53 protein-coding genes and 1 pseudogene (2 of these 54 running past the window's edge) are annotated in these 57,129 nt (G+C 64.7%); 26 read left to right on the plus strand and 28 right to left on the minus strand.

Going from position 1 to position 57,129, the window contains the following annotated elements; translation table 11 throughout:
* The 8 genes in view from AUL31_RS10600 to AUL31_RS10635 are tightly spaced (at most 41 nt apart) and all read left to right on the plus strand, a layout consistent with a single transcriptional unit that may run on beyond the window.
* A protein-coding gene (locus AUL31_RS10600; RefSeq protein WP_060605756.1) for an extracellular solute-binding protein crosses the window boundary here: on the plus strand, positions 1–655 show its 3' portion. 452 nt of this gene lie to the left of the window's left edge; 655 of the gene's 1,107 nt are visible here — the last part of the coding sequence; its start codon lies off the left edge, out of view; it ends in the stop codon at positions 653–655.
* Between the two features lie 10 nt (positions 656–665).
* Entirely contained in the window at positions 666–1,652 is a 987-nt protein-coding gene (locus AUL31_RS10605) for an ABC transporter permease (protein WP_060605763.1), read from the plus strand.
* Positions 1,652–2,443, plus strand: coding sequence for an ABC transporter permease (locus AUL31_RS10610; protein ID WP_060605767.1), 792 nt, complete (start codon positions 1,652–1,654; stop codon positions 2,441–2,443). The genes AUL31_RS10605 and AUL31_RS10610 overlap by 1 nt, the downstream gene beginning before the upstream one ends.
* Positions 2,444–3,526, plus strand: a complete 1,083-nt coding sequence (locus AUL31_RS10615) for an ABC transporter ATP-binding protein (RefSeq protein WP_060605770.1) — start codon at positions 2,444–2,446, stop codon at positions 3,524–3,526.
* Positions 3,526–5,016, plus strand: a complete 1,491-nt coding sequence (locus AUL31_RS10620; protein WP_060606089.1) for an NAD(P)-binding domain-containing protein — start codon at positions 3,526–3,528, stop codon at positions 5,014–5,016. Before AUL31_RS10615 ends, AUL31_RS10620 begins: the two co-directional genes overlap by 1 nt.
* Positions 5,017–5,053: 37 nt before the next feature.
* Entirely contained in the window at positions 5,054–5,533 is a 480-nt protein-coding gene (locus tag AUL31_RS10625) for a CMD domain-containing protein (protein ID WP_060605773.1), read from the plus strand.
* A 1-nt stretch (position 5,534) separates the two neighbouring features.
* Positions 5,535–6,110, plus strand: a complete 576-nt coding sequence (locus AUL31_RS10630) for a peroxidase-related enzyme (RefSeq protein ID WP_060605776.1) — start codon at positions 5,535–5,537, stop codon at positions 6,108–6,110.
* Positions 6,111–6,151: 41 nt separating this feature from the next.
* Complete coding sequence (locus AUL31_RS10635; protein WP_060606092.1) at positions 6,152–7,471, plus strand: MATE family efflux transporter; 1,320 nt, start codon at positions 6,152–6,154, stop codon at positions 7,469–7,471.
* 7 nt (positions 7,472–7,478) lie between these two features.
* On the opposite strand, the gene AUL31_RS10640 is transcribed toward AUL31_RS10635, so the two are convergent.
* The gene (locus AUL31_RS10640; protein WP_073469115.1) at positions 7,479–7,901 is read right to left on the minus strand and encodes a lysozyme inhibitor LprI family protein; all 423 of its coding nucleotides are present in this window, start codon (positions 7,899–7,901) and stop codon (positions 7,479–7,481) included.
* Positions 7,902–8,040: 139 nt separating this feature from the next.
* On the opposite strand from AUL31_RS10640, the gene mqo reads away from it, so the two are divergent.
* The gene (mqo, locus tag AUL31_RS10645; protein ID WP_082646899.1) at positions 8,041–9,681 is read left to right on the plus strand and encodes a malate dehydrogenase (quinone); all 1,641 of its coding nucleotides are present in this window, start codon (positions 8,041–8,043) and stop codon (positions 9,679–9,681) included.
* A 24-nt stretch (positions 9,682–9,705) separates the two neighbouring features.
* Here mqo and AUL31_RS10650 read toward each other — a convergent pair whose 3' ends face one another.
* Both AUL31_RS10650 and AUL31_RS10655 read right to left on the minus strand, forming a co-directional pair.
* Positions 9,706–10,185: a VOC family protein gene (locus AUL31_RS10650; protein ID WP_060605780.1), complete on the minus strand. Its 480-nt coding sequence runs from the start codon at positions 10,183–10,185 to the stop codon at positions 9,706–9,708.
* Positions 10,186–10,302: 117 nt separating this feature from the next.
* Positions 10,303–11,340 (minus strand): aldo/keto reductase, encoded by a 1,038-nt coding sequence (locus AUL31_RS10655; protein ID WP_060605784.1) that lies wholly within the window; start codon positions 11,338–11,340, stop codon positions 10,303–10,305.
* A gap of 134 nt (positions 11,341–11,474) precedes the next feature.
* On the opposite strand from AUL31_RS10655, the gene AUL31_RS10660 reads away from it, so the two are divergent.
* Positions 11,475–12,380 (plus strand): LysR family transcriptional regulator, encoded by a 906-nt coding sequence (locus AUL31_RS10660; protein ID WP_060605787.1) that lies wholly within the window; start codon positions 11,475–11,477, stop codon positions 12,378–12,380.
* 156 nt (positions 12,381–12,536) lie between these two features.
* Here the strand turns inward: AUL31_RS10660 and AUL31_RS10665 are convergent, their stop codons facing one another.
* From AUL31_RS10665 to AUL31_RS10690, 6 genes are all read right to left on the minus strand, one after another.
* On the minus strand, positions 12,537–14,051 hold the full coding sequence (locus AUL31_RS10665; RefSeq protein WP_060605790.1) for a tripartite tricarboxylate transporter permease: 1,515 nt from the start codon (positions 14,049–14,051) through the stop codon (positions 12,537–12,539).
* Between the two features lie 13 nt (positions 14,052–14,064).
* Positions 14,065–14,607, minus strand: a complete 543-nt coding sequence (locus tag AUL31_RS10670) for a tripartite tricarboxylate transporter TctB family protein (protein WP_060605793.1) — start codon at positions 14,605–14,607, stop codon at positions 14,065–14,067.
* An 89-nt stretch (positions 14,608–14,696) separates the two neighbouring features.
* Entirely contained in the window at positions 14,697–15,689 is a 993-nt protein-coding gene (locus tag AUL31_RS10675) for a tripartite tricarboxylate transporter substrate binding protein (protein ID WP_060605796.1), read from the minus strand.
* A 63-nt stretch (positions 15,690–15,752) separates the two neighbouring features.
* Positions 15,753–17,474 (minus strand): dihydroxyacetone kinase family protein, encoded by a 1,722-nt coding sequence (locus AUL31_RS10680; protein ID WP_060605799.1) that lies wholly within the window; start codon positions 17,472–17,474, stop codon positions 15,753–15,755.
* Positions 17,471–18,442, minus strand: coding sequence for a sugar phosphate isomerase/epimerase family protein (locus AUL31_RS10685; RefSeq protein WP_060605803.1), 972 nt, complete (start codon positions 18,440–18,442; stop codon positions 17,471–17,473). Before AUL31_RS10685 ends, AUL31_RS10680 begins: the two co-directional genes overlap by 4 nt.
* Positions 18,443–18,502: 60 nt before the next feature.
* Entirely contained in the window at positions 18,503–19,540 is a 1,038-nt protein-coding gene (locus AUL31_RS10690; protein WP_143190168.1) for a 4-hydroxythreonine-4-phosphate dehydrogenase PdxA, read from the minus strand.
* A 192-nt stretch (positions 19,541–19,732) separates the two neighbouring features.
* Here AUL31_RS10690 and AUL31_RS10695 point away from each other — a divergent pair, with 192 nt between their 5' ends.
* Positions 19,733–20,437, plus strand: coding sequence for a GntR family transcriptional regulator (locus AUL31_RS10695; RefSeq protein WP_060605808.1), 705 nt, complete (start codon positions 19,733–19,735; stop codon positions 20,435–20,437).
* Positions 20,438–20,441: 4 nt separating this feature from the next.
* Here AUL31_RS10695 and AUL31_RS10700 read toward each other — a convergent pair whose 3' ends face one another.
* On the minus strand, positions 20,442–21,149 hold the full coding sequence (locus AUL31_RS10700) for a GntR family transcriptional regulator (RefSeq protein WP_244489377.1): 708 nt from the start codon (positions 21,147–21,149) through the stop codon (positions 20,442–20,444).
* Positions 21,150–21,410: 261 nt separating this feature from the next.
* On the opposite strand from AUL31_RS10700, the gene AUL31_RS10705 reads away from it, so the two are divergent.
* Positions 21,411–22,826 (plus strand): hypothetical protein, encoded by a 1,416-nt coding sequence (locus AUL31_RS10705; RefSeq protein ID WP_060605812.1) that lies wholly within the window; start codon positions 21,411–21,413, stop codon positions 22,824–22,826.
* 61 nt (positions 22,827–22,887) lie between these two features.
* The gene (locus AUL31_RS10710; protein WP_409359962.1) at positions 22,888–23,877 is read left to right on the plus strand and encodes a Bug family tripartite tricarboxylate transporter substrate binding protein; all 990 of its coding nucleotides are present in this window, start codon (positions 22,888–22,890) and stop codon (positions 23,875–23,877) included.
* A 49-nt stretch (positions 23,878–23,926) separates the two neighbouring features.
* Here AUL31_RS10710 and AUL31_RS10715 read toward each other — a convergent pair whose 3' ends face one another.
* The 8 genes and pseudogenes from AUL31_RS10715 to AUL31_RS10745 form a co-directional block, all read right to left on the minus strand.
* The gene (locus AUL31_RS10715; RefSeq protein WP_073469111.1) at positions 23,927–27,823 is read right to left on the minus strand and encodes a Mur ligase family protein; all 3,897 of its coding nucleotides are present in this window, start codon (positions 27,821–27,823) and stop codon (positions 23,927–23,929) included.
* A 12-nt stretch (positions 27,824–27,835) separates the two neighbouring features.
* Entirely contained in the window at positions 27,836–29,026 is a 1,191-nt protein-coding gene (locus AUL31_RS10720; RefSeq protein ID WP_060605814.1) for an HlyD family type I secretion periplasmic adaptor subunit, read from the minus strand.
* Complete coding sequence (locus AUL31_RS10725) at positions 29,023–31,227, minus strand: type I secretion system permease/ATPase (RefSeq protein ID WP_060605817.1); 2,205 nt, start codon at positions 31,225–31,227, stop codon at positions 29,023–29,025. The genes AUL31_RS10720 and AUL31_RS10725 overlap by 4 nt, the downstream gene beginning before the upstream one ends.
* 8 nt (positions 31,228–31,235) lie before the next feature.
* Entirely contained in the window at positions 31,236–32,684 is a 1,449-nt protein-coding gene (locus AUL31_RS10730) for a TolC family protein (RefSeq protein WP_244489378.1), read from the minus strand.
* Between the two features lie 85 nt (positions 32,685–32,769).
* On the minus strand, positions 32,770–34,833 hold the full coding sequence (locus AUL31_RS20695; protein WP_060605822.1) for an Ig-like domain-containing protein: 2,064 nt from the start codon (positions 34,831–34,833) through the stop codon (positions 32,770–32,772).
* The gene (locus AUL31_RS20700) at positions 34,779–35,891 is read right to left on the minus strand and encodes a hypothetical protein (protein ID WP_060605825.1); all 1,113 of its coding nucleotides are present in this window, start codon (positions 35,889–35,891) and stop codon (positions 34,779–34,781) included. The genes AUL31_RS20695 and AUL31_RS20700 overlap by 55 nt, the downstream gene beginning before the upstream one ends.
* 187 nt (positions 35,892–36,078) lie before the next feature.
* A pseudogene (locus AUL31_RS20875) lies at positions 36,079–36,351 on the minus strand (BapA/Bap/LapF family prefix-like domain-containing protein); the annotation flags it as partial.
* A gap of 446 nt (positions 36,352–36,797) precedes the next feature.
* Positions 36,798–37,688 (minus strand): LysR family transcriptional regulator, encoded by an 891-nt coding sequence (locus tag AUL31_RS10745; RefSeq protein WP_060605827.1) that lies wholly within the window; start codon positions 37,686–37,688, stop codon positions 36,798–36,800.
* 98 nt (positions 37,689–37,786) lie between these two features.
* Between AUL31_RS10745 and AUL31_RS10750 the strand changes: the two genes are divergently transcribed.
* The 3 genes from AUL31_RS10750 (at position 37,787) to AUL31_RS10760 (ending at position 39,877) form a co-directional block, all read left to right on the plus strand.
* On the plus strand, positions 37,787–38,845 hold the full coding sequence (locus AUL31_RS10750) for an aldo/keto reductase (RefSeq protein WP_060605830.1): 1,059 nt from the start codon (positions 37,787–37,789) through the stop codon (positions 38,843–38,845).
* Positions 38,846–38,886: 41 nt separating this feature from the next.
* Positions 38,887–39,438, plus strand: coding sequence for a nuclear transport factor 2 family protein (locus AUL31_RS10755; RefSeq protein ID WP_060605833.1), 552 nt, complete (start codon positions 38,887–38,889; stop codon positions 39,436–39,438).
* A 103-nt stretch (positions 39,439–39,541) separates the two neighbouring features.
* Positions 39,542–39,877: an Atu4866 domain-containing protein gene (locus tag AUL31_RS10760; RefSeq protein ID WP_073469110.1), complete on the plus strand. Its 336-nt coding sequence runs from the start codon at positions 39,542–39,544 to the stop codon at positions 39,875–39,877.
* Between the two features lie 3 nt (positions 39,878–39,880).
* Here AUL31_RS10760 and AUL31_RS10765 read toward each other — a convergent pair whose 3' ends face one another.
* The gene (locus AUL31_RS10765) at positions 39,881–40,789 is read right to left on the minus strand and encodes a LysR family transcriptional regulator (protein WP_060605836.1); all 909 of its coding nucleotides are present in this window, start codon (positions 40,787–40,789) and stop codon (positions 39,881–39,883) included.
* 95 nt (positions 40,790–40,884) lie between these two features.
* Between AUL31_RS10765 and AUL31_RS10770 the strand changes: the two genes are divergently transcribed.
* Together AUL31_RS10770 and AUL31_RS10775 are read left to right on the plus strand one after the other, a co-directional pair.
* Entirely contained in the window at positions 40,885–41,718 is an 834-nt protein-coding gene (locus AUL31_RS10770) for an SDR family oxidoreductase (protein ID WP_060605839.1), read from the plus strand.
* Entirely contained in the window at positions 41,715–42,260 is a 546-nt protein-coding gene (locus AUL31_RS10775; RefSeq protein WP_306302613.1) for a lipocalin-like domain-containing protein, read from the plus strand. The genes AUL31_RS10770 and AUL31_RS10775 overlap by 4 nt, the downstream gene beginning before the upstream one ends.
* A 12-nt stretch (positions 42,261–42,272) precedes the next feature.
* Here AUL31_RS10775 and AUL31_RS10780 read toward each other — a convergent pair whose 3' ends face one another.
* A complete protein-coding gene (locus AUL31_RS10780; protein ID WP_060605842.1) occupies positions 42,273–43,178 on the minus strand; it encodes a LysR family transcriptional regulator in 906 nt (301 codons plus the stop codon).
* A gap of 102 nt (positions 43,179–43,280) precedes the next feature.
* Between AUL31_RS10780 and AUL31_RS10785 the strand changes: the two genes are divergently transcribed.
* The 3 genes from AUL31_RS10785 (at position 43,281) to AUL31_RS10795 (ending at position 45,023) form a co-directional block, all read left to right on the plus strand.
* A complete protein-coding gene (locus tag AUL31_RS10785) occupies positions 43,281–44,273 on the plus strand; it encodes an MBL fold metallo-hydrolase (protein ID WP_060605845.1) in 993 nt (330 codons plus the stop codon).
* An 82-nt stretch (positions 44,274–44,355) separates the two neighbouring features.
* A complete protein-coding gene (locus tag AUL31_RS10790; RefSeq protein ID WP_060605848.1) occupies positions 44,356–44,598 on the plus strand; it encodes a type II toxin-antitoxin system Phd/YefM family antitoxin in 243 nt (80 codons plus the stop codon).
* The gene (locus tag AUL31_RS10795) at positions 44,598–45,023 is read left to right on the plus strand and encodes a type II toxin-antitoxin system VapC family toxin (protein ID WP_060605851.1); all 426 of its coding nucleotides are present in this window, start codon (positions 44,598–44,600) and stop codon (positions 45,021–45,023) included. Before AUL31_RS10790 ends, AUL31_RS10795 begins: the two co-directional genes overlap by 1 nt.
* Before the next feature lie 7 nt (positions 45,024–45,030).
* On the opposite strand, the gene AUL31_RS10800 is transcribed toward AUL31_RS10795, so the two are convergent.
* Positions 45,031–45,243, minus strand: a complete 213-nt coding sequence (locus AUL31_RS10800) for a DUF4287 domain-containing protein (protein WP_060606114.1) — start codon at positions 45,241–45,243, stop codon at positions 45,031–45,033.
* A gap of 232 nt (positions 45,244–45,475) precedes the next feature.
* Between AUL31_RS10800 and AUL31_RS10805 the strand changes: the two genes are divergently transcribed.
* The 3 genes from AUL31_RS10805 to AUL31_RS10815 all read left to right on the plus strand — a co-directional run bounded on the left by AUL31_RS10805 (position 45,476) and on the right by AUL31_RS10815 (position 47,884).
* Positions 45,476–45,943, plus strand: coding sequence for a GreA/GreB family elongation factor (locus AUL31_RS10805; RefSeq protein WP_060605854.1), 468 nt, complete (start codon positions 45,476–45,478; stop codon positions 45,941–45,943).
* A 436-nt stretch (positions 45,944–46,379) separates the two neighbouring features.
* Entirely contained in the window at positions 46,380–46,697 is a 318-nt protein-coding gene (locus tag AUL31_RS10810) for a hypothetical protein (RefSeq protein ID WP_060605856.1), read from the plus strand.
* 152 nt (positions 46,698–46,849) lie between these two features.
* The gene (locus tag AUL31_RS10815) at positions 46,850–47,884 is read left to right on the plus strand and encodes a LysR family transcriptional regulator (protein WP_073469108.1); all 1,035 of its coding nucleotides are present in this window, start codon (positions 46,850–46,852) and stop codon (positions 47,882–47,884) included.
* Here AUL31_RS10815 and AUL31_RS10820 read toward each other — a convergent pair.
* The 7 genes from AUL31_RS10820 to AUL31_RS10850 form a co-directional block, all read right to left on the minus strand.
* A complete protein-coding gene (locus tag AUL31_RS10820; RefSeq protein WP_060605862.1) occupies positions 47,810–48,883 on the minus strand; it encodes a serine hydrolase domain-containing protein in 1,074 nt (357 codons plus the stop codon). The two genes, AUL31_RS10815 and AUL31_RS10820, sit on opposite strands and share 75 nt — an antisense overlap.
* Before the next feature lie 44 nt (positions 48,884–48,927).
* Positions 48,928–49,917: an ABC transporter ATP-binding protein gene (locus AUL31_RS10825; RefSeq protein WP_060605866.1), complete on the minus strand. Its 990-nt coding sequence runs from the start codon at positions 49,915–49,917 to the stop codon at positions 48,928–48,930.
* Positions 49,914–50,891, minus strand: coding sequence for an ABC transporter ATP-binding protein (locus AUL31_RS10830; protein WP_060605869.1), 978 nt, complete (start codon positions 50,889–50,891; stop codon positions 49,914–49,916). The genes AUL31_RS10825 and AUL31_RS10830 overlap by 4 nt, the downstream gene beginning before the upstream one ends.
* Positions 50,888–51,787 (minus strand): ABC transporter permease, encoded by a 900-nt coding sequence (locus tag AUL31_RS10835; RefSeq protein ID WP_060605872.1) that lies wholly within the window; start codon positions 51,785–51,787, stop codon positions 50,888–50,890. Before AUL31_RS10835 ends, AUL31_RS10830 begins: the two co-directional genes overlap by 4 nt.
* 5 nt (positions 51,788–51,792) lie before the next feature.
* Positions 51,793–52,764 carry an ABC transporter permease gene (locus AUL31_RS10840; RefSeq protein ID WP_060605876.1) on the minus strand — a complete coding sequence of 324 codons (972 nt, stop codon included), beginning with the start codon at positions 52,762–52,764 and terminating at the stop codon, positions 51,793–51,795.
* A gap of 81 nt (positions 52,765–52,845) precedes the next feature.
* A complete protein-coding gene (locus AUL31_RS10845; protein WP_244489379.1) occupies positions 52,846–54,411 on the minus strand; it encodes an ABC transporter substrate-binding protein in 1,566 nt (521 codons plus the stop codon).
* A 138-nt stretch (positions 54,412–54,549) separates the two neighbouring features.
* The gene (locus AUL31_RS10850; RefSeq protein ID WP_060605883.1) at positions 54,550–55,494 is read right to left on the minus strand and encodes a LysR family transcriptional regulator; all 945 of its coding nucleotides are present in this window, start codon (positions 55,492–55,494) and stop codon (positions 54,550–54,552) included.
* A gap of 95 nt (positions 55,495–55,589) precedes the next feature.
* Between AUL31_RS10850 and AUL31_RS10855 the strand changes: the two genes are divergently transcribed.
* Positions 55,590–56,693, plus strand: a complete 1,104-nt coding sequence (locus AUL31_RS10855; RefSeq protein ID WP_060605886.1) for a 4-oxalomesaconate tautomerase — start codon at positions 55,590–55,592, stop codon at positions 56,691–56,693.
* 366 nt (positions 56,694–57,059) lie between these two features.
* Positions 57,060–57,129: the start of a hypothetical protein gene (locus tag AUL31_RS10860; RefSeq protein ID WP_060605889.1), read on the plus strand. It continues 146 nt past the right edge of the window; the window shows 70 of its 216 coding nt (coding positions 1–70); its start codon is at positions 57,060–57,062; the stop codon falls past the right edge of the window.

Here is a 57,129-nt window from a genome sequence, read left to right on the forward strand (position 1 = left end):
GCGCAATACCGACTATGTCGAGGATGTCGATAGCTGGAGCGTGATGTTCGACGAGGCGAACAAGCAGGCGACCTCCTATATCGTCAGCGACTTCCTCTCCATCACCATGAAGTATCTGGGCGACGACGGCGATTACGTCACCTATGTCGACAAGCCCGAGGAGGCCCTGGCAGCCACGAACAAGGCGCGCGACTTCCTGATCCAGAACAAGGACAAGGTGCGCCGCTACTACGACGCCGGGTCCGAGGTGCAGCAGATGTTCATCAACGAAGACATCTATGTCGCGCAGGCCTGGTCCGGCCCAATCTCCAAGCTGATCATGGACGGTCATCCGATCGCCCAGTCGGTGCCGAAGGAAGGCACCTACGGTTTCGTCTACACCTTCAACGTAGTGAACAACGCGGCCAATGCCGACAATGCCTACAAGTTCCTGGAGGCCATCGCCGCCTCGCCGGAAGTAGGCGCCGCGATGACGCGGCAGTCGGGCTTCACTTCCACCTTCGCGGGGGTCGACACGATCCTGAACGAGCGGGAGCGCGCCGCGTCCGTGCTGCCGCCCGAGCAGGTCGAGCGGATCACCTTCTTCTCGACCGTCAATCGCGACATGAAGAACCAGATGCTCGACCGCGCCGTGGCCGAAATCAAGGCGGCCTGACCTCGTGAGCATGCAGGAAGACGCAAGGGCGGCTCCGGCCGCCGGGGGCGCGGCGCCGACGAAGGTGCGGTATTCCACAGGCTGGGGACGGCTGATCGCCTCCCCCCTGTACCGCGGCACGCTCGGCAGCCTCAGTGATAGCCGCGCCGGGCGGCTTCTGCTTCTGTGTTCCGTACCGCTGATATGGCTGGTGGTCTTCGATCTGGGGCCGGTGTTCCAGCTCTTACGCATCAGCCTCATGAGCCAGTACCCGATCGTGCACGAGGGCGGGTCGGCCTTTACGCTGGACAATTTCCGCGTCTTCTTTGCCGAACCGCTCTACTTCACGCCCTTGATCCGGTCGGTGATCTTCGCATTCGCGGTTACCGCCGTCACGCTGCTGGTCGTCTATCCGGTTGCCTACTACATCGCCAAGATCGTCAAGCCGGAAAACCGGACGCGCGCCCTGCTTCTGCTGCTGGTGCCCTTCTGGGCGGGCGAGATCATCCGCACCTACGCGGTGATCATGCTGCTCGCCAATCGCGGCGCCATCAACTTCGCGCTGCGCGAGATGGACCTCATCACGCGGCCCATCCCGATGCTGTACAATTACTACTCCCTGTCCTTCGGCATGATCTACCTGGTCTGCCTCTATATGCTGCTGCCGCTCTACTCGGCGCTCGAGAAAATCCCGACGCCGCTGCTGCACGCGGCGGCAGACCTTGGCGCCGGGCCCTTCACGCGGTTTCGGCGCATCATCCTGCCCTTGTCGAAGGACGGTATCGTCTCCGGCTGCTCGCTGGTCTTCCTGACGACGATCGGCGTCTTCGCGACGCCCATCCTGCTGGGCGGCCCGTCCACCGGCCTGTTCCCCGAAACCATCGCCTCCTTCTTCCATGGCGCCAGCGACCGCTGGCCGGTGGGAGCGGCGATGTCGGTGGTGATGCTGGTTCTGTCCCTCGGCATTGCCGGACTGTTCATGCGCATCGTCGGACGCCGCACGGTGAGGTTCAGCTGATGGGACGCCGTACAGACGGGCCGCGCCTGGCCCTTTCCGCCGTATACTGGCTGTTCGTGCTGTATCTCCTTGGCCCGCTGCTGCTGATGACGGCGCTGAGCTTCAAGGACGCGAACTTCATCGCCTTTCCCCTCGGCGACGTGACGCTGGGCTGGTACATGCAGGTGGTGCAGGACCAGCAATTCCTGTCGGCGCTCTGGTACTCCATCGTCATCGCCGTCGCGGTGACGCTTCTGTCCACCATCGTCGGCGTCTGGATCGCCATGCTGATATCGGCCGAGGGCATCTGGCTGCGCACCCTCATCTTCGCGCTGGCCTGCCTGCCCGCCGTGGTGCCCGGCATGATCTCGGCCATCTCGATCCGCATCTTCGTGGCGACGCTGGACATTCCCACCGGCACGGGCGCCATCATCCTCGGCCACAGCATCCACGCCGTGCCCTTCGTGATGATCATGGCGCTGACCCGGCTGCGCACCATGCCGCCCAACCTTGTGGACGCCGCACGCGACCTCGGGGCGGATGGCTTCGTCGCCTTCTGGCGCATCACGCTGCCCTACCTGAAGCCGGCGATCTATGGCGGCATGGTCTTTGCCGCGCTGCTGTCGATCGACGATTTCGTGCGCACCTTCTTCCTGGGCGGGTATCGCACCACCATCCCGATGCTCATGTTCGCCAAGCTCCAAAGCGGCCTGAGCCCGGATATCAATGCCATGGCGACACTGATCCTGATCGCCACCGCAATCGTCGGCCTCTATGCCGAATATGCGACACGCCGGGCTAGGAGCCGCTGAATGAGCAATGTCGCCGAGTTCGTCGACGTCACCAAACTGTATGGCGGGGTCAAGGCCGTCGACGGGTTGAACCTGTCCATCGGGGAGGCCCAGTTCGTCACGCTGCTCGGCCCGTCGGGCTGCGGCAAATCCACGACGCTGCGCATGCTGGGCGGTTTCGAGACGCCCGAGCACGGACGCATCCTGCTGTCGGGCAAGGATGTGACACGCGTCCCGCCCAACCGACGCAACGTCAACATCGTTTTCCAGGACTACGCGCTGTTTCCGCACATGAACGTGCGGCAGAACATCGCCTTCGGCCTGGAGTTGAAGGGAATGGAGTCCGCCGCCATAGACCGCCGCGTGCGCGAACTCCTGGACATGGTGGAGCTTGGCCCCTTCGCAGAGCGTATGCCGACGGAACTGTCCGGCGGCCAGCGCCAGCGCGTGGCGCTGATCCGCGCCCTTGCACCCGATCCCGATGTGCTGCTGCTCGACGAGCCCCTCTCCGCGCTGGACGCCAAGCTGCGCCACCAGATGCAGGTCGAGCTGAAGAGCATCCAGAAGCGTACCGGCAAATCCTTCCTGTTCGTCACCCACGACCAGGAGGAAGCCCTGACCATGTCGGACCTCGTCGTGGTGATGAACAAGGGCCGCATCGAGCAGATGGGTGGTCCGGAAGACCTGTACCGCAACCCGCAATCGCGCTTCGTCGCCAATTTCATCGGCGACACCAACCTCATTTCCGGCCGGGTCGGCGGCCGTGTAAACGACCGCATTTCGCTGGACTGGGGCTCCCGCCGCCTTCTGGCGCGGGCCGGCGCTACGCCGCCGGCCGAAGGCGCACAGGCCGAAGTGGCGGTGCGGCCCGAGGCGATCACCTTGTCGACATCCGCGCCGGCACTCGACAATGCGTTCCAGGCGAGCGTGCGCGAGCGCATCTTCAAAGGCAGCCATCTTCTGCTTTCCGTGGCGCTCGATGACGGCGCCACGCTGGAGGTGATGGCCGATCCGGCCAGCGCCGCCAAGCTGGACGACGGCCCCATCTGGATCGGCTGGGCGGCGGAGGATGCCGTCGTACTGCCAAAGGCCGCGGAGGCATGATGCCGACGCCGGACGAACAGGAGCTTCTCCCCGATGCGGCCGAGCGTCTGCAGCGCCTGCAGGAGCGCCTTGCGGAAGACCTGGCACTGTTGAACTACCCGCTTGCCAACTGGGTGCCGCCGCGCACATCCGCCGATGGCCGGAAAGTTCTGGACGTGGTGGTGATCGGAGCCGGCATGTGCGGCCTGGTGGCCGGATTCGGCCTTCTGCGCGCAGGTATCTCCAACATCCGGATCGTCGATCGCGCCCCCGCCGGGCGCGAGGGACCATGGGTCACCTATGCGCGCATGGAGACGCTGCGCTCTCCCAAGCAGCTTCTGGGCCCGGCCTACGGCATGGCATCGCTGACGTTCCAGGCCTGGTACAGGGCAACGCGCGGCGATGCCGCATGGGACGCCCTTTTCCGCATACCGCGTCCGATGTGGATGGACTACCTCGCCTGGTATCGCAAGGCGCTGGCCTTGCCGGTCGAAAGCGGTGTCGACGTGACGCGGATCACGCCGCGCGCCGACGGCCTTTTCGAGCTGGAAGTGGCCGGCGGCGCGGGCGAGTCGATCCTGGCACGCCGCGTGGTGATGGCCGGCGGCCGCGAGGGCCTTGGCCGTCCGACCGTTCCGGACTTCGTCGACGGCCTGCCCCGACACCGTTGGGCCCATTCGTCCGAAACGATCGATTTCGACGCTTTGGCCGGCAAGCGCCTCGTCGTCATCGGCGTCGGCGCCTCGGCCGTGGACAATGCCGCGACGGCGCTGGAAGCCGGTGCGCGCGAGGTGCGACTTCTGGCGCGCCGACCGGCGATGCCCACCGTCAACAAGCTGATGGGTGTCGGCTCCTATGGGCTGACGGCGGGCTTCCCGACGCTGTCGCCGGAATGGCGCTGGCGCATCATGGCCTATTCCAACCGCCAGCAGACGCCGGCCCCCAGCAATTCGACACGCCGCGTCAGCCGGCATGCCAACGCCTATTTCCATTTTTCGGCCGGTATCGCGCGCGCCGAGGAAGCCGACGGACAGGTCGCGCTGACGACGGTGTCCGGCCGACGCTTCACCACCGATTTCGTCATCCTCGGTACGGGCTTCACGGTGGATGTACGCTCGCGGCCGGAGATTGCCGCATTCTCCGACGCCATAGCCACTTGGGGAGAACGGTTCACCCCGCCACCCGAAGACGCCGACGCATCGCTGGCCGCGTTTCCCTGGCTTGCGGAGGATTTTTCCTTCACCGAAAAATCGCCAGGCATGGCGCCTTTCCTCAAGCGGTTGCACTGCTTCAATTTCAGCGCATCGCTCAGCCTCGGCAAGGTTTCGGGCGACATACCCGCCATCAGCGAAGGCGCGCATTGGCTGGCGCGCGGCATTTCTGCGGCGCTGTTCGACGACGATATCGACATCCATTGGCAGGCGCTTCTGGCCTACGAGAAGCCGGAGCTCGTCGGCGACGAATGGACGGATGCGGACGCCGGGCCGGCGCCGGCGGCGCGCTCGGCCTAAGGCCGGGCTGCGGAAAACAGCACAAGGAAGAACGACAATGGAAGACGCCATCGACAGGATCGCCTCCATCGCGGAGGGATCGAACCTGTTCGACCTGCGCGGCGAGCGCGAGACGATCCTGCGCCTCAGCCAGACCAGTTTCGTGGCCAGCCTGACGCCGCAGGACGAGGGAGAGCTGCCCGCTGCCGTGCGCGCGGCCCTTTCGGCACGCATGGCGCGGCTGCTGCGGGACGACGCCGCCGCCGCCCTCTATGACGGAATGATCGGCGATGCCGGCGCCGACGTGCGCGCTCTGGCCGACCCCGCCCATAAGCCGCAGGACGCCCGATTGGCCGTCATGGCAGCGCGGGCCGACAAGCTGACCCTGCAGCCCGAAACCGCAACGCGCGGCGATGTGACGGCTCTTGCGGAAGCCGGCCTGTCGACGCGGACGATCGTCTCGCTGACCGGGCTGATCGCCTTCGTCAACTACCAGCTGCGCGTGGCCGCCGGCCTGCGCGCCTTCAAGGGAAACTGACATGAGCCGGAGCCTAACCGATTTCACGCTGGACCCGGTCGGCTGGCGGCCTTACGTGCAGCCGGTGTCGCTGGACGCGGCCACCGATGCACAGAAAGATGCGCTGAAGATCACGCCATCGAACCGCAAGATCTCGGATTACGTGCTTGTGCTGGCGCACGATCCGGAAATGCTCGCCGAGCGCACACCCCTCTTCAACGACATTATGTATGCGCCGGGCGGCCTGTCGCGCGGCGAGCGGGAGCTCGGCTCGCTTGCGGCCTCGGTGCTGAACCACTGCATCTACTGCGCCTATGTGCATGCCACGCGCTATATCGGCGAAACCGGCAAGCGCGATGTGGTCGACGCCATCTATGCCGACAAGGACAAGGCCGCACTGCCGGCCCGCGAGCAGGCGATCCTCGACTATTCGGTCAAGCTGACGCGCGCCCCCCACGAACTGTCGGAAGCCGACACGCAATCGCTGCGCGACGTCGGACTGTCGGAGCTCGAGATCCTGGATCTGATCCATGCCGTGGCGATCTTCGGATGGGCCAACCGGCTGATGCACACGCTGGGCGAAGCGATCGAAGGGTGACCGCCGACCTGCCGGAACGCGGTAGCACAAGCGTGGAAGGCATGGCTGCGCCGCGCCCGTTTGCCGTCACGCACCGCTCTGTCCTGGCAATCGCCCTGCCGATGATGCTGACGCATCTGTCGACGCCGCTGGTGGGGCTGGTCTCCACCGGCGTCATCGGGCAACTCGGCAATGCCGCGCTTGTCGGCGGCGTCGCCCTGGCCGCCGTGGTATTCGACGTCGTGTTCGTGTCTTGCAACTTCCTGCGCGGAGCCACGACCGGCTTTACCGCACAGTCCGTCGGCGCCGGCGACAAGACGGAAGAGCAGACGATGCTGGCGGGCGGCATCCTGATGGCCCTTGCCATCGGCCTCTGTCTGCTGGCCCTGCAAGCACCCATAGGGCAGTTCGGCCTGTCCCTTCTAGGCGCCGACGGCGCCGTAGCGGACGCGGCGCAAACCTATTTCGCCATCCGCATCTGGTCCGCTCCCTGCGTTCTGTTCAACTACGTCGTCTTCGGCTGGATACTCGGACGCGGCGAAGCCTTCCTTGCCCTCGCCCTGCAGACGCTGCTCAACGGCCTCGGCATCGGCCTTGCCCTCTGGCTGGTGCTCAGCCAGGGGCATGGCGTTGCCGGTGCGGCCTGGGCGACGCTGGTTGCGGAGGCGGTCACCGCACTGGCCGGCGCCGCGATCGTCCTGATCAGAACCGACCGGCGGCATTGGCACCTGGGCCTGCTGCGCGACGGCTCCCGGGTGCGAAGGCTGTTCGGCGTCAACGCCGACATGATGGTTCGCTCCATCGCGCTGCTTCTCGGCATCTCTTTTTTCACGCGCGAAAGCGGGCAGTTCGGCACCGACATTCTGGCCGCCAACACCATCCTGCTGCGCTACTACTTCCTGGCGGTGTCGTTCCTCGACGGGGTCGCGGCCGCGGCAGAGCAATTGGCCGGCCGCTCGGTCGGCGCGCGCTACCGGCCGGCCTTTGAGCGTACGGTGCGGCTGACGACGCTTTGGGGCGTCGGTTTCGCCGTGGCCATGGCGGCGGCGATCCTGTTTACGGGCCCATCGGTCATCGCACTGATGGCGCCGACACCGGCGGTCGAGGCCGCCGCCCTCACCTTCCTGCCCTGGGCGGTGGCGTTGCCGCTGTCCGGTGTCATCGCCTTCCAGATGGACGGCATCTTCATCGGGGCGACATGGTCCCGCGAGATGCGCAACATGATGCTGGCGTCCCTTGCCATCTACATGGCGGCAGAGGCGGTGCTGACGCCCCATTGGGGCAATCATGGCCTGTGGCTGTCCCTGCTCATCTTCCAGGGTGCGCGCAGCATCTTCTTCCGGCTGTGGATGATCCGCCTGGTGCCGCGCACCTTTGCCTGAGCGACGATCAGCCCGGCGGGACGGGACAGCTCGTATCGCCCTCCTCGCAGGACAACAGAGTCTCCAGATCGGCGATGCGCGCGTCGGTCAGCGACGTCAGGCAGAGGGATCGAACCATCGGCTCGATACTGCCGCCCTGCACGGCCGACGTCCGGAAGGCGCATTCGGCATCGCGGAAGGCGATCCAGCGCCGCTGGGCGTCCACGAGGAGGCCACGGGCATCGGCATCGCCGGCAAGCCGGCCTTCCACCGTGCGGTATAGCTGGTTCAGCTTCTTGTCCGAGACGCCCAAAGCCTTGGCACTGCATTCGTTGAGCTCGAGTTGGGTTTGCGCGGCATCGCAGGCCGAGCTCTCATTCGTCTGTGGCTGGCTCTGCGCCGGCCCGGCGGCGCACATGATGATCGCAGATACTGCGAAGACAAGACGCATCGTTTCTCCTTTCGACGATCGCGCGTGTCGCCCTGCGTCATTGCAGGGCAGACCTTCCCGAGGCGCATGGCCGACGCATTGTAAGTCGGCACAAGCTTTAAGATAAGCACTGGAATGTCAGCAACCGGAAGACGCGCATATGAAGCACAGTTCAGACAACAGCCCAGGCACCCGGTCGGGCCTTCTGACGATCAGCCGCCGCCAGCTTCTGGGCGGCGCGATGGCCGGTGCAGCGGTCGCCACGCTTCCCGGCTGTGCGGCTGCGACCGTCGAGGCGGACCGCACCGTGGATGTCGTGCTGATCGGTGGCGGCGTCATGAGCGCGACCCTCGGTGCCCTGTTGCGGCAACTCGAACCCGGCTGGACGATGGAGATGTTCGAACGCCTCGATGCCGTCGGGCTTGAAAGCTCCAACGCCTGGCACAATGCCGGGACCGGCCATTCGGCGCTGTGCGAGCTCAACTACACGCCGGAAGACGAAGACGGACATATCGACGTCACCCGTGCCGTCCGGATCAACGAGTCCTTCCAGATCTCCCGGCAGTTCTGGTCGTCGATGGTTACTCGCGGCGTTCTGCAAAATCCGCGAAGCTTCATCAATGCCACGCCCCACATGAGTTTCGTCTGGGGCGAGGACGATGTGGATTTCCTGCGACGCCGCCATGCTGCGCTGGTGGAACAGCCTTTGTTCACCGGCATGCGCTTCTCGACGGATCCGGTGGAAATCCATCAATGGGCGCCGTTGCTGATCGAGGGCCGGGACACGACCCAGCCGATTGCGGCGACATGGTCGGGCCTCGACACCGATGTCGATTTCGGTGAATTGACCCGCCAATATGTCGCCCATCTCCAGTCGGCGGAAAACTTTGCCCTCCAATTGTCCTGCGAAGTCGAAGGTCTGGAGCGCAATGCCGACGGCACATGGAAGGTCATCTATGCGCCGACGAACGGGTCCGACCGCAAGGCGGTGAATGCCCGGTCGGTGTTCATCGGTGCCGGCGGCGCGGCTATCCTGCTGCTGCAGGAAAGCGCAATTCCGGAAGCGGGCTCCTATGGCGGCTTCCCTGTCGGCGGCTCCTTCCTCGTCAACCGCAACCCTGCGCTTGCCGATCGCTACCTCGCCAAGGCCTACGGAAAGGCGGCGGCCGGTGCGCCGCCCATGTCGGTGCCGCATCTCGATACGCGGGTGATCGACGGCGAGCGTGCGCTGCTGTTCGGCCCGTTTGCGACCTTCTCGACCAACTTCCTGATGGAGGGGTCGCGGCTCGACCTCCTGTCCTCCGTTCAGACCACCAATATCGGCCCGATGGTGCATGTCGGGCTGGATGAGTTCGGTCTGGTGCAGTATCTGGTCGGCGAAGTGCTCCAGTCGCAGGAAGACCGGATAGAGGCGCTCCGGGCCTATTTCCCGGATGCGGTGGCGGACGAGTGGACGCTCGTCCAAGCCGGCCAGCGGGTGCAGATCATCGATCGCGACGAATCCGGGCGCGGAAACCTGGAGTTCGGCACGCGCCTGGTGGTGGCCGAAGACGGCAGCATCGCCGCCCTTCTCGGCGCATCTCCCGGTGGCTCGACCGCGCCGTCAATCATGCTGGACGCCCTTCAGGAAATGTTCCCCGACCGGTTCGCCACGCCCGAATGGCAGGCCACGATCCGGGAAATCGTGCCCGGCTTCGGCACGCAGTTGAATACCGAGCCGGAGCTGTTCCGCTCGCTGCTATCGCAAACCACGGCGACCCTTCAGCTCGAGCTGCCGGAGCATTTGCCCGAACCGGCCTGATCCGCATTCCCCACGCGGCGCGGATCATCCGCGCCGCGCAGCCTCGATGACGGCGATGTCGATCTTGCCCATGGTCATCATGGCTTCGAAGGCACGCTTCGCCTCGATGCCGCCGGCCGCGATCGCGTCTGTCAGCGCGCGAGGCGTGATCTGCCAGGATATGCCCCATCTGTCCTTGCACCAGCCGCACTGGCTTTCCTGTCCGCCATTGCCCACGATGGCGTTCCAGTAGCGGTCCGTCTCTTCCTGATCGTCGGTCGCGATCTGGAAAGAGAATGCCTCGCTGTGCTTGAACGCCGTTCCACCATTGAGGCCGATGCAGGCAATGCCGGCCACCGTGAAATCAACCGTCAGCACATCGCCGGCCTTGCCCGACGGGTAGTCACCCGGCGCGCGGTACACCGCTGCGACGCGGCTGTCCGGGAACGTCTCGGCATAGAAGCGTGCCGCCTCCTCGGCTTCATTGACGTACCAGATGCAAACTCTGTTCTTCTCGGTCGACATTTCGCGAACCCCGTCTCTCCCAATAAAAGGTTTATATCAACCTATTCGATGGCTGTCGACCGGTCGGCGGAACCCTGCCGTAAGCGGCAACCCGGCAGCGCCGGGCTGCCGCCGCCGTCACCCCGCAATCGGCGGATCGAGCCGCGCAAAACCCTCCTGCCGGCGATACGGGAAATGGGGGTACGGCGCGGTCACGGCGCTGGCTTCGTCCAGCCTTGCCACCTGGTCGGTCGTCAGGCTCCAGCCGACCGCGCCAAGGTTCTGCCGAAGCTGGGCTTCGTTACGCGCACCAACGATGACCGAGGACACGGTCGGCCGCCGCAGCAGCCAGTTGAGCGCGATCTGCGGTACGGTCTTGCCGGTTTCCTCGGCGATCTCGTCGAGCGCGTCGACCACGCGGTACAGATGTTCGTCGTCCACGGGCGGGCCGAACTCGGCTGTCGCATGCAGCCGGCTACCGTCGGGCAACGGCGTGCCGCGGCGGATTCTGCCGGTCAGCCTGCCCCAGCCGAGCGGGCTCCAGACCATCGCCCCAAGCCCCTGATCGTCGCCCAACGGCATCAGATCCCATTCGTAATCGCGCCCGACCAAAGAGTAGTAGACCTGGTTGGCGACATAGCGCGGCCAGCCATAGCGGTCGGCGACGGCCAGCGATTTCATGATCTGCCAGCCGGAGAAGTTGGATACGCCCACATAACGCACCTTGCCGGCGCGCACGAGCGTATCGAGGGTCGAGAGCACTTCCTCGACCGGCGTGCCGGCATCGAAGGCGTGAAGCTGCAGGATATCGATGTAGTCGGTCTGCAGGCGGCGCAGCGCATCCTCGACGGCGCGGATCAGCCGGAACCTCGATGAGCCTGCATCGTTCGGCCCGTCGCCCATCGGCAGGCTGGTCTTGGTGGAGATCAGGACGGTATCGCGCCGCCCCTTGATGGCCTCGCCAAGCACGGTCTCGGAAGCGCCGTTCGAATAGACATCAGCGGTGTCGAACAGGTTGACCCCGGCCTCCAGGCATATGTCCACAAGGCGGCTGGCCTCCGACGTGTCGGAACTGCCCCAATTGCCGAATAGCGGGCCGGAACCGCCGAAGGTGCCGGCGCCAAAGCTGAGGACCGGTACCTTGAGGCCGGATTTGCCGAGTGGCCGATAGTCCATGTGAAGGCTCCTGGGTGATAAGCCGGAAACGATCTGGACAAGATAGACGCTCCTACGGCGATGACGTAGACGGTGATCGGGAACATCATCTATGAACTGAATTCATAGAGTGGCGATCGGGTCGGGCAGGCAGGATGGGCAGCCTCAATCATAACCGCTCCGGCGAGATGGACGTGTTCGTCCGCGTCGTCGAACTCGGCGGCTTTTCACCCGCCGCGCGGGCTGCGCGCATGACGCCATCGGCGGTCAGCAAGCTGATCGCGCGGCTGGAAGCGCGCCTCGGTGCGCGGCTGCTGAGCCGCTCGACGAGACAAGTCCGGCTTACGCCAGAGGGTTGTGCCTTCTACGAGCGGGCGACACGCATCCTAGCCGATATCGAGGATGCGGAACGCGCGGCAGGCGCAGGTGAACAGGCGGTGGGCCGCGTGCGGGTCAATACCAGCGCCTCCTATGCCAACCATATCCTCGCGCCGATCCTGCCGGCTTTCATGGCAGAGCATCCGGGCGTCACACTCGATATCGTACAGACCGATGCCGTCGTCGACCTCGTAACCGAGCGCACAGACGTGGCGATCCGGGCGGGGCCATTGAAAAGCTCCAGCCTCGTGGCGCGCAAGCTGGGCGAGACGGCGCTGATGATCGTGGCCGCGCCCTCCTATCTGGATCGCTGGGGCGAGCCCCGCTCAATCGCCGATCTCGAGGCGCATAATTGCCTTGGCTTCGGCTATGCCCGTGCCGTCGATGGCTGGCCGCTGCGCGGCAACGGCGGAACCGTGTTTGTGCCGGCGACAGGACGGGTGCAGGCAAGCGACGGAGAGGGCCTGCGGCATCTAGCTCTGTCTGGCGTGGGCCTTGCCCGGCTTGCTGCGTTCACCCTGCGCGAAGACATTGCCGTCGGACGGCTCGTGCCGGTTCTTGGCAATCTCGATACGGGCGAGAGGGAACCCTTCCACGCCGTCTATGTCGGTCAGGGTGGCCCCCTGCCCTCGCGTGTGCGGGCGCTGCTCGACTTTCTCGCCGCGAACGGCAGGGTCTCTTAGGCGCCTTCGCCGCCGACCTCAAGGCCAGGGGCCTTCTCTGACGGTTGCCCGAGCCGGCAGCCTGTAAAGGCTTGCCCATGAAAGAAGAAAGGCCCCGCCCGGCGTGTTGCGCCGGACGGGGCCCTGGATCGTGCGGGTGGATGAACCCTCCCTGTGTCAGCGCGTCCCTGCAGCCGAGCCGCGGCTGAACAGCAAGGCCACTCCCTTGGACAGGATCGGCCAGAGGAGAAGCAGGATCGCAAGGCCCATGATGCTGCCGACAAGGGCGTTGGACCAGAAGATCGACAGGGAGCCGCCCGAGTAAAGCATGGACTGGCGGAAGGCGTCCTCGGCCTTGTCGCCCAGAACCATGGCCAGAACCAGCGGTGCGATCGGATAGTCCAGCCGCTTGAAGATGTAGCCGACAATGCCGAAGGCCACGGCCATGAGCACATCGAACTCCGCATTGGCCACCGTATAGGCGCCGATCAGGCAGACCACGATGATGATCGGGCCGATGATCCCGAAGGGAATACGCAGGATCGACGCAAAGAGCGGCACCGTGGCCAGCACAAGGATGACGGCGATGATGTTGGACATGTACATCGAGGCGATCAGGCCCCAGACGAAATCCGGCTGCTCGACGAACAGCAAGGGGCCGGGCTGCAGTCCCCAGATCATCAAGCCGCCCATCATGACGGCCGCCGTTGCCGATCCGGGAACGCCGAGCGCCAGCATGGGCAGTAGCGCGGAGGTACCGGCCGAGTGGTCGGCCGTTTCCGGCGCGATCACGCCTTCAGGCTCGCCCTTGCCGAAGTTCTTGCCGTACTTGCCGAAGCGCCGGCCAAGACCATAGCTCATGAAGGACGCAGCCGTCGGGCCGCCGGGCGTGATGCCCATCCAGACGCCGACCGCGGCCGAACGCAGGAAGGTGACCCAGTAATGCGGCAGGCGCGCCAGCGCCTTGAAGATCTCGCGGATCTCGATCTTGGATGAGACGCCCTTGAACTTCATCTCCTCCTGCACGGTCAATAGCAGTTCGCCGATGCCGAACAGGCCGATCACCGCCACCAGGAAGGATATGCCGCGCAGCAGATCGGTGAAGCCGAAGGTCAGGCGCAGCTCGCCCGACACCGTATCCATGCCGACCGTTGCGAAGGCCAGGCCCGCCAGCAGCGAAACGGCAGCCTTCATGGGATCGCCGCCGCCCAGCCCGATGAAGGAACAGAAAGCCAGGAGGTAGATGGCGAAGAATTCCGGCGAAGAGAAACGCAGCGCGAAATCCGCGATCCAGCCGGCCAGGAGCGTGATGACCAGAACGCCGGTCAGCGCACCGAGGCCCGCCGAGAAGAAGGCGGTCGCCAGCGCCTCGGTGGCCCGCCCGTTCTTGGCCATGGGATAGCCGTCGAAGGTGGTGGCCACCGATGACGGCTCGCCGGGAATGTTGAACAGGATGGATGTCGTCGATCCGCCGAACAGCGCACCCCAATACATGGACGACAGCAGGATGATCGCCGACACCGGCTCCATGGTGAAGGTCAGCGGCAGAAGCAGCGTGACGCCGTTCGGCGCGCCGAGACCCGGCAGGACGCCGACGAGGATGCCCAGCAGAACGCCGAAGACGATCAACCAGACATGGTAGAAGGAAAATGCAACGGAGAAGCCGTGCATCAGATTGGCGAAATCGGCCATTGCGCGTCTCCTCTTAGTAGATGCCGATGGCGGGCATGATGATGCCCTTGGCCAGCGGTACCTGGAACCACCACTCGAACATGAAGAAGAAGGCCGCCATGACGCCGACCGAAATGGCGAGCGCCTTCGGGAAGCCGGTCTTGCCCAGCGTGATGATCGAGAAGAGCAGGAAAAGCCCACCCGACAGATAGAGGCCGAGCCAGGGGATCAGCGCCGCGCAGATCGTTGTCGGGACGAGGATCGAGCCGATGCGGCCGATGGCCCCGTCCGGCATGAAACGCACGTCGAGCCCGGCATCGTCATGCAGCGCCGCCGGCCCGGTGACCTCCGGCGCTGTCTGGGTGGGTGCCCTTCGACGATGGCTCAGGGCATAGCGGGCCGCGATGACAAGCCCCAGAGCCAGGAGCAGGATCCCGATCCGGAAGGGGAAATAGCCCGAGGCCGGCCCGAAATCGGTCCAGCCGATACCGTTTTCCAGGCTGCCATAGGCCGTGATAGCACCCAGAAGGGCGACGCATAGGCCGGTGATGACTTCGACATGGCGACGCGTCAACATCGCGCGTTCCTCCCGCTCTTGCAGCGCCCGTAGGCAGAAAGCCAAGCGCGGGGCGGAGACTCCTCCACCCGCCCCGCCCTGTGATCGCGTTACTGGACGAGCCAGCCGTCGGCTTCGAACTGCGCGCGCGACTTCTGGACATCGGCGGCAATGAAGCTCTTGAAGTCGTCTCCGGCCATGAAGCGGGCCGTCTGCGACGTCGTCTTCAGGTAGCTCTGGAACTCCGGCGTCTCGGATGCCTTGCGCAGCAGCTCGGTGTAGTAGGCGATGGCCTCGGCCGAAACGTCGGCAGGGGCGAAGACCGTGCGCGGCATCTGGTAGCTATCGATGGCCAGTCCCTGCTCCTTGCAGGTCGGGATGTCGTTCCACGACATCGTCTCGGTGACCTTGTCGGTATAGGCCATGCGCTCCGGCGCCATGACGCAAAGCGGCTTGGCCTGCCCTGCCCGCCATTGGCCGACATTCTCGGCCGGGTTGTTGGTGTTGGCGTCGATATGGTTGCCGGCCAACTGCACCGCCGCCTCGGAACCGGACTTGAAGGGGATGTACAGGAACTTCGCGCCGGACACGTCTTCGATCTGGCGCAGCAGCGTCTGGTCCACATCCTTGGACTGCGAGCCGCCGAAGCGCAGCTTGCCGGGCGTTTCCTTGCCGGCCGCGACGAGGTCGTTGATCGTCTCGTAAGGGCTGTCGGCCTGCACCCAGACGATGAACTCGTCCACCGCAAGCGTGGCGACCGGCGTCAGGTCTTCGGCCTTGTAGCCGAGGCGCGTGACCAGCGGCAGCTGCCATTCGTTGGAGGTGCCGAAGATCAGCTTGTGGTCGTCGCCCGCCGATCCGACGCCATAGATGAAGGCTTCGGCGCCCGAGCCACCGCCCTTGTTGGCCACGACGACGTTCTGCTCGGCCAGCTTTTCCTTGGCGATTGCCGCCTGAAGCTGGCGGGCGAACTGGTCCGTACCGCCGCCGGCGCCACCCGCCGCGATGAACTCGACAGGCTTGGACGGCGCCCATTGGGCCAGCGCTGGCCCGGCCGCAAGAGCGGCGCCTATGGCGATGAGGCTGGACAGGATCGTCTTCATGGCAATTCCTCCCGGAAATGATGATGGGCGCCCCCGGCACCGAGGCCGGCGGGGCGGCAAGCGTCAGTGTCGCGGTTGCGCCTCCAGCGCGTCCGCAATGGTACGGGCAACGAGCGCCAGCGAGACGGCACCCGCATCCGGATGCCCGATGCTGCGGGCCGCAAGCGGCCGTGCGCGGCCAAGGCGCGGCGACAGATCGCGCGTCTTGTCGGCGGCCTCGGTGGCGCGCGCGGCGGCAACACGCCAGGCCTTCGCCAGATCCTGCCCGGAGGCGGCCTCTGCCGCGAGCGTATCCACGAAGGGCACAAGGGCATCGACGAGCGTCTTGTCGCCGACCCGCGCCCGGCCGAGCTGCGTGACATCCGCAAGGGCTGCCTGCATGGCGGCTGCAGCGGCCTGCACATCGATGCGCGCTGCATCGCCGATGGCGGTGCCGAAGCCGCGCAGGATCAGGCCCCAGATGGCGCCGGACGTGCCACCGGCCGTGTCGGCCCAGGCATCGCCCGCAACGGCAATGACGGTACCCGCACCGGCACCGGCCGTCGCGGCATTCCGCGCCGCCTCGGCGGCCGAGGCGGAGCCGCGCCGCATACCCTGGCCATGATCGCCATCGCCGGCGATGGCATCGATGCGGCCGAGTTCGTCTTCGGCTTGCGCCAGCGCGGCGGCCACCGTGGCGACGATGCCGGCCACGCACTCTGCGTCGGCTTTCGACGCTGCGCTTGCCTGCGGATAGTCGACCGGCCCGGCTGCGTCTTCGCGCACCGGATCGGCCGCGGCGCGCGGCTCCACCGTGCCGCGCCGGAAGGCAGCCGTGTCGGCCGCCGCCAGCCAGAGCGGCTCCAGATCGGCGTCCAGATAGGTCAGCGTCAGCGAGCAGCCGGCCATGTCGAGGCTGGTGACGTATTCGCCGACTTCCGGCGCCACGAGTTCCAGCCCGGCATCGCGCAGACGCGCCGCCACATGCGTCCACAGGACGAAGAGTTCTTCGTATTTGGTGGAGCCCAGCCCGTTCAGGATCGCCGCCACGCGCCCGCCGGCGCCCTCGGGCCGCTCGGCCAGAAGCGGCTCGACCAGAAGCTGCGCAAGCGCCTTCGCGCTCATCGCCGGCTCGTCGCGGATCCCCGGTTCGCCGTGGATGCCGAGACCGACCGCCACCGTGCCCGGCGCCACGGTAAAGAGCGGCCCATCGGCGCCCGGCAGCGTGCAGCCGGAGAAGGCGATGCCGAAGGATACGGTCCTGTCATTGGCGCGGCGCGACAGCGCCTCCACCGTGTCGAGATCCATCCCCGCTTCCGCGGCGGCCCCGGCGATCTTGAATACGGGTACGTCGCCGGCGACGCCGCGGCGCTTTTCGCGCTCGGAGCGGTCCGCGCTGGCGACATCGTCCGTGACGGCCAGCACGCGCACGTCGATGCCCTCGGCGCGCAGGCGGGTTGCCGCCGCGCCGAAATTCAGGACGTCGCCCGCATAATTGCCGAAACCGAGCACGATGCCGGCGCCGTTGTCGGCCTGGCGGCAGATGCGTGCCACGCTTTCGGTGGACGGCGAGGCGAAGACGTCACCGGCCACCGCCGCATCGGCAAAGCCGACTCCGACATAGCCGGCAAAGGCCGGGTAGTGGCCGGAGCCACCGCCGATGACCAGGGCGACCTTGCCCTCCGGGGTCTGCGTCGAGCGCAGGACCCCGCCGCGCACCGGCGCCACGATACGGGCATTGATGTCGCAGAAGCCTTCGAGCGCGCGGGCGGCGAAGCGTTCCGGTTCGTCGAAGATCGTGGTCATGCGCGTGCCTCCGGACGAGGAAGGATCCGGCGCAGATAGTCGCGGTTGCTGGCGCAGACGCTGAGTCCGTCGCCGCCGTAATGTTCGAGCAGCAGCGCCGAGTTGAAACCGTGCGCCAGCACCATGGACAAGGCGGCGCGGTAATTGATGATGCCGGATTCCAGCGGCGCGGGATGCGTGACGACACGGCCGTCGGCGCTCTCGTCGCGGATGTAGTTCTTGACGTGCCAGTAGCGGCACAGCGGCGCCAGCCTGGCCATCATGTCTGCCCATTTCTCGACCGGGCGGTGCAGACGGATTAGATTGCCGATATCGGCGTTGACGCCGACATTGGGAAGATCGACCTCGGTTACGAAGCGGGCGGCGCTTTCGGCGGTGCCAAGGTAAGTGTCCTCGTACATTTCGAGCGACACTTCCATATCGAGTTCGGCGGCATGCAGGCCCAGCTCGCGGACACGCTCGACGGCCAGGCGCCACATGGCCGGATCGTCGGGATTGCGCACGCCATCCTGCGTCCAGAACCACAGAACCTGCTTCTGCCGCTCGGTCAGCGGGCCGAAGAAGCCGAAGGAGACCGCCGATGCGCCGATTTCGGCTGCGGCGTCGATCACCCGGTGGCCATAGCTCACATTCGCCTCGCCGACGGCCGGATCGGCGTCGATGAGGTTCTTGCGCGCCGTCGAGACGGCCGGAATGCTCAGGCCGAGGCTTGTCGCGACGTCGCGAAACTCTTGGCGGCGCTGCGGCGACAGATCGCCCACGCGCAGCCAGCAATCGGTCGGATCGAGTTCGGTGAAGCCGGCATCGGCGATCTCGGACAGGGTGGCGGCCCATTCATCCGCGCTCTGATCCTGCACGCTGCGCCCGTCGGGCAGCTGGTTCGCATACTGGATCATGGCGGCGGCGATCGGCCAGTTCGTCCGATCGTAGCGTTGCCGTGCGTTGGCGCCGAATGCTGGCATTCCCATGCCCTGTCCTCCCGAAAAGCGTAACTGGCCGCGGCTCCCATGCACGCGGCGCGCGGCCGGTCAGGCCGCGGCAGGCGCAGCCGTGCCGATGCGGCGCTGGTTCGCCATCCGCACGGCGAGCCGGAATGCCTCGCGCGTCGCACCTAGATCGGCGATGCCCTTGCCTGCAATGTCGTAGGCCGTGCCATGGGCCGGCGTACACAGAGGGAAGGGCAGCCCGCCCATCATGGTCACGCCCTTGTCGAAGCCCATCATCTTCATCGCGATCTGGCCCTGGTCGTGATACATGGTCAGCACGGCGTGGAACTCGTCCTTCAGCGCCCGCAGGAAGACCGTATCGGCCGGAAACGGCCCCTCGACGTCGTAGCCGCGCTCCTGCGCCGCCTTGACCGCCGGTTCGATCACGTCGATCTCTTCCATGCCGAAGGAGCCGCCATCGCCGGCATGCGGGTTCAACCCGGCAACCGCCACGCGCGGCTTTTCGATGCCGGACTGCTTGAGGCACCGGACCGTCAGGTCCACCTCGGCCAGGATGGCGTCGACACTCAGATGCTCCGAGACGTCCTTGAGCGGAATGTGCGAGGTAACCCGCGCATTCCAGACCTTCTCCAGCACGTTGAACTCACGCACCTTGCCGTTGAAGCCGGTGACGTCGACCACGAAGCGGATCTCGTCGTCATAGCCCGGATAGGCGTAGCGCATGGCCTTCTTGTTGAAGGGCGTGAACATCACGGCATCGGCGCGGCCGGCATCGGCCATTTCGAGCGCCTTGCGGAAATTGGTGGTGGCGAAGGTGCCGCCCTTGAGCGTGGCTTCGCCGCGCTCGACCTCGTCAGGTGCAAGATGCTGCAGATCAACCATGGCATGGCGCTCGCCGGTCGGGGCGCCGGGTGCTGCCAGCATTTCGAGGTCTAGCTCGACGCCGGCTTCCTGCGCGCCTTTGTCGAGGATGCGGCGATCTCCGATCACGACGATGCGGGCGGCTTCCCGCGTTTCCGGATCGGCCAGAAGCATGGCCGTCAATTCGGGGCTGATGCCAGCCGGATCGCCCATCGCCAGGGCGATGACTGGGCGCGCATTTGCGGTTTCGACGGACATGGCGGTTCCTCCCCGAGCGTTCATCGGCGGTATCTGTAGCCAACAAAAATGCACGCATCAAGCGTTTTGTATTCTGCATACAGCATTTTCGTTTGACGCTGACTGGCTGGCATGTTGGAACTGCTCTAGTGGTTTCCAGGTGCGCATCGCTGCAGCGATGGCGCACAAGGGGCCGGCAGATCCGAGGTGAAGATGGTTGAATCGCTAGCGATCGCAGGCGCAGGCCGGAGTGCGGCGACACCGGACGGTGGCACGCGCCGCATATCCCGCCAGTCGCTCCACGATACGCTTGTCGGACACCTGCGCGACATGATCATCGAGGGGCAGCTTCCGCCCGGCTCCCGACTGCATGAGGGCCAGCTCGGCGAAGAGCTCGGCGTTTCCCGCACGCCGCTGCGCGAGGCGATCAAGTACCTTGCCAGCGAAGGGCTGGTGGAGCTTGTCCAGAGCCGTGGCGCCGTCGTGAAGCGCTTCGACGCCAAGGATGTCCACGATATGCTTGTGGTCATCGGCAATCTGGAAGAGCTGGCGGGTCGCCTGTGCTGCCGGAACGCGTCGGACGCCGAGATCGCCACCATACGCGCCGCCCATGACGAGATGACGCGCCTTTACGGCATCGGCGACCGGCTCGCCTATTACAAGCTGAACCAGGAGATCCACACCCTCATCGTCCGCTATTCCGGCAACGAAGCGCTGTCGCATGTCCATGCGACACTGCAGATGCGGTTGAAGCGTATCCGCTTCATCGGCCATGAGGGGCCGGAGCGGTGGGCGGCGGCCATCGCCGAGCATGAAGAGATGATCACCGCGCTGGAACGGCGCGATGGCGATGCCCTGGCTGAAACGCTCGGTCGCCACCTGCGGAACGCATGGGAGCGCGTGAAGGGCGCGGTCTGAGCCCTCAGGCTTCGTCGGTGCCGGCCCTAAGCTGCCGCCAGGTGCTGCCGACATGGGCGCGCAGCGCATCCGAAAGGCCCGCCCCGTCGCGCTGCGTCAGATAGTCGACGATATCGCCATGCTCGGCAATGGCGCGGCGCCACAGGGACGCATCCGCACTGCCGCGCCATCGATAGGCATAGACCTGCCGGTTCAGTTGGGCATGGCTGCGCGACAGTGCGCCGTTGCGTGCCGCCTCAACGATCGCGCGATGGATGGCCTGGTTGAGCCGAAAGTAGGACAGGCGGTCGCGGCGCTCATAGGCGGCAAGAAGCTCGTGATGCAGGGCACGGATTTCCATGATCTCGGCATCGCTCGCGCGGCTTGCGGCCAGCTCGCCGGCAAAACCCTCGAGCACCGACAAAAGATCGAGCTTGTCGGCAATCGCCGAGGGCGAGAACGGCGCGATGGTGGCTCCCCGCCTCGGCGACAGCACCACCAGTTCTTCCGCTGCCAGGATCTTCAGGGCGTCGCGCAGCGGCGTGCGCGACGCGCCGAGGCGTTCGGCCAACTGCCGCTCCCGCAGGGGCGTTCCGACGGCAAATTCTTCCGTGACGATCATGTCGCGAAGCCGATCGGCAAGACGCTCGGCCAGCGTTTCCGCGGCCGGCGCGTCTTCCACCACGGGCGGTCGCACGGCGTGCCAGGCCGGACCGGGTCGGTTGTCCGCCACAAGGGCATGCAGAGAATCTGGTTCCTGGTATTCCAACGCCATACCCTTTCATGAGCCGGAACGATCCCACGATACCTACAAATGCGCAATTTCGAAAATAGCTATTGACTGCGTTCATGCCGCCGGTCAGTTTGGTATACCAAATGAAGAGCCGGCAATACCGGCCGCGCGGGGAGGTTCCGCACCACGATACATCGCGTCCATCCCGTACGGCCGGCCCTTGCCGGCCGGCGGATCGGCGCCGCTACGACGAGGCCTGCCGTGAACGCCCATAGCCGCTTTTCCCGCGCTTCCCGCCCGATCGAGGTTGCCCTTGTGGGCGCCGGTGCCTTCGGACGCTCGTTGCTGGGCCAGGGCCGCCGCATGGCGCTGATGAATGTGCGTGTGGCCGTGGACGTGACGGCCGAGCGTGCCGCCGAAGCCTTTCGCGCCGTGGGCTGGGAAGAGGAGCGGATCCGCATCTGCGACAGCCGCGCCGCGGCGCAGGCCGCCTGGGAGGCCGGTCACTGCGTGGCAGCCGGCCGGCTTGCGGATGTCCTGTCCCTGCCCGTCGACATTGTCGTGGAGGCCAGCGGCCACGCCGAGGCCGGTGCGGCGCACGCTTTGGCAAGCCTGGATGCCGGCAAGCATGTGGGCCTTGTCACCAAGGAGACCGACTCGGTCGTCGGACCCTATCTCGCCTGGCACGCACGCGAGCTCGGACTTGTCTGCACACCGGTGGATGGGGATCAGCCCGCGCTGCTGATCGCCCTCGTCACCTGGGCGGAAACGCTGGGCCTGCCGATCCTGGCTGCCGGCAAATCCAGCGAATACGACTTCGTCTTCGACGCGGCCACGGGCAAGCTTTCCAGCGAAAGCCGTACGATGTCGGCGCCCGGCTTCGTCGACGCGATGGCGCTCGGCACCGGGCCTGCGGCAGAGCTCGCCTCACGGCGCGCAGGCCTTGCCCATGCGCTGCCGCAGCTTGCCGTACCGGACCTCTGCGAACTCGCGGTCGTTGCCAATGCGACCGGGCTGACGCCGGACCGGCCGGCCTTCCACGCCCCCATCGCCCGCATCGCCGAAGTGCCGAGCCTGTTCGACACCGATGCGATGGGAGGCCTTCTGTCCGGCGAGCGCCGGATCGACGTCTTCAACTGCCTGCGCACGCCGCAGGACATCTCCTTTGCGGGGGGCGTCTTCGTGGTGGTGCGCTGCGAGGATGCCGAAACCTGGGCCGTGCTGGCGCAGAAGGGCCATACGGTCAGCCGCAGCGGCGAGGCCGCCATGCTGTGGCTACCGCGGCATCTGCTGGGCCTCGAAGCGCCGATCAGCCTGCTCGACGCCGTGGTCAACGGCGTCTCGGTCGCCGGCGAGCCGAGGCCGGTGGTCGACCTTGTGGGCCGGACCAGCCGCAGGCTGGAGGCGGGCACCCTTCTGGAGGCCGAAGGCCATCATCACACGATCGACGGTGTCGGCCCCGAACTGGTGGAGGCCCGGCCGCTCGCGGCCGATCGTGCCCTGCCCTACTATCTTCTGTCGGGTCGGCGCCTGACGCGGGACATCCCCGCCGGCGCCCAGATAACCATGGCGGACGTGACCCTGGACGAAACGGCTCCGCTTCTGGCGCTGCGCCGCCGTCAGGATGCGCACTTCTTTACAACCGAGGCTCGCGCCCCGGCGCAACAGACGGTCTGACCCGTCCGAACGGGCAATCGCCGACAACAATCATAACGGAGGAAAACACCCAATGGCATCTATCAACCGCCTGATCGGACTGGCCCTCGCCACGGCGACCATGCTGGCGACGCCGGCCCTCGCTCAGGACTGGCAGCCGCGCAAGCCCGTCGAATTCGTCGTCGCCTCGGGCGCCGGCGGCGGCACCGACCAGTTCGCCCGCATCATCCAGTCCATCATCCAGAAAAACGATCTCATGCCGGTGTCGATCGTCGTCAGCAACAAGGGCGGCGGCGCGGGTACGGAAGCCTTCGTCGACGGCAAGCTTGCCGGAAACGACCCGCACAAGCTGGTCTTCGGGACCAACAACGAGTGGCTGCTGCCCATGGTCACCAAGGCCGCCTACGCGCCCGGCGATCTGCAGCCCGTGGCGGCGATGGCGATGGACGAGTTCCTCCTGTGGACGCACACCAATGCGCCCTATGAAAGCGCCGCCGACTTCGTGGCGAAGGCCAAGGAAGGCAACATGAAGGTGGGCGGTTCGCAGTCCAAGGATACCGACCAGATCCTGTCCAAGCATCTGGAACATGCGACCGGCACCAAGTTCACCTACATCCCCTTCAAGTCCGGCGGCGAGGCAGCCACGCAGCTTGCCGGCGCGCATCTGGAGGCGAATTTCAACAATCCGCAGGAGAACGTCGCCCAATGGCGCGGCGGCATGGTGCGCCCCCTCTGCGTCTTCTCTCCGGAGCGCATGGACTACAAGGAAAAGGTCACGGACACGATGTCCTGGAACGACATCCCCACCTGCAAGGAAGAGGGGATCGCCGTCGAGGACTACAAGATGCCGCGCACCATCTGGATGAACGCGGAAGTGCCGCAGGAAGCGGTCGCCTACTATGCCGACGTCCTGTCGAAGGTGCGCGAGGCGCCGGAGTGGAAGGAATGGCTGACGCGCACCTCGCAGACCGACAGTTTCCTGACGGGCGAGGGATTCACGAAGCTCGTCGAAACGGAAAAGGCCAAGGCCCGGCAGCTTTTCGAACGCGAAGGCTGGCTCGTCACCAACTGAGGCATCCCCGGAGCCGGGGCGCCATGCGCCCCGGCTTCGCCGCGCCCCCCTAGCCTCGGCAGGACTTTTGGACGCAGCGTTGATCCACAGGCCCGGCTTGGGGATTTTGTCCGCAGTCGGTATTGTTGTGACACGCGTTCAGCATGGCCTCGACGATCCAGTCGCGCAGCCTGCGGCTCGGAGCGCCAAGGACGATGGCCAGTTCCACGTCCTGGCCGGTGCGGCGCGCGAAGACCAGATTGTGGATGGTTCCTCCGAGCGACCCCGTCTTCAGCCCGATCGCGCCATCGAGCCTGGGCAGGAGGCTGTTGGTGTTCGGGTACAGCCTCCCCTTCCATGCAAAACTTCGACGGCCGCAAAGCCCGACGATGCCGGGATGCTGCGCGATCAGATGACGCGCCAGGCACAGGACGTCGACGGCGGTGGTGCGCTGATCACTCCCGAGCCCGCTTGGGGACGCGAATACCGTTTCCGTCATGCCGACCGCCCGGGCCCGTTCGTTCAGCGCATGTGTGAAGGCCGCGCGCGTTCCGCTGTGCCATTCCGCAAGGGCGTTGCTGGCCTCATTGGCGCTCACGACCGCGCAGGCCGACATAAGGGTTCGGATATCGACCTCTTCGCCGGGCTCGAACCCCCACCAGCTATCCGTCTGTCGGGCATCGTCGGGTATGGCTATGCATTCCGACCCGTTCATGCCGCGTTCGCGCAGCCGCTCCGCGGCTAGTATCAGCGTCATGAGCTTGGTGATGGATGCCGGCTTATGGATACGCTCGCACTCGGTTGAAAACAGCAACGCCCCTTCCTGCATGCTGTAGCGAACCGCGCTGACACCCTTCGGCAGCAGGGCGGCCAACCCCGGAGCGCTGCATCGATCGTCCTTCAGCCAGGCCACCAGGGAGTGCAGCCGCGTGCTGTTGGAACCCTTTACCAGAACCGTATCACCGTCCCGCAGCTCCAGCCCCAGCCGCAGCTTGAGCTCGTCCATATCCCGAAGATGCGCCCCGCGCCGGTCCGGCGACAATTCCTCCCAGAAGGCACGGTACCGCGCTCCCAGGGCATAGACCTTGTCTATCGCCCGACTATTCACGGCATCGGCGAGCTCCGTATGCAGCCGGTCCGCGTCCATTCCAAGCTCGGCCATCTCCCCGATGACCGCGATGCGCCGCCCCGGCGCCATCTCTTGATGCAACCGTTCCAGCGCGGCAGCCATCGAGCCTGGGTTGGCATTGTACGCATCGTCGATGAGCCGGATCCGCTTGCCCTGGATGGTCACGTCCAGGCTCTGCCCACGCCCCGCCAGCGGTACGGCCGTTGCGAGCTTCTCCGTCGCCATCTCGATCTTGAGGCCGCCGAGCGCATGCACCGCAGCCAGGACTGCCAGGCTGTTCAGCGCCATATGGCGTCCCGGCACGCCGAGGCGATAGCGGACCTCGCCGGCCGGCGTTTGCGCCACTACTTCCGAGTTTTCCGGGCAATAGCCCAGAAGCCGGATATCGCAGCCCGGACCTTCGCCGAAATGGAGGATACGCAATTCGGCCGCCTGCGCGGCCAGGAAGACCGTCTTCCACTCGTGCATGTCCCGGTTCAGGATGGCGACGGAGCCCGGCTTCATGCCTTCGAAGATCTGCGCCTTGACCCGGGCGATGTCGGCCAGCGTATGCGTGCCGCCCAGATGGACGGGGAAGATGTTCGTCACGATCGCAAGATCGGGCCGGACGATCTGCGCGCTCTGGCGCATGCGGCCGATGGCAACCTCCAGAACGGCAAAGTCGCAATCCTGCGCAAATCCGGCAAGGTTCCAGCTGATGCCCCGCGTCAGGTTGCCCGTCACATCGGAACGCTCGGTATGGCCGAAGGCCGAGAGCGTATGCGCCAGCATGGCGACCGTGCTCGTCTTGCCGGAACTTCCAGTGATCGCGATCACCTTGCCGGCCAACCGCGACCGCGCGGCGCGCCCGATGGCGAAGATCGCCTTGTCCGTATCCATGACCCTCAGGACCGGGACGCCATGGGCGACGATATGTTTCGCCTGGCTGGAAGCAATCAGCGCAGCCGGCTTCCCGGCAAGCCCGGCAATGGCGTTCGAGGTCAGGCCCCGCTCGCCCGGGCGCGAACGCGCCACGACGATCTGGCCCGGCCTGAAGGTAGAGGAATGGATGCACAGGCCGTGGCCGACGAAGGACGCATCGGGAGGCGTGACCCATGTCCCGCCGGTTGCGGCCGCCAGTTCCTCAGGCCGCCACCCTGCGCCGAGGCCAGCGGGCGGCGCGGATCGTTGCGGCCGCGACGCATGCGCAACCTGGCGCCCGGAGCGCAGGAACGCGGCATAGGCGACGAGGCCGGACAAATAATGCTCGACATCGTCGATGCGCACGCGAAAGGCGTGGTGGCGGATGAAGAAGCTTCCGTCGATCCTGTCCGGGTTCTGAAAGAACATCGCCATCTCGGGCCAGAAATGGCCGTTCAGTAGATGCCCCGCCCGCTTTTCCAGGGCATCGTAAAAGGCTCGAAGGTCGATACGCGCCAGGAGATCGCGGTTGTCGGGATCCTCCGCAAGCCGCGCGACCATCTTTTCCGCGGCCATCATGAGTTCCAGAAGGGTCGGAAATGTCGTGCTGCGTTCGGCGACGAAATCGAGATAGCCGGCGACATTGCGTATGCCGAACTCGAAATAGGCGCGACGGGGGCGGTATGTGGTCAGGGCATTGACGGCATAGGACAGCCAGTGATCGTGCGCGCGCCAGTGCTCGGCTGCGATGAAATGGCCGAACGCCTTTTCGACCGCGTCGATCCAGCAGTCCGACCGGGTCAGCGCGTACAGGCGCATCAGGCCGAACGCGGCTTCCCCATCGTAGTAGATGATGCGGAACCTCTCTTTCACGGCAAGGTCGGGGTAGGTCAGAACGTGGCGGAACGCCCCGCTTGCCTCGTCCTGCATGAAGAGGACGCCGCGCCCGAGCCGCTCGAGCAGCGGCATATGGATGTCGGTCCGGAAGACCTCCGCATGCTTGGTCAGGGCCAGGAGGCAGACCGCATTGCCGCCAAGCTTGATCTCGCCATCCGGCTCCACAAGGAAGGCCAGATCCTGCCCCTGATGGCGCACCGGCCGGATGAGTTCGCGCGTCAGGTAATCGACGGCCCTCTCTATGGCCGCGCCAAGGGCCGGGTCGCGCGTTTCCTCGAACGCCTCGATCATGGCGTAGACGCTGCTGGCATGGCGCAGGCAGTTATAGGCGTTGATCGCCCGGTCGAAGCAGGGATGCCAGCCATAGACGAACCTGCCCGACGGCATGACCTGGCCGGCAAGGTAGCGGCTGCCACGGGCAACGAGTGCCTCGACCTGTCCTGCAGCGCGATGATCCACCACCCGCCTGCCCGCATTGCGGCCCGAACCCGCAATATCGTGGATCTGCGGATCGTCGCGGTCGCAGAAGATTCCGCTCGTGGAGAAATAGTAGACGGTCGCCGCATCCTCGACGGCCAGTCCGGGCAGCCCGCGGGCAAGCCGGGCGTACCTTGCGAAGTTCTTCTCGTTCAGGACGGCATGGTCGATGGCGGCGCCGCCATAGAGCATCGCGTTGGCGTTCAGCTCTGTCTCCAGAAAGGCGATCCGGAAGCCCTTGTCCAGGGAGATGCCGTAGCGGAAGTAGTTCCGTTTGGTCTGTGCCAGCCAGGATTTCAGCTCGCTCCACTGGATCTCACCGACCGTCTCCACCCAGTCCACGCGCAGCCAGCGGGGATCCTCCATCAGCGCGACAGCCTCTTCCACCGCGGCGAATGCGGCGTCGAAGCTGGCGGCGGCGATCGGTGTCGTCGTCGCGCGCTGTGCGCCTTCGCTGACGGAAAGGAACAGGACGTAGCGCGGAAACGGATCGCGCAGGGGTTTGATCCTCTCCTGGATACGCAGGCGCATGGCATTCAGCCGGGCGCCGAGATCTCCCTTCATCGGTAACCCTCCTCACCGCTCCCGAAGCGCTTCGCGCGCCCGGTTGAATGGCTTCATCAGATAATCCATCACGGTCTTCTCGCCGGTGTGGATGTCGACCGTCGCGACCATGCCGGGCACGATGGGAAAGCGCGTTCCGGCCGTGCTGACGAGCGCGTCCTCCGCCGTCCGGATATAGACGCGGTAGTAGTATTCGCCGGGCTTGGCCTCGTCCTGAATCGTGTCCGGCGATATGGTGTGAACCTGCCCTTCGAGCCCGCCGAAGATCGCGTAGTCGTAGGCCGTCAGCTTGACGTTGGCGCGCTGGCCGGGATGGATGTAGGCGATATCGCGCGGCAGGATGCGCGCTTCCACGAGAAGCTGGTCGTCCAGCGGGACGATCGTCATCAGATTGCCGTTGGGGGATACCACACCCCCGATCGTCGATACCTCGATGTCCTTGACGATGCCGCGCACCGGAGAGCGGATCGTCATGCGCTTCAAGGCGTCCTCCCGGCCCCGCATCACCGACGACAGGGAGGTGAACTCCGCGTTCACCTTGGCGAGCTCTTCGCGCGCGGAGACGATGTAGTCGGCGCGGACCTCCGTTTCCTTGAGCTGCAGTTCCACAAGCTGCCGCTTCAGGCGGATCACCTCGACATTGCTGGCCGCCCCCCGCGCGGTCAGCGCCTCGCTGATCGACAATTCGTCCTGGACGAGGGTCTTGGACTCGGTGATCCAGTTCAGCATGTCCGACAGGCTCTTGCGGCGTGCCTCGAAGAGCTGCAACTCGGAGGCCCGCAACTCGGGAAAGTCGTCCAGTTCCACTGAAAATTGCGGCCTGTCGTTCTGGCTGACTTCGGCCTGCAGGCGTGCGGCGCTTGCCAAGGCTGCACGGTACTTGGCGGCGCTTTCCTCGATGGTCGACTGGGTCACCGTCGGGTCGAGCTGGGCAAGGATCTGGCCGGGCTCGACGATATCGTCCTGACGCACGGCCAGCATGGCCAGCACGCCACCTTCCAGCGACTGGACCACCTGTTCCCGGGAGGTCGGCACGATTTTGCCGACGCCCGTCGACACCTCGTCAAGGACGGCAAGACAGGCCCAGACGACGAAGACGCAAAGAAAGACCAGAACCAGCCGCACCAGCCCTTTCGTCCGCGTCAGAAGTTGCCTGCGGCTGCCGCCATTGACCCAGATTCCGAATTCATCCGCGACGCTCATCTCCGCAGGCCCTCCGCCACGGCCTCGGGACCGACGACCTTGCTCATGCCCACGAGCTTGCGGAGCCCCTTCTCCTTGGTGTCGTCCAGCGCCACCTGGCCGTTCTCGACCACGACCAGGCGGTCGACGAGTTCGAGTACCCGCATCCGGTGCGTGGCGATGACGACGGTGCGCCCGGCGCTCCAGGCATCGAACTCCTTGATGAAATGACGTTCGGTTGCCTCGTCCATGGCCGCCGTCGGCTCGTCGAGCAGGACGATCGACGGATCGCGGATAAGCTGTCGCGCCAACAGGATGAGCTGCTTTTGTCCGCCGGACAGGCCATGCCCGCCTTCCTGCACGACATGGTCCAGCCCCTTGCCCAGCCGTCGAACGAAATTTTGCGCACCCAGCATCGCAAGTACCTTCGCGATCGCTGCGTCATCGGCCGTCGGTGCGCCCATCGTGATGTTGTCGCGCAGGGTGCCGAAAAAGAGACGCGCATTCTGCGTCACCAGCGCGACGTCCCGCCGGACATCCGCGGGGTCGATATGATGCAGGGCCAGATCGTCCAGGAGAATCTCCCCGTCGCTGGGGTCCAGAAGCCCGGACAACGCCAGGAGCAGCGTCGATTTACCGGCGCCGTTGCGCCCCAGGACGGCGATCCGCTCGCCCTTGCCGATCGCCATGTCCTTCACGGTCAGGACGGTCGGCGCAGCCTCGTCGCCGTAGCGGAAGACAGCCCGCTTCAAGCGGTATCGCCCCTCGACGCGCGGACGGTGAATGCGCGTCTCGGCCTCGGGATGATCCACCGGCATCTGCATCAGCTGGTCGAGACCCGCCTTGGCGATGCGCGCCTGCTGCCACCGGCCCGCCAGTTGCGAAAGCTGGCCCATGGGCGCCAGCATGCGCGAGCCCAGAATGGATGCGCCGACAAGCGCGCCCGTGGTCAGGTCGCCTGCGATGACCATCGGCGCGCCGATGAAGACCGTCATCGCGTAGACGCCCGTCTGCACGTTCTGCGTCCAGATGTTCAGGCCGTTGGTGATGGACCGGAGCCGTAGCTGAGCCTCCCCCGTGACCGCGTTGAGCTGGTTCCACTGACGCTGGAAGCGGCCCTCGGCCTGCAGGCTTTTGATGTCCTCGATCCCCTGCACCGCTTCCACCAGCATGGCATTGCGCAGCGACGCCTCGCGCATGGCCTCGTTCGCATAGGTGCGCAGCCGCCGCTGCAGCAGAAGACCCGGCAGCACGAGCACGATCAGCGCGCCGATCGGGATCAGGACGAGTGGCCCGACCAGCCACCAGTAGATCACCGCGAACAGGAAGAAGAAGGGCAGATCAGCCAGCGCGGTCACCGTGGTGGAGGTGAGCATCTCGCGGACCTGATCGACATCGCGAAGCTGCGCGATGAAGGCGCCGGTCGAGGTCGGACGGGCACGGTTGCGCACGCGCAGCGCCCGCCCGAAGACGACGTCCGACATCTGCAGGTCCGCCTGCTTGCCGAGTATGTCGGTGATGCCGAGACGCGCCCTGCGCATCAGGAAATCGAACCCGATCGCCAGAAGGACGCCGCTGAACAGCACGTATAGCGTGTTGAACGACTGCGCCGGAACCACACGGTCATAGACCTGCATCGAGAAGAGAATGCCGGCAAGTCCGAGCGCGTTGGCTATGAGCGAGGCGATCAGGACGTGGCCGTAGGAGGCCGGATCGCGCAGGATGATCCGTCTCAGCCAGTTCTTCCGGAACGGTTTGATATAGGCATCGACGCGCGCGTCCGGCACGGCCCGCGCGGGCCTGAACAGGACCAGCCTTCGGGTTCTGGCCAGAAGCGTATCGAGCGCGAAGCGCCCTTCCAGCGCGTGGTCTGCGCACAGCCACGCCCCCGCTTCGCCGTCCGCAGCCAGGCTGTGGACCAGGGCGATGGCGCCGTCGTCGAGCTGCAGCACGAAAGGCAGATGCCAGTCCGACACGGTGATGGCAGCGGGATCGACATGCCGGGCCGTCAGGCCGAAAGCCTGCGCCAGCACGTCGATCCGGTCCTGTTCCGGCACATCGCCATGAGCATGCCAGGCCTGCATCGCACCCTGCGGCGACGACGGCAGGCGATAGTGGCGGCCGATGCGCTGGAGCGCGTCCAGCCAGCGGGCACAGGCCCGTTCGCTTGCATCCGCCGCGGCGCCATCCGTTTGCGATAGGGGGGCTCCCGATCCGTCCATGGGGGCGATCACCCTCCCCTGGCCGCGGCACGAAGCCGGCTCGGGTCGACGGCGAAACGCTGGCGCATCAGCCCCGAACTGTAGAGGCAGTCCAGGTTGAGGCGGCGGATATCATGGGTCGTCGTCGCCATCTGGAAGCGGGCTTCGTGAAGCTCCTGCTCGGCGTTCAGAAGATCGAGGAGCGTGCGCGTCCCGAGCGACAGATATTGTTCGCGGTAGAGATCGCGCGTCGTCGCCATCATATCGGAGCGCGCGGCCAAAGCATTCGACAGGCTGTTCAGCGTGCCGATCCGGCTGCCGGCTTCCTGCAACGCGCGCTGCGTTTCAAGCCGTGCCGCCCGCATGGACGCATCCGCCGAATCCTTCGCATGGGCGGCCGCCCGCCGGCGCGCGCTTGTGCGTCCCCCGTTGTAGAGGCTGGACGATGCCTTCACGCCGACGAAATAATCGAGATCCTGGTTGTCGTCCTGCAGCGCGTCGTCACGCGAGTAGAGGTGGTAGGCGCTGGTCGCCTGAAGCGAAATGGTGGGGTAGAACTCCGCCTGGCTGCCGTCCAACTGTGCGCTCGCCACCTCCTTGCGCGCACCGGCCTCCAGAATGGCAGGCACTTTCGTCCAGTCCGGCTGGCGCACGCTGCAGGACTGCATGAACCAGGACGGAACGGTATCCACCGGATCCACTTCGGCGGCGTTGGCGCCGACCATCGCCGCCAGGGCGGCGCGCCATCGGTCATACTCCGACTCGTTCTGGAACAGGGTGGCCTCGGCGGACTGGACGCGGGCGTCGGCCTGCACCCGGTCGGACATGGTGCTTGCCCCGCTGTCGGTCCGGTCCTGCACCAGCGCCGCAATCGTCCGGACGCCGTCCAGTTGCTCCTGCGACAACCGGGTCAGCATGCGATACCGCTGAACCTCGATAACGGCACCGGCCGCATCGCGTGCCAGCATGTCGATGATACCGAGAAGCTGCGCCTCGCTGACCTTCTCGCCCGCAACCTCGCTTTGCACCGAACTCGACGCCTTGCCGAAGTCGTAGAGGAGTTGCTCGACCGTAACCTCGAACCGTGGCTGCCAGCCCCGGCTGCCGGTGTTCTGATAACCGGAATTCACGCCCGCATCGATGCTGGGGTAATAGGCTGCCTGGGCGCTGCGGATACGCTCGTCCGCCTCGCGGACCCGCCCGATTCCTTCGTCGACGGCCGGGTGATAGGCCACGACGCGGTCGACCGCCCCCTCCAGCGTCATGCCCCGCACGGACGACGCCCCGGGGGATCGGCCCGTCGTCCGTGGTGCTGTCGCTGTGGAACGGGCACCAGCCGGCACCGCCGGCGCCTGCTTCGACCCGTCATGGGAAACGACGCCGAACCCCAGCGGATCCGCCGGCGTCTGGCATCCCGCAAGGGCGACCATCATGATGATGGAAACGCCCAACTGCCAGGCACGGTCGATTGGAATCATGAACCTGCCGTTCTCTCGGTCCGCCCCGAGTTGCAACTTGTCCATCGTCCGCCGCCGATCGGCGGCGGACGTCGTTATCGGAGCATCAGGCGATGCCGGTGGTGCGTTCGTCCTCCGTGAGTGGATCGGTCGTCAGGAAGGCCTCGGCCTGCTCGGCCGGCAGCATGTCGTTCAGCGCGAGAGAGCCTTCGGCCGATGGCCCGGCCCCGGCATCTGCCTCCGCGTCCGCGTCGAAGGCATCATCGGCAAACAGGGCGATCTCGCTGTCTTCTCCCAGGTCCAGCGCGATGTCGTCGTCCAGTTGCCCGACATCGGTATCGCCATCGACATCTGCATCCGCATCGCCCTCTTCGGCGAATGCGCCGAGCGGCACGACGTCGTCGTCGACCATCTGCAGGTCCAGCGTGGCAACCGGCGGCGCCGCGCCCTGCACGCTGCCGCTGACATTGACCGTCAGCGTAGCCGTATGGATCACGCCGTCCACATTCGCCTGGTACACGAAGGTGTCGACGGAGCTGCCAATCTCCGCGCGGCCATCCGGCGTGTAAGTATATGTGCCGTCCGCGTTGACGAGGAGCGATCCGAATTCCCCTGCAATCGACAGGGAAGCTCCGGTCGGGATTGTCTGGAAGGCGGCGCCATCCGCCGAGATGGCAAGGCCGCTGGGCTCCACGCCGGCCAGGAGATCGTTCTCGTACAGATTACCCGAAACGCCGAAGACGTCGCCCTGCTCGAAGTCGTTCAGGTTGGTGATGGTGCTCTCCACACCGATCGTGACGTTGCCGGCGACGCTGACGAGGCTGAAGGACAGCTCGCCGCGGACCCGGTAGGTGCCGGCCGGCACATCCAGGACCGAGATTTCCCCCGTGCCGCCGCTGCCCAAGAGGCTCAGCAACTGTCCCCCGCCGAACTGGCCGTACTGGGTCCAGGTGCCGTTCTGGAGCACCTCCACGAAGACCGTCACCCCGGAGCCGAGAGAAGCAAGCGCGCCGACCGACACGTTCAGGGTCAGATCCTGGGTCGTCCCCGCCGCGACGGTGATCGGAGCCGAGGTGAGATTGCCGGAGGGAAAAGCGGGTACGCCCGCGATGACGCCCGTCCAGCTATAATTGACCGCATTGGGGATCGCGATGCCCGGCTCGGTTACGTATTCATATTCGATGCCGGCTTCGACCGTATCGTCGGTCAGCCGCGCGCCATCGATATTGATCGTCAGCGACGCCTCGGAGGTCAGCGTGCCGTCGGTGATCGTATAGGTGAAGACGTCGCTCTGGCCGACCGAGGAAATCTGCCCGTTCGGCGTATAGGTGTAGCTTCCGTCGGGAAATATCTCCAGGGAGCCGTGCGCGCCTTCGATCACCGCGCCTTCCGGCCCGACGAGGACGGGTTCGCCCGTACCGAAGGTCACCTGCGAGACCACCGTTCCCTCGGTGACGATGTCCTCGCCGGGTTCGCCGTCCACATCGCCGTCGGGATCGATCACATTGCCCGAAGCCGGCGCGGGCGGCGTCGAGAAGCCGTGCTCGACCACATCGACCGTGACGGAAGTATCCTGGATGAGCGACAGCGTGTTGCTCAGCAGCGCTTGCGAAAGCGCGCCGAGCACCCCATCCACGAATTGCGACAGGCCGAGTGAGTTCAGGGCGTTGGAGACGATGCCGACGAGGTCTCCGGCACCGATGTCGGTCGTGACGCCGAGGATCGGCTCCAGGATGTTCCGCACGACGGTGCCGAGCGGCAAGCCGATGCCCGGCAGGAGCTCCCCATTGAGCGTGGTCTCGACCGCGTTCAATACGAGTGCCTGATTGTCGGCGCCCAGGACCACCCCACCCTGGCCGAGTTCGGACAGGGAGACGCCGTTGCCGTCGGCGTCGAGCAACGTACCGAGGGCGCTCTCACCCTTGCGCACGACGATGGTGTAATCGCCGGGGGCAAGCCCCGGAATGGTCGCCACGAGCGAATTGTCGCCCGTCGCACCAAGAACGCGCAGTCCGGCGGCATCGCCGATCAGCGGATCGTTGCTTGCCGTCGCCACGTAGACGCTGTTGCCCTGCGCATCCAGCACCTCGACATAGAAGGCGTCTGCAACGGCGATCAGCGCCGACTGGCTGACGGTGATGCGGACATCGCCCTGCGTGCCGTCCGCCACCGTGAAATTGATCCCGTTGGTCGTCGTGCCGTCGTCGAGCAGACCAAGGAGCTGCAGATTGCTGTCGGACAGCGTCTCCTGGGGAATGGACTGACGGACTCCGAGGTCGATCGAGACGACATCGTCCCCGGCCGAAACGTCGTCATCTGCATCTGCATCAGCGTCAGCGTCAGCGTCGGCGTCTGCATCCGCGTCTGCATCGGCATCAGCGTCAGCGTCGGCATCAGCGTCAGCATCCGCATCGGCGTCGGCGTCAGCATCCGCATCGGCGTCAGCATCCGCGTCGGCATCAGCGTCTGCGTCTGCATCAGCGTCTGCGTCTGCGTCGGCATCAGCATCAGCGTCCGCGTCAGCATCCGCGTCGGCGTCGGCGTCGGCGTCGGCATCCGCGTCAGCGTCTGCATCCGCGTCAGCATCAGCGTCGGCGTCGGCATCGGCGTCAGCGTCAGCATCCGCGTCGGCGTCTGCATCAGCATCGGCGTCAGCGTCTGCATCCGCGTCAGCGTCAGCGTCTGCATCTGCATCTGCGTCAGCATCCGCGTCTGCGTCTGCGTCGGCATCAGCGTCGGCGTCTGCATCCGCGTCAGCGTCAGCGTCTGCATCTGCATCTGCATCTGCGTCAGCATCCGCGTCTGCGTCTGCGTCTGCGTCTGCGTCGGCATCAGCGTCGGCGTCCGCATCTGCATCGGCGTCTGCATCGGCGTCTGCGTCGGCGTCGGCGTCAGCATCCGCGTCTGCGTCGGCGTCGGCGTCGGCGTCAGCATCCGCGTCTGCGTCAGCGTCGGCATCAGCGTCGGCGTCTGCATCCGCGTCAGCGTCTGCATCCGCGTCTGCATCAGCGTCGGCGTCAGCATCGGCATCAGCATCAGCATCCGCGTCGGCATCCGCGTCGGCATCTGCATCTGCATCTGCGTCAGCATCCGCGTCGGCATCTGCATCTGCATCTGCGTCAGCATCAGCGTCGGCGTCGGCGTCTGCATCGGCATCAGCGTCGGCATCCGCGTCGGCGTCTGCGTCCGCATCAGCGTCTGCGTCTGCGTCAGCATCGGCGTCAGCATCTACATCGGCATCCGCGTCGGCGTCTGCATCCGCGTCGTCACGATTGCTGGACCCGCTGCTCGCCGCCAGGGCGATACCGGCACCGGCGGCTCCCAAACCGATGAGCACCGGAGCGAAGTTACCGCCATCGGCGCCGATCAACTGGTCGACGTTCTGGATCTCGGCGAAACTGAAGTCGGCGAGGCCGTCGCCATGCTGGCCCGCCCAGAGAGTGCCATTCCCGTCCTGCAGCACGAGGTCGTTTTCCGTCGCCCCCTCACCTGCGACGTAGAAATTGACGATCCGGAAAATCCGTCCGTCCTGAAAACGAAGCACCAGATCGTCGCCGCTGCGCTGATAGCTGGCGATATCCTCCGGTGACGCCTGAACCGTGATGACACTTGCCCCGGAAAGGACGACGGTGTCTCCGGCGACATTTCGTGCGGAGCCTGTTTGCTTATCGGTGACGACGGCGGACATTCGCGTTCTCTCGCAGCTAGCGTTGTAAGCCGAGCGCGCCGGGATAGGCCGGTGACGAATACGTCCCGGTGGCGCGCGGATCTGAAGTCTAAAGGTCGGGCACCGTCGGACGACGGCGATCCAGTCAACGGCGCCGCAGTCGACCGGGGTCGAAGCGGGTGCCGCGTTTAGCTTTCAGACAGGCATACGGAGTTAAGCCGCGTCTCGCCCGAGGGCGATGCACCCATCCAAAGTGGTAGAGAACGATTGGCCAATCGCACTCATATTAGGTACATACGGTTGCATATGAGTCAATCAGCTTGCATGACGAGGTCGCAAAGCTGTGACCAAAATTTGTCAAGACGGCAACGAAATTTGGTCGAAGATCAGACTGGAGTGTGTTCGCCTCTGCGCAAAAGCGCTTCGGGCGAAGCCGGCTCCAGAACGCAACCTGACGAAGGCACCCGCTACCGCCATCGCCTGACGTAATCGACCAAAGCTCGCAGCTTCGGGGCCAGATTTCGACGGTTTGGGAAATACAGGTAAAAGCCCCCGAAAGGCGGACAATAGTCTTCGAGAAGGGGCACCAACTGGCCGGAGGCGACATAGGGCCTGAAGGTCTCCTCCATGCCGAAGGTGATGCCGCCTCCCGCACAGGCCGTGCGGATCATCAGCCACATGTCGTTTGTGGTGATCTCGGGATCGACAGCGACATCGTACTCGCGGCCGTCTTCACCGAACTCCCAACGGTACGGCGCCGTCTGCGGCGCGGGGCGCCAGCCGATGCAGCGATGCCGCGCCAGTTCGGACGGATGGGAAGGCTTGCCGAAGCGCTCGATATAGGCAGGCGCGGCGACCACCGTCTGGCGCTGCTCTCCCGAGACCGGGACGGCGATCATGTCCTGGTCGATCACCTCACCGAGCCGCACCCCGGCATCATAGCCCTCCGCCACGATGTCGAACTCCTCGTCCGTGACTGTCACGTCGATCTGAACGGCCGGATAGGCGTCCGCGAAGCCGGCCAGCAGCGGTCCCGAGATGAACCGTTCCGCAATCGAGGATACCGCCAGCCGTAGAAGTCCGCTTGGCGCACTGTCCCGATCCGCCGCAGCGTCCAGGGCCAGCCCCACCTCGGCAATGGCCGGCGCCACGCGTTGATAGAGCTGCTCGCCGGCCTCGGTCAGGCGGACGCTGCGCGTGGTTCGCTGAACCAGTGCGACGCCGAGGCGATCTTCCAGGCGGCGGATGGTCTGGCTGACAGCCGGCCGCGTCACGCCCAGATGCTCGGCGGCCGCGCGAAAGCTCCGCATCTCTGCGACAGCCAGAAAAACGGAAATCCCGGTGAGGTCGATAGCCATTGGTAACCGCACGTTACCAATGTAGTTACGATTGGGCAAGTTGTTCGCTCATAAGGCGGTCGCTAGCTTCCGGTCATCGAATTGGAGGTAGCCAAAAGATGACGCTTGCTGACTACAGACTACTCGGACGCTCGGGCCTGCGTGTTTCTCCGTTGAGCCTTGGCACCATGACGTTCGGATCGGACTGGGGCTGGGGCGCGGACAGTGACGAGGCCCGCCGCATCTTCGATCTCTACATCGACCATGGCGGGAATTTCATCGATACCGCCGTGAACTACACAAACGGGGCTTCCGAACGCTTCCTCGGTGCGTTCATCGGCGACAAGCGGGAGCGGGTCGTGCTTGCGACGAAGTTCACCATGGCCCGCGACCCCGGCAACCCCAATTCCGGCGGCAATCACCGCCTCAACATGGTGCGGTCCGTCGAACAAAGCCTGAGGCAGCTCGGCACCGACCGGATCGATCTGTTCTACGTCCATGCGTGGGACATGACGGCCCGGCCGGATGAAGTGATGCGGGCGCTGGACGACCTCGTCCGGTCCGGCAAGATCCTCTATCCCGGCATCTGCAATGCGCCCGCCTGGCGGATCGCCGAAATGCAGACCCTTGCCGATATGCGCGGATGGTCGCCCTTCGTCGCGCTTCAGATCGAATACAGCCTCGTGGAGCGGTCCGTCGAGCATGATCTCATGCCGATGGCCGCGGCAATGGGGCTCGGCGTGCTGCCGTGGTCGCCTTTGGGCGGCGGCGTGCTGGCCGGCAAATACACCAGGGCGGACGTCGAGGATTCACGCGAGGCAGCGGTATCTGCCAGCCGCAAGGGCGTCATCGCCTCATCCGGACATCTTACCGAGCGCTCGATCGAGATCGCGCAGGAGGTGCGCGCCGTGGCCGAAGAGGTCGGGTCGACACCGTCCCAGATCGCGCTGGCATGGACGCTCGCCAACCCGACGGTCGTATCGCCCGTCATGGGCGCCCGCACCCTTGCCCAGGCACAGGAGAATCTCGGCGCTCTCGACGTGGCGCTGTCACCGGAACAGCTCGATCGCCTGAACCGGGTCAGCGAGCCCGACCCAATCTTCCCGGCCCGCTTCGTGAAGCGCCCGCTGGTCGAGCAGCTCATCTTCGGCGGGGCCTCCGTGGCCCGCCGCGCCTGAAAACCCACCGCCTTCAACATACCGACGAAAGGAACGATCCCATGACCATGCTCTCATCACGCTCCCGCCGCACAGGCGCCGGCCGCGCGCTGTTCATCGCCGCGGCATTCCTGGCCGTCATCGCACCCGCTCATGCCGAGATCACAGCGTCCGACCCAGGCGCCGAGACCCATGAAACCGCCATAGAGCAGCGGAACAAGGCAATCGTCCACGAGGCATTCGAGACATGGCGCGAAGGCACCTATGTTTTTGCGGCGCTTCTCGCCCCCGATGTCGTCTGGACGATCCATGGCTCCGGCCCTGTCGCGGGCACCTATCGCAGCCAGGACGACTTCGTCGAACGTGCGTCCCGACCGCTGACCAGCCGGCTGGCAAGTCCTGTCGTACCCGAGGTCCGCAACATCTATGCCGTCGGCGACACGGTCCTGATCCGCTTCGACGGTTCGGCGACGACGACATCGGGCGCACCCTACCGCAACCAGTTTCTCTGGATGTTCCGGATGAAGGACGGCCTTGTCATCGAGGCCGAGGCGTTCCTGGATCTCGTAGCCTACGACCAGGTCGTCCAGAACAACGAGCCGCGCGCGCAATAGCCTCAAAGCCGCACCTGCCACGGCCGTTCCGCGCATCGTGCGGGGCAGCCGACCGCGGAAACCTTCGTAGCCGACACCCACCATCGATATCCCGGGAGCCATCATGCGACACACATTCGCTGCCCTGATGACCGCAACCCTCTTGAGCCAATCCGTACAAGCGGAGGAGCCTGTTTTGCCGACCAACCATCCCTATGCCGGAATGTGGGTCACCGACGACGGTCGTGTCCGCCACGAACTCCTGCCCAATGGCCGCTATATCGAGGCGCGGGGCACGCGTGAGCGCGCCTATGAAGGGCGCTATGAAGTGGCCGGTACGCATATCGAATATTGGGACGACACCGGCTTCACCGCCGATGGCGACTTCGTGGACATCGATACGCTGCATCACGGCGGCATGATATTGCGCCGGCGCGCGGAGCCCGTCGCCCAGCCCTGATGGTTATACTGCGGCGCCGGCGCCGTTCCACTGCTTCAACAGGTCGATAAAGGCCCGGAGCGGCGATGGGACGTGCCGGCTGCGCGGGTAGTAGAGCGCCAGGCCGGGTATCGGCGGGCACCAGTCTTCCAGAACGCTCACAAGTCGACCCGCGTCCAGAAGCGGCCGGGCGAAATGCTCTGGCACATAGGCAATACCGCTTCCGGCCGCCGCCGCCTGCACAAGAAGGTCATTGTCGTCGAGGGTAAGATTGCCGGGCACGTCGATCGCGATTTCGGCACCGCGTCTGGCGAACTCCCAACGATAACGCTTCCCGCTGGGTAGGCGCTGACGGATGCAGCGATGCGCATTGAGATCGTCGGGCGTCTTCGGTGTCGGCTTGCCCTGCAGATAGGACGGCGCGGCCACGGTTATGAAACGGACGTCGCCTCCGAATTTCACCGCAACCATGTCTCGCGGCACCGCCTCCAGCAGGCGCACGCCGGCATCGAAACCCTGATCCACGATATCGATGAGCCGCCCCTCCGACACCAGGTCGAGCTCGACATCGGGGTAGATATCCAGAAAGCGCGGCACGATGCCTGCAAGCAGGATAGCGGCGCCGCTCTTGTTCGCATTGATCCGCAGTGGACCACTGGGGGTTCCGCGCTCCTCCGAGAGCGAATCGAGCGCCCGGTCCAGATCCTGAAGGACCGGGTCGAGGCGCGCGAGCAGGTTTGCCCCGGCCTGGGTAAGCGATACGCTTCGCGTCGTGCGGTTGAAAAGCCGCACGCCCAGCTTTCCCTCGAGGCCGATGATCGCGTGGCTGAGCGCGGAGCGCGAAACGCCAATGACATCGGCCGCCCGACGAAAACTCCGGTGGCTGGCCACGGCGGCAAACGCCGCCAGATCGTTCAGGCTCGGGCGATCCATTCGTGAATAATCCTCACCACATCATCCCATATTGACCGACTTATATCACGAATGGTGCGGCTTTACATTTGGAGGCACACAAAACAGGAGTTCGCATGACCAAGACATGGCTCATTACCGGCGCTACTTCGGGTCTCGGCCTTGAGATGGCGCAGCAGCTTCTTGCTGAAGGTCACACGGTGATCGCGACGGCGCGCCGTCCCGATGCCCTGGCGCAGCTCGGCCGGGATAACCCGGCCCGCCTGCATGTCGTCCAACTCGACCTGGTCGATCCGGACAGCATCATTTCTGCGGTCGACGATGCCTTCAAGCGACATGACCGGATAGACGTGATCGTCAGTAATGCCGGTTATGGCCTGTTCGGGGCTGCCGAAGAGATCACGACGGCGCAGATCGACCGGCAGATCGCAACCAACCTTGCCGGATCGATCCATCTGATCCGGGCGGTGCTGCCGCACTTGAGACGGCAGGGCGGCGGGCGGATCGTCCAGGTGTCTTCCGAGGGCGGACAGATCGCTTATCCGGGCTTCAGCCTCTATCACGCGACCAAATGGGGCATCGAAGGCTTCGTCGAATCCGTTGCGCAGGAAGTGGCTTCCTTCGGCATCGACTTCATCATCGCCGAGCCTGGCCCGACGGGCACGAATTTCGGCGCCAGCCTCGACCTGGCAGAGCCCATGGCTGCCTACAAGGAAACCCCTGCCGGCGCCATTCGCCGTGCTTTCAGCGACGGAAGCTTCGAGATCAAGGGCGATGCGGCCCGGACCGTGGCCGCGATGATCTCGGCTGCCGAAAGCGATGCGCCGCCCTTGCGCCTGACGCTCGGCAGCACGGCCTATTCCTCGATCTCACAGGCGCTTCAGAAGCGCCTGACGGCCATTCAGGCACAGCAGGCATTGGCGCACTCGGCCGATCGGCAGGGCCGATGACCAGCGTCAACGGCGTGCACGCCGACTTTCTGAGGGGAAGCACCATGCCCATCCGACCGGTCGCAATGGCGCTCGCTCTGGGCATGTTCCTGTCGCCTGCTCTCGCGCAGACCGTCGGCGAAAATCAGGTGGTGGGAACCTGGAGGTTGGTGTCGGCGACAATCGATCCCGGCGGACAGAACATTCCCGCCTATGGAAACAACCCCAGCGGCCTTCTCGTCTTTACGCCGGATATGCACTTTTCGGCGGTCATCACCGATGCCGATACACCCCGCTTCGCCTCCGGTACCCGTGGAGAAGGAACAAGCGAAGAGAACCGCATGGCCGTATCCAGCAGTATCGGATTTTTCGGTCGCTACACCGTCGATGACAGAGGCGACTTCAGCGGAAACCGCGTCGAAGGATCGACCTTTCCCAATTGGGTCGGGAGCGTTCGGACCCGGGATGATCTGAGGATGGTTGTGGAAGGTGATCGCATGACCGAACATTTCAGGCGACCCGAAGGCACGCAAATCAGCATCGAGTGGCAGCGCGTCAGATAGACCGTGGCGCCGTTACGGGCGGGTTGTCCTATCGTAGCGCCTGACATGGTCCAGAAACGCCCGCATGGTCGCGCTTGGAAGGCGCCGGCTTGGGTAGTACAGAAACCAGTGCGGCAATGTCGGGCTCCAATCGGGCAGCAGCTCGACAAGCCTGCCATCCCGGATGTGGGGTTTGGCATAGTCGTCGAAGATATGGGCAATGCCCCTGCCGGCCAGCGCCGCCTGCAGCTCGTTGTGGGCCGAGCTTACCGTCAGGCGGCCCGTGGGAGTAACCTCGATGTCTTCGCCGCCTTTGGCAAACTGCCAGTTGACCAGGGTGCCCCCGGGAAATCTGCGCTTGATGCACTCATGGCCGACAAGATCGTGCGGCACCCACGGTTGACCGTGCCCCTCGATGTAGAGCGGTGAAGCGACGATCGCATAGCGAAGAGGCGGGCCAAGCGGCAACGCGATCATGTCCTGCGCCAGTTGCCTGCCGAATCTGACGCCGGCGTCGAAGCCCTGTTCCACGATGTCGATCACCGCCGCATCGCTGACGATTTCGATGTTCACTTTGGGATAGGCATCCATGAAGTCGAGCGCCAGCGGGCAAAGGATATGATCCACCGCCGGTGCCGGTGCGTTGATCCGCAGCGTTCCCGATGGCGTATCCCGCAGCTCGTCGATCTCTGCGACAGCAAGGCGGATGTCGCTCAGCGCCGGTGCCAGGCGCTCGAGAAGACGCTGTCCCGCTTCGGTGGGCGACACGCTCCGTGTCGTACGATTGAGCAGCCGAATTCCAAGCGCCTCTTCCAGGGCATTCATCGTCTGGCTTAGAGCCGACGAAGACACGCCGCGCTCCAGCGCCGCCGCGCGGAAACCGCCGCAGCGGACAATCGAGACGAATACATCGAAGCTGTCGAGCCGAACGGCATTCATTGCGAAGATCTTCTAATCAAGCTGATCACGATTGCGCATCTTATCGGCTGTATTCCCGCATGTCATGGTCGCGGCACGTGCCAAGCCAAAAGGGTCAAACCGATGAGTGCCTTCACCCTCAACCGACGTGCCATCATGCTGTCCGCCGTCGCAGGCGTATCGAGCGCGGTCGTGCCCGCCATTGGCGGGCCCGGCGGCGCGATGGCCGAGGCCACACCCTCGCTCACCGGCAATTCCGGCTGCTACCGTTTCCGTGTCGGCGACATCCAGGCAACCGTCCTCAGCGACGGCGTCATCGGCGGCCCGCCGCGCGTCTACGCAAGCGATGCGCCCGAGGCAGAGCTGGAAGCGGTGCTGCGGAACGCGTTTCTTCCCACCGACCACATGGCGCTGAACCTCAATACGTTGCTGATCGAAACCGGCGGGCGGCGAATTCTGATCGAGGCGGGCGCAGGCAAGACGATGGGGCCGAATGGCGGACGCATCTTCGAGAATCTGGCGGCAATCGGGCTCGGTCCTGCCGATATCGACGCCATCGTCATCTCTCATACCCACCCCGACCATGTGGGCAATCTCAGAACGGCGGATGGCGGCAAGGCCTTCCCCCGCGCCACTGTCTTCGTTCCGAGGGCGGATTGGGACTTCTTCGTCCGGACCGATCCCGACCTTTCCTACATGCCCGTCCCGCAGGGGTTCCGCGAGCGTTTCGCGGCAGCCATCAAGAGCAGCCTCGTGCCGGTGGAAGACGATCTGACGCTCTATGAAGCCGGCGCCGAGATCGTGCCCGGCCTTACGACGATCGTCGCGGCGGGCCACACGCCGGGCATGGCGACGTTTCTGGTCCATTCCGGCAATGACCAACTGCTGCTGACGGCAGACCTTGCCTACCACCCGGTCGTCAACGTGGACAGGCCATGGGTGCCGGGCCCGGACCGCGACAAGGAGACGGCCCTTGCGTCGCGCCGGCGCATCTTCGACCGGGCCGCGGCCGATCGCGCACTCGTGCTCGGCTTCCACTTCCCGTTCCCCGGGCTCGGTCGGCTGCTCAAGACCGATGGCGCCTACGTCTTCGTGCCCGCCAATTGGCAGTTCTGATGTTTAGTGAATGCGCAAACCTCCTGCTGGAATTTCGACGCTGGACAGGCTATATGACCATCTACATGGTCAGGAGCGGAACATGGGTGCGGTCAATCTGGCAGACGCCAAAGCTCATCTGAGCGAATTGGTAGACCGGGTCGAAGCGGGGGATTCGATCGACATCGCCCGTCGCGGCAAGCTGGTCGCGCGGCTCACAGCCGTGGTCAAGCCGCGCAAGCCTATCGATGCTGTACTGCTTCAGTCGCTGACGGCAGCGATGCCGCCGCAGTCCCGCACTGCCGCCGATTTGGTACGGTCAATGCGGGATGGCGACCGCTACTGATGCTGTACCTCGACACGTCGCTGGTTGTTGCGGCGCTCTCCAACGAAGCCATGACGCCGCGTGTTCAGGCCTGGCTGGCTGAACAGGACCCGGCCCTGCTTCTGATCAGCGACTGGACCGTCACCGAGATGTCGTCCGCCATGGCGATCAAACTGCGAACCGGGCAGATCACGCTTGAGCAGCGTGCGGCGGCGCTTGCCATGTTCAACAAGCTGGTTGTCGAAAGCTTCACCATGCTGACCGTAACAGGGAGTCAGTTCCGCGCGGCGGCAAGGTTTGCCGATCAGCACGCACTTGGACTCCGTGCCGGTGATGTTCTGCATCTTGCCGTTGCGTCGGAGCATGGCGCTACAGTGCATACGCTTGACCAGCGGCTTGCCGACGCCGGTCCGGTTTTCGGCGTCCCGGCGCAGTTGCTGGCATGATCCCTGACTATGCCTGCTGCGAAGCGAGCACGTAGGCGACCACAGCGTTGGCATGCCCGTGACCGAAGCCATGGTCGTTCTTCAGCATAGCAACGAGTTCCATGTGCTTTGCGGGTTGGTGCTGCCGCACCAGCTCTTGCCACTCCGAGATCGGACGCCCGTACTTCTTTTCAATAGAGGGAAAGTATGAAGCCGGTCCTTTGACGACATTGTCGGCCATTTCCATTCCTCCACGCATTGAGTTTAGCCTTCCATTCTCAGCTTCGGGCAAACCCGGCGCAAGGCCTGCCATGTCGTGACGATCAGGATCGACAACAGCGTCTCGGGCGGACGCGTCCCGGAACAAGTGATCGGCGCCCGATGTCCATTCCCACTGCTGATCCGCATGGTTTCTACCTATATAATGGGCCAGGGCAGCGTAACCGGATGGGCAGTACGGAGAGGATCAGGCAATGAGCGTGGCGTTCGTGAAAGAGCCGAACGAAGATCAGGTCGAAAGCCTGCCGGAACGCGACCTCGGCACCGACCCGAACTTCGTTACGGTGCGTGGCCTTGCGATGCTGGACGAGGCCATCGAGGCCGGCCAGGCGCAATTGGAGGAGGCTCAATCCGCGGGCAACAAGATCGCCGTTGCCATGATCCGGCGCGACCTGCGCTATTGGCGCGCCCGTCGCTCGACGGCCGAAGTCGTGATCCCCCGAGAAGACAGCGATCTCGTCCAGTTCGGGCACGCCGTTACGATCCGGCGCCCCGGCGGTCAAATTCAGGTCTTTCGCATTGTCGGCATCGACGAAGCCGATCCCGGAAAGGGGCTGATCTCCTACCTGTCGCCGCTGGCGCGCCAACTCGTCGGCAGGGAAGAAGGGGAAACCGTCCGCGCCGGTGCGGGTGAGGCCGAGATCGTTTCGATCCTCTGCTGACATGAGCTGAACAACTTCAGCCAGCTAAGAGTATCCGTGTCGCCGCATATGAATGGCTCTGACCGACTGGCGTCGGGTTGCCTGAATCGAGGTTAGCGTCCGACATATGAGGGGCTGACACGCGGCGTCCTGGCAGGACCAGGATGTGAACAAAACCTGATGTGAACCGTTATTGCGTTTTCAACTCAGATTTTTTGGCATTATGAAACTTTCAAAAATCGAAAGCGCTGCGGTCGCCACTCTTACGGCTGGGCCGGTCACGATAACACGCGAAGATAGCCGCTGGATTGGTCTTCCAAACCAGATCCGATCGATCAGGACTTTCGAGATCCTGCAGCGCAAAGGTGTTGTGCAAAGCAGAACCATCGAGGGAGGATTCGAGTTTAGCTTACGTGCGCCGGACCTTTAGCGGCGCAAACGTAACGTGAGAAAAGCTATGCGCGATGGATTGTATCTCTACTCGACCGGCCCCAGCGACAGGCGCGATGCTGTCGGGACCGCTATTGTCGTGGGAACACGCATCTATGGTCAATCCGAAGGGCAGGTCTTTTCCGGTCAGCTAAGCCGTACACCAGCCGGAGTAAGTGGCTTCTCGAAGCTGGTGTACGAGTTGGAGGTTGGTCCTGCCGAGCGCGAATATCTCATCAAGTTCGAGGGTGAGATTGTCGACAATGGCGCGCGCTTGCGCTGTGTGCCGAATAACGTTGCGGAGGAGGCATACTATGCGGACCTCGTGCTCGTGAGCACCGAGTAGCGCATGGTGCAGCCCGCGACGGTAAACTGACGGTCCGACTGCTGATAGGGCCGACATTTCCAGCAAGCCCCCGACCAGTGCCGTGTCGACTTGGTCGCCTGTGACGTTCTACATTCGGAACGGCAGGATTATAGACAGGTTTGTTTTTTACGATGAGCGACAGGAAGCGGTTCGCGTTGAGTTCGGTAGACCTCAACCTGTTGAAGGTTCTCTTCGTGCTTGCTCAAAAGGGTAACATGACGCAGGCGGGCGATTTCGTCGGCCTGTCGCAGCCGGCCATGAGCCACGCGCTCAAGCGCCTGCGGGCGCTCACCGGAGACAAGCTCTTCGTGCGGACCGCGACGGGCTTTGCCATGACGAGCTTCTGCGCCGAAATCTATCCGACGGTGAAGCGGATCATCGAGGAGACGGAAGCCGTCGTCCTGTCACGGCGCCAGTTCGATCCGGCGCGCTCGCGGCGCACCTTCCGCATCGGCATGAACGATTACTTCTCGGTCGTCCTTATTCCGCGGCTCATACAGCGGATGCAGGCACAATCGGAGCAGTTCGTGGTCGAAGTCATCCACATGCCCCGCACTGTTCAGTCCAATGGCCGCAGTTTCCAGTCCCTTGTGCAGGGTTACCTGGACGACGGAACGATCGACGTGGCGGTCATGACGGCCGACAGCTTTCCGGCTCGCTACAGATGTTCGCCGCTCTTCAACGAGCGGCGGGTCTGCATCATGGCGGCGAACAACCCCGCCGCCGGCGGCCAGCTGACGATGGAGACCTTCCTGCAGCTCGGCCATGTGAAGGTGACATCGGCGCCGAGCCGTCGCGGCTGGATAGACGAGCGCCTCGACGCCTTGGGCCGGGAGCGCAACGTGGTTGCGGTCGTGCCGCATTTTTCGGCCGCAGTCGCCGTTGTCGCGCAGAGCGATCTGATTGCCATCATGCCCGAAAGCGTCGCCCGCCTGTTCGAGGCGTCCCACGATCTCCTGCTTCTCGATTTCCCCTTCGGTTCGGAACAGCAATCAACCAGCATGATCTGGCTTGCCGAGAACGAGTTGGACCCGGCAAGCCTTTGGCTTCGTCGTCAGATCACCGAATGCTTCTCCACCGAGGACGGTGGATCAACCGGCGGCGCGGCGGCGGGCCGCAAGGACAAGATCGACGACGTCCAGGAACTGCTCCATGGTCACCGATGAGAGTTCCGTTCGGAAACTGCCGTCATTGCGCCCGAGCGCCTCGGCATCGGTGATTGCCCGCCGGCAAACGAACACCATGTCGATGGCCGGCATCACAAGGATGAACTGCCCGAAATGGCCGGCGGCGATGAAGGCATCCTGCCATTCCGGCTCGTTCTCGCTGACTTTCGGTACCCACCAGAGATAGCTGTACCCGGCGATGCGCGATTTCCGGCTTTCGTTCATCGCCGCTTCCGGTACGCGGATGGCGGTACTGTCCCGGACCCATGTGGGCGGTACGATCTCCTGCCCGTTCCAGATGCCGTCCCGCGCCATCAGCAGGCCGAGACGGGCCATGTCGCGCGCCGACAGGAAGAAATGATAGGCAAGATAACGCGATGTGCCGGCATAGCCGAGCATGCGCTGGCGTGATCGGTCGAAATCCTGCATTTGCAACGGCCCGGCGAACTCGGCCGCAAAGGCGTCGAAGACGCTGCGCCCGGTCAGTTTCTCGAAGGCCGCGCCGAGAACGTTGAAGTCCCAGTTATTGTAGTGGAAGTAGCTGCCGGGCTCCTTCGAGCCGCGCTCGGGAATATTGCGCATGTTGCTGCCGGGGCTTCCCGGCTCGTGGTAAACTCCGGAGCAGCTGACCAGGAGATCGCGCAGGCGAGCGCGCCTTTCGATCGGCAGAAGGCCCCCCTCCTCCTCGATGCCGAGCTGTTCCATCGTCAGGTCGAGATCGATCGTACCTTCGGTGACCGGCTTGCCCATCAGCATGGACAGGATGCTCTTGCGGGTCGAGGCGAGGTAGCTGACATTGGCGATATCGCCATAGGTGTACAGCAGGTCCCCACCCGTCACGGCCATGAAGGACGTTGCGGGGATGGCGTCGAGTGCGGCGTCGATGGAACAAGCGACGGCGGGCGTGATGCCGAACGCTTCCGGGCGCTGAACCTTGCGCCAGTCGTTTCCGGGGACATGGTCCGGGCGTGCGGACGCGCGGGTTACCGTTGCCGACATGTTAGTTCCTTCCGATGGTCTGATGTTCGCGACGCAAGCGCGCCCTACCCGTTCAGGTGGCAGGCGCTCGTATGGCTTGCACCGATGCTGCGTAAGACGGGGCGTTCCACCTGGCACCGATCGAAGGCGACCGGACAGCGCGGGTGGAAATGGCAGCCGGGCGGCGGGGCGACGGGACTTGGAATTTCGCCCTTGATCGTGTGGTAGCTGCGGCGCCCGGGCGCTATGCTGGGACGCTCCGCCAGCAGGGCCTGCGTATAAGGGTGGGCGGCATTGGCGAAGAGGTCTTCGACCGACGCCTCCTCCACAACCCGTCCCAGATACATGACGGCAACCCTGTCCGAGATATGCTCCACCACCGACAGGTCATGGCTGATGAAGACGTATGTAAGGTCCAGGCTTTCCCTCAGGCCGAGAAAGAGATTGATGATCTGCGCCTGGATGGACACATCCAGCGCCGCCACGGATTCATCGCAGATCAGCACTTCCGGCTGCACCGCCAGCGCACGCGCTATACCCACCCTCTGCCGCTGTCCGCCGCTGAGCTGGTGCGGAAAGCGATCGCGCATAGCCGGGTCGAGCCCGGCGCGTGTCATCTGCTCGGTGACGTAGTCCGCAAGGCGCCGACGGTCTGTCATTCCATGATGGAGCGGGGCGGCACCGATGATATCGGCCAGCCGCTGGCGCGGGTTGAGCGATGAGGATGGATCCTGGAAAATCATCTGCACGCGCAGACGCTCCCGGGCGCGCTCGGCGGTGGACAAGGCGTCGACCGGCTTGCCGCGCAGGCGCACCGTCCCCATGGACGGGTCCAGAAGCCCGGCCATGACCCGGCCGAGCGTGGATTTTCCGCAGCCGGATTCTCCGACGATGCCGAGTACCGATCCTTCCGGCACCGACAGGCTCACATCGTCCAGCGCATGGACCACCGGGCTGGGCTTCTTGACGTGCATCGCTTCGGCGGCGCGCTCGATCATGCCGGGCTTGCGGGTGAAGAGCTTGCTGACGTGATCGACATCCAGACGCGCATTCATGCCCCGATACCTTCCAGGCTAGGGTGGAAGCACCGCACGTCCCGACCGGCGACGGTTTCCAGCCGCGGATGGGCCAGGCACATCCCGGTTGCCGAAGGGCAGCGCGGCCTGAAGGCGCAACCCGCCGGCAGATCGGCTATGGGCGGCGTGGTGCCCGGGATCTGATTCAGCAGCATGCCGCGCCGATTGCGGGATGGCAGGCTGGCGATGAGGCCCCGCGTATAGGGATGCATGGGCTGGCGCAGGACGTCGTCGGTGCGTCCGCTTTCCACGATACGGCCCGCATACATGACGGACAGGCGGTCCGCGAGGCCGGCCACCACGGACAGATCATGCGTGATCCAGATGAGGGCCGTCCCGTTTTCGCGGGCGAGTTTCTGGACCACCGACAGGATCTGCGCCTGGATGGTAACGTCCAGCGCCGTCGTCGGCTCGTCGGCAATGATCAGGTCGGGCGACATCAGCAGCGCTATGGCAATGGCGACGCGTTGGCGCATGCCGCCGGAGAACTGGTGCGGATATGCCTTCAGGCGCTCGTCCGGACTGGGAATGCCCACCTTGCCCAGCGCATCCCGCGCGCGCACGCGGGCCGCCGCGGTACTGATCTTTTCGTGCGCCTTGATGGTCTCGATCATCTGCGTGTCGATGCGCAGGACCGGGTTCAGCGTCGACATCGGATCCTGAAAGATCATGGCGATGCGATCGCCCCGGATCCGCCGCAGCCGTTCGTCATCCATCCGGCGCAGGTCCTCTCCCTTGAAGAGGATCTGGCTGTCGGCAACGCGGACCGGGGGATCCAGAAGGCCCATGATGGACAGTCCGGTCAAGGACTTGCCGGAACCGGACTCGCCCACCAGGCCCATGATCTCCCCGGCATCCAGGCGCAGGTTCACATCGTCGATGAGGCGGATGGAGTTGTCGGGTCCGACGAGTTCGGTCGTCAGGTTGCGGACATCCAGCATGGCGGGCGTCATCGTTGCGCACCCCTCGGGTCGAGCATCTGGCGGAGCCGGTCACCGACCAGATTGATGGCAAAGATGGTGACGACCAGCGTGATGCCGGGAAAGAGGCTGATCCAGTAGACGCCCGACAGGAGGAACTCGAACCCGTTGGCGATCAGCAGGCCGAGCGAGGGCTCCGTAACCGGGACGCCGAGGCCGAGGAAGCTCAGCGTCGCCTCCAGGGTTATGGCGCGCGCTACCTGTATGGTCAGAAGCACCATCAGCGGCGGCAGGCAGTTGGGCAGCAACTGCCGGAAGACGATATGCCTGTGCGGCATCTGCAGAAGGCGTGCCGCCTCGACATATTCCCGGCGCATCTGCGTCAGCGCGGAACTGCGGGCCGTGCGGGCATAGGTCGCCCATTCCACGATGACGATGGCCAGGACCACATTGGTCAGGCTCTTGCCGAGAAGCGCGAGGATCAGCAGCGCGCACAATATGGTCGGGAAGGACAGCTGCAGGTCGACGATCCGCATCATCAGCGTCTCGGTACGACCGCCGACATAGGCTGCGAACAGGCCGAAGACGGTGCCGATCACGAAGGCCAGCGCAGCCGAGCCCAGCCCGACGAAGAGACTGATGCGCAACCCGTAAAGGATGGCTGACAGGAGGTCCCTCCCCTGGTCGTCCGAACCGAGATGGAAGGTGAAGCCGGTCATGGACTGGGTTCCGGGCGCCATGCGCCCATCCATGAAGTCGATCTGCATGAGATCGTACGGGTCCTGGGCCGCCAGAAGCGGGGCGCAGATGGCTGCCAGAACGATGCCGAGCGTCAGGACGAGGCCCAGTGTCGCAAGCGGCGAGCGACAGAAGGCCTTTAAAAAGCCGAGGCCGAACCGTGCCGGTCGTGCGGGTGATGCGGCGCTCATGGCCCTCACTCCCCTTGCAGCCGGATGCGGGGATCCAGCAGCCGATAGGTGACGTCCACCAGGAAGTTGATGAACACGAACATGACGACGACCAGCATCAGGTAGGCGACGATGACCGGTCGATCGAGCGCGCCGATGCTGTCGATGATGACCTTGCCGATGCCGGGCCAGGAGAAGATCGTCTCCGTCACGACCGAGAAGGCAATGGTCTGGCCGATGTCGAGCCCGACGACCGTCACCACCGGGATCATGACGTTTTTCAAGACATGCACCGACAGGATGCGCCGCGGCGACAGGCCCTTTGCCCGTGCGAAGCGGACATAGTCGCTGGACACGGCCTCCCGCACCCCGGCTTCGGTCAGCCGCGTGACCATGGCGATGTTGAACAGCGACAGGCTCAGCGCCGGCAGGATCATATGCCGCAGACCGTCCAGTGTCAGGAACGACCAGCCGATGCCGAAGACCACGCGCGTCTCGCCCCGGCCGGAGCTTGGGAGCCAGCCTGTATAGACGCTGAAGATCATGATCAGGAGGATGCCGATCCAGAAGACCGGGAGGCTGAAGCCCAGGATCGAGCCTGCCATGATGCTGCGCGCAAGCACGCCGTGCGGCTTCCAGCCGGCGACGAGGCCAAGCGGCAGTCCGATCACGACCGACAGGAGCACGGCGGCAAGGGCCAGTTCCAGCGTAGCCGGCAGGCGCGACAGGATCAGCTCGACGGCCGGCTCCTTGTAGACGTAGCTGATGCCGAGGTTTCCCTGGACGAGGCCCTTGAGGAACAGGAAGAACTGCTCGTACAGCGGCCGATCCAGACCGAGATCGGCGATCAGGCGCAGCCGCTCTTCATGCGTGGCTTCCATCGGCAGCAACGTTTCGATCGGACTGCCGATCATGTGCAAACCGAGGAACAGGATGAGCGCCATTGCCAGGGCGACGAGAACCGCCTGCAGGGCACGCTGTATGATCCAGATGGTCATGGGTCTACCGATCGTTCCGCAGCCGCGCCGGTGCCGGGTCGGTTGTCACCGGCTCGGCGCGGACGTTGCATCCGGTTTTGCTTACTGTGCGGCCGTGACGTCTTTCGCGAGCGTTCGTTCGTCGATGCGAGGCTCGTAGGAGATTCCCTTGCGCATCACCCACGCGTTGCTCTGCAGATAGAGCGGGATGATGGCCGTATCGTCGAGCGCAACCGTTACAGCCTCCTTCAGGGCGGCTTCGCGCGCGTTCTCGTCGGTAAGGCTCTGTGCGCGGGCTACCAGCGCGTCGAGGTCCGCGTTCGAATAGCCGCTATCGTTGGACGCACCGAGCCCGCGTTCGGGATCGTCGGTACCGATCACGTTCACCAGCATGGAGCTTGCATCGTAGGTCGCGTTGCCGAGCCCCAGGAGCTTGATCGCGACATCCTTCTTGCGGGACGAAAACGTCGTCCAGGGGAGCGCTTCGATGCGAGTGGCCACACCGATCCGGGACCACATCTGGGCGATGGCCTGAACGACGGCCGGTGCGTTGGGGTACCGGTCGTTCGGAACATGGATGGTAAGCCGGAAACCGTCCGGATAGCCGGCCTCTGCCAGCAGCGCCTTCGCGGCTGCAGGGTCCGTCTGCGGCACATCGATTTCGGCATTCCAGGAATAGGTACCTTCGGGCAGCCACTGACCGGTCGCCGTCGCCGTGCCCCCCATGATCCGCTCCGCGATGCCCTGCCGGTTGATGGCGATCGACAATGCCTTGCGCACCCTTGGATCGGTCAAGGGATTCACGTCGAGGGTTTCGCCATTGGGGCCCGAAACGAATGGTTTCCAGCCGTCGCCCGACACTGTCGGCGCCAGGTAGATCACCCGAAGTCCTGGAGTGGAAGCGAAGACCAATCCGTCTTCGGCCTTGAACCGCTCGATATCGGTAGCCGCAGGAACATCGATGATGTCCACGTCCCGCGCCAGGATGGCCGTCGTGCGCGAACTGTTGTTGCCGATCATCCGGTAGGTCGCACGGTCCCAGGCGACCTCGCCGTGCCACCAGTCGGGATTGCGCTCCAGGACCACCTGGTCGCCCTGCCGGAAGCTGGAATAGCGGAATGCGCCGGTGCCGACCGCCGCCTTGCCCGAATTGTAGTCCGCCGTGTCGGCTCCATCGCCGACATGCCGGGAAACGATGGCTATGTTGGCGACTTCCCCCGGCAAGGTCGGCGTGGGCTGATGCGTGGACAGGAGGACCGTCAGGTCGTCTTCGGCCTCGACCGTCTCGATGTTGCGCAGGAAGCCGCCGAAGCCGCCGGGACTGTTGGGAACATTGCGCGCGCGGGCGAAGGTGAAGACGACATCGTCCGCCGTAAACGCGACCCCGTCATGCCAGGTGACACCCGGGCGCAGCTTGAACCGCCACTGACGTTCACCGACCGGCTCCCAGCTTTCCGCAAGGCCGGGGACGAGCTGTCCGGAAGCGGTTCGCTCGGTCAGCCGGTCGAAGATCTGCATCGCAATGCTGTTATTGGGGGACGCATTGTAGAAATGCGGGTCGATCGATGTGACAGAGCCGGCAAGGCCAATCGTCAGGTCGGCAGCAGTGGCTGGTACCGACAGGCAGGCTGCCGCGATTGCGGCAATGAATCCGGAATGCAGACGCAAGGTCATCTCCCCTGAACGTTGGAGCGCGGTGCCCCATGCCTATCGCCGGCATCGGCGACGTCATGGAACCGTTACAAATCGAGGTCGCATCCGGCCAATGAATATTTTTATCAACGTCGATGCACAGGATGAATAACTCTAGGCGGACTGCTGCGGCGTACGGCCTGCCGTGGCGATGGGGGCTGCCTCCTGCCATTCGCCGAGCAACATCTCCAGGAAATGTCCCGCCGCAGGCGACAGGCGGCTTTGCCGGCGCCGGACGACGCCGATGGAGCGGGAAACTTCCGGCTCTATCAGGGGGCGCGTGGTCAAATAGGGATGTTCGTCCTGCGGTGTTGCGAGACTGGGTAATACGGATACGCCAAGCCCCGCCTCCACCAGCCCGAGGGAGGTGGACAGGTGCGTCACCTCGTAGAACCATTGAAGGCGCAGGTTGGAGCGTGCCAGCGCTGCGTCGAGCAAGGTGCGGTTGCCGCTCGTGCGGCCGACGGTAATCAGCCGGTGCCCTTCGAGTTCGGACCAGCGGAGCGGACCCGTGGTCGCCGCGAGTGGATGGTCCTTGCGGCAGGCCAGCACGAAGGGGTCTTCCATAAGCGGCGTGAATTGAAGATTCGGATCCGAAGATGCGGAAAGGGTGATCCCGAACTCGACCTCCCCGCGTGCGACGCTGGCCAGACCGTCATTGGCGCTGAGGTCCAGTATCCTGAACCGGATCTGCGGGAACTGCGCATTGAAGCGCTTGATGACGCGCGGCAGAAAGTAGAAGGCCGCTGTTGGAAGACAGGCGATGGTAACGACGGCCGATTGACGCTCGCCCAGCTCGCGAATGGAGAAGAGTGATTGGTCGAACTCGTCCAGCATTCGGCGCACCAGAGGTACGAGTTCGCGCCCGACGGCCGTCGGAGCAACCCGGCGCGTCGTTCTTTCCAGGAGCGAGGCCCCGACGGCCGCCTCCAGTTTCTGGATACGGCGCGTGAGCGCCGGCTGTGACAGGTTCAGCGCATCCGCGGCTTTGTGGAAGCCTTCCAGCTCCACGACCGTCAGGAAAGCACGCAAATCGAGAACGTCGCAATTGATGCTCATAACGAAATAGTCCGGCAAATCTTTGCATTTTACGCCCGGTCTGACTGGGCGTAATTGCATCAATCAAGGTTATTGGTGCAACGAGCGCAAGTATCATGCTTATATCTACCCATTCCAGTGGAACGCGGGTTCCGGCCGTGCTGATGCGTGGCGGGACATCGCGGGGGCCGTTTATCCTCGAGCGGGATCTTCCCGCCGATACGCAGCATCGTGACAGGGCTTTGCTGGAGATCATGGGGTCGCCCAATTCCCTGCAGTTAGGCGGCATTGGCGGAGGCGATCCGCTGACGAGCAAGGTCGCCATCATCGCGCCGTCCGAGCGTCCCGGCATCGATGTCGAGTATCTCTTCGCGCAGGTCGGCGTGACGCAGCCTGTCGTCGACACCAGCCCCAACTGCGGCAACATGCTGTCCGCCGTCGGCCCGTTCGCAATCGAAGCCGGGCTCGTTCGGCCCGGGGATCGTGAAACGACGGTGCGCATCTACAACCGCAACACCGGGACGAGCGTCCATGCCGTCGTCCAGACCCCCGGCGGCCTGGTCACCTATGAAGGCGATGCCGAGATCGATGGAGTTCCCGGCTCCGCTGCCCCTATCAAGCTGACGTTTCTCGACGCGACCGGGTCGAAGACGGGTGGCCTGTTCCCGACGGGGAAACGACGTGAGATCATCAACGATATTGCGGTCAGCCTTGTCGATTACGCCATGCCGATGATGCTGGTAAAGGCCGCCGATCTCAGCCTTGCCGGTGATGAGGCACCAGAGGTGCTGGACTCCCGGCCGGATCTGTTCCGGCAACTTGAGGCCATGCGGCGCGAAGCCGGTCGCCGCATGGGGCTGGGCGACGTGTCCAATGCCGTCATCCCGAAGATCGGTATCCTGTCTGGCCCACGGCGTGAGGATGGCACGATTACGTCCCGCTATCTTGTACCGCACCGCACTCACCGGGCGCACGCCGTGACGGGTGCTTTGTGCGTGGCGGTCGCCGCGCGCTCTGCCGGGACGGTCGCCTACGAAGTCGCCCGGGCGGAGGATGGTTCCGGCACGGTGCTCGTTGAGCATCCGAGCGGCAAGCTCTCGATCGACCTCGATATGGGCGATGACGGCATGGTGCGTCGCGCCAGCCTGATCCGAACGGCCCGTCGCATCTTCGAAGGCAACGTCATCCTGTCCGGTATGGACGGAGCAGGTACGGACTGAGTCTATCCAGGCCCTTCCGGAAGCGAACCCTTTGGTGGAGCAGGTCGGAGGCGATCGCGGAAAGGCTCGTCACGGGCGACGTTTCAAGAGCATCTCGCCACGTTACATCGCTTGGGACTTCTGGTGGACCTGAATCACTCCCACTCAATCATAAAACGTCCGTAAATTCATTATATATATTAAAACCACCACATGGCTTGATACCATGAAAAATACCATGTCTGGCGGTTGCCGCTAGCGGCTTCGGAACTTGGTGCCGTCGCCTTTGATCTTGTCAGGGTCTGTCTTACGCAATTTAATGCAATCTCCATTGCACGGAGCTCGGAAAGAGCCTCGTCGGAGAACCCATTGGATCGAGGACCGACCATGACCCGCCCGACCCTTGAAATCTTCACTGAAGACGCAGGCCTGTACGCTGTCGCTCGTGATGCAGGCG

The sequence above is a fragment of the Aureimonas altamirensis genome, from assembly GCF_001463885.1.
GTDB classification, from domain to species: Bacteria; Pseudomonadota; Alphaproteobacteria; order Rhizobiales; family Rhizobiaceae; genus Aureimonas; species Aureimonas altamirensis.

Coding starts and splice junctions, on each gene's coding strand:
- AUL31_RS10770 (WP_060605839.1), top strand. CDS start 40,885: ATGACCAAGACATGGCTCATTACCGGCGCTACTTCGGGTCTCGGCCTT.
- AUL31_RS10690 (WP_143190168.1), bottom strand. CDS start 19,540: ATGTCCGTCGAAACCGCAAATGCGCGCCCAGTCATCGCCCTGGCGATG.
- AUL31_RS10640 (WP_073469115.1), bottom strand. CDS start 7,901: ATGCGTCTTGTCTTCGCAGTATCTGCGATCATCATGTGCGCCGCCGGG.
- AUL31_RS10665 (WP_060605790.1), bottom strand. CDS start 14,051: ATGGCCGATTTCGCCAATCTGATGCACGGCTTCTCCGTTGCATTTTCC.
- AUL31_RS10680 (WP_060605799.1), bottom strand. CDS start 17,474: ATGACCACGATCTTCGACGAACCGGAACGCTTCGCCGCCCGCGCGCTC.
- AUL31_RS20700 (WP_060605825.1), bottom strand. CDS start 35,891: ATGCTGACGCCGATGCTGACGCAGACGCAGACGCTGATGCGGACGCAG.
- AUL31_RS10750 (WP_060605830.1), top strand. CDS start 37,787: ATGACGCTTGCTGACTACAGACTACTCGGACGCTCGGGCCTGCGTGTT.
- AUL31_RS10795 (WP_060605851.1), top strand. CDS start 44,598: ATGCTGTACCTCGACACGTCGCTGGTTGTTGCGGCGCTCTCCAACGAA.
- AUL31_RS10850 (WP_060605883.1), bottom strand. CDS start 55,494: ATGAGCATCAATTGCGACGTTCTCGATTTGCGTGCTTTCCTGACGGTC.
- AUL31_RS10635 (WP_060606092.1), top strand. CDS start 6,152: ATGGCTGCGCCGCGCCCGTTTGCCGTCACGCACCGCTCTGTCCTGGCA.
- AUL31_RS10805 (WP_060605854.1), top strand. CDS start 45,476: ATGAGCGTGGCGTTCGTGAAAGAGCCGAACGAAGATCAGGTCGAAAGC.
- AUL31_RS10725 (WP_060605817.1), bottom strand. CDS start 31,227: ATGGACGGATCGGGAGCCCCCCTATCGCAAACGGATGGCGCCGCGGCG.
- AUL31_RS10650 (WP_060605780.1), bottom strand. CDS start 10,185: ATGTCGACCGAGAAGAACAGAGTTTGCATCTGGTACGTCAATGAAGCC.
- AUL31_RS10765 (WP_060605836.1), bottom strand. CDS start 40,789: ATGGATCGCCCGAGCCTGAACGATCTGGCGGCGTTTGCCGCCGTGGCC.
- AUL31_RS10625 (WP_060605773.1), top strand. CDS start 5,054: ATGGAAGACGCCATCGACAGGATCGCCTCCATCGCGGAGGGATCGAAC.
- AUL31_RS10800 (WP_060606114.1), bottom strand. CDS start 45,243: ATGGCCGACAATGTCGTCAAAGGACCGGCTTCATACTTTCCCTCTATT.
- AUL31_RS10825 (WP_060605866.1), bottom strand. CDS start 49,917: ATGAATGCGCGTCTGGATGTCGATCACGTCAGCAAGCTCTTCACCCGC.
- AUL31_RS10760 (WP_073469110.1), top strand. CDS start 39,542: ATGCGACACACATTCGCTGCCCTGATGACCGCAACCCTCTTGAGCCAA.
- AUL31_RS10620 (WP_060606089.1), top strand. CDS start 3,526: ATGCCGACGCCGGACGAACAGGAGCTTCTCCCCGATGCGGCCGAGCGT.
- AUL31_RS10730 (WP_244489378.1), bottom strand. CDS start 32,684: ATGATTCCAATCGACCGTGCCTGGCAGTTGGGCGTTTCCATCATCATG.
- AUL31_RS10695 (WP_060605808.1), top strand. CDS start 19,733: ATGGTTGAATCGCTAGCGATCGCAGGCGCAGGCCGGAGTGCGGCGACA.
- AUL31_RS10720 (WP_060605814.1), bottom strand. CDS start 29,026: ATGAGCGTCGCGGATGAATTCGGAATCTGGGTCAATGGCGGCAGCCGC.
- AUL31_RS10745 (WP_060605827.1), bottom strand. CDS start 37,688: ATGGCTATCGACCTCACCGGGATTTCCGTTTTTCTGGCTGTCGCAGAG.
- AUL31_RS10755 (WP_060605833.1), top strand. CDS start 38,887: ATGACCATGCTCTCATCACGCTCCCGCCGCACAGGCGCCGGCCGCGCG.
- AUL31_RS10615 (WP_060605770.1), top strand. CDS start 2,444: ATGAGCAATGTCGCCGAGTTCGTCGACGTCACCAAACTGTATGGCGGG.
- AUL31_RS10715 (WP_073469111.1), bottom strand. CDS start 27,823: ATGAAGGGAGATCTCGGCGCCCGGCTGAATGCCATGCGCCTGCGTATC.
- AUL31_RS10840 (WP_060605876.1), bottom strand. CDS start 52,764: ATGACCATCTGGATCATACAGCGTGCCCTGCAGGCGGTTCTCGTCGCC.
- AUL31_RS10775 (WP_306302613.1), top strand. CDS start 41,715: ATGACCAGCGTCAACGGCGTGCACGCCGACTTTCTGAGGGGAAGCACC.
- AUL31_RS10780 (WP_060605842.1), bottom strand. CDS start 43,178: ATGAATGCCGTTCGGCTCGACAGCTTCGATGTATTCGTCTCGATTGTC.
- AUL31_RS10790 (WP_060605848.1), top strand. CDS start 44,356: ATGGGTGCGGTCAATCTGGCAGACGCCAAAGCTCATCTGAGCGAATTG.
- AUL31_RS10605 (WP_060605763.1), top strand. CDS start 666: ATGCAGGAAGACGCAAGGGCGGCTCCGGCCGCCGGGGGCGCGGCGCCG.
- AUL31_RS10610 (WP_060605767.1), top strand. CDS start 1,652: ATGGGACGCCGTACAGACGGGCCGCGCCTGGCCCTTTCCGCCGTATAC.
- AUL31_RS10835 (WP_060605872.1), bottom strand. CDS start 51,787: ATGAGCGCCGCATCACCCGCACGACCGGCACGGTTCGGCCTCGGCTTT.
- AUL31_RS10670 (WP_060605793.1), bottom strand. CDS start 14,607: ATGTTGACGCGTCGCCATGTCGAAGTCATCACCGGCCTATGCGTCGCC.
- AUL31_RS10660 (WP_060605787.1), top strand. CDS start 11,475: ATGGGCAGCCTCAATCATAACCGCTCCGGCGAGATGGACGTGTTCGTC.
- AUL31_RS10785 (WP_060605845.1), top strand. CDS start 43,281: ATGAGTGCCTTCACCCTCAACCGACGTGCCATCATGCTGTCCGCCGTC.
- AUL31_RS10655 (WP_060605784.1), bottom strand. CDS start 11,340: ATGGACTATCGGCCACTCGGCAAATCCGGCCTCAAGGTACCGGTCCTC.
- AUL31_RS10675 (WP_060605796.1), bottom strand. CDS start 15,689: ATGAAGACGATCCTGTCCAGCCTCATCGCCATAGGCGCCGCTCTTGCG.
- AUL31_RS10630 (WP_060605776.1), top strand. CDS start 5,535: ATGAGCCGGAGCCTAACCGATTTCACGCTGGACCCGGTCGGCTGGCGG.
- AUL31_RS10855 (WP_060605886.1), top strand. CDS start 55,590: ATGCTTATATCTACCCATTCCAGTGGAACGCGGGTTCCGGCCGTGCTG.
- AUL31_RS10820 (WP_060605862.1), bottom strand. CDS start 48,883: ATGTCGGCAACGGTAACCCGCGCGTCCGCACGCCCGGACCATGTCCCC.
- mqo (WP_082646899.1), top strand. CDS start 8,041: ATGAAGCACAGTTCAGACAACAGCCCAGGCACCCGGTCGGGCCTTCTG.
- AUL31_RS10685 (WP_060605803.1), bottom strand. CDS start 18,442: ATGGGAATGCCAGCATTCGGCGCCAACGCACGGCAACGCTACGATCGG.
- AUL31_RS10810 (WP_060605856.1), top strand. CDS start 46,380: ATGCGCGATGGATTGTATCTCTACTCGACCGGCCCCAGCGACAGGCGC.
- AUL31_RS10830 (WP_060605869.1), bottom strand. CDS start 50,891: ATGACGCCCGCCATGCTGGATGTCCGCAACCTGACGACCGAACTCGTC.
- AUL31_RS10815 (WP_073469108.1), top strand. CDS start 46,850: ATGAGCGACAGGAAGCGGTTCGCGTTGAGTTCGGTAGACCTCAACCTG.